This is a genomic window from Citrobacter sp. Cm046 (assembly GCF_030333065.1).
Classification (GTDB): Bacteria; Pseudomonadota; Gammaproteobacteria; order Enterobacterales; family Enterobacteriaceae; genus Citrobacter; species Citrobacter murliniae.
On sequence record NZ_JAOWGP010000030.1, the window covers coordinates 1 to 57,671 of the forward strand.

General features: G+C 52.3%; 45 protein-coding genes (1 of these 45 running past the window's edge). 18 read left to right on the plus strand and 27 right to left on the minus strand.

Annotated features, from left to right (window positions below):
* Positions 1–51 precede the first annotated feature (51 nt).
* Positions 52–1,409 (plus strand): IS3 family transposase gene (locus tag OGX98_RS01730; RefSeq protein WP_286594712.1). Its coding sequence is split into 2 segments (ribosomal slippage): positions 52–514 and positions 514–1,409, totalling 1,359 coding nucleotides; the frame shifts between segments, so codons are not numbered across the junction.
* Between the two features lie 65 nt (positions 1,410–1,474).
* Here the strand turns inward: OGX98_RS01730 and trpS are convergent.
* From trpS to OGX98_RS01790, 12 genes are all read right to left on the minus strand, one after another.
* Positions 1,475–2,479: a tryptophan--tRNA ligase gene (gene trpS / locus OGX98_RS01735; protein ID WP_045448410.1), complete on the minus strand. Its 1,005-nt coding sequence runs from the start codon at positions 2,477–2,479 to the stop codon at positions 1,475–1,477.
* Positions 2,472–3,230, minus strand: coding sequence for a phosphoglycolate phosphatase (gene gph, locus OGX98_RS01740; RefSeq protein ID WP_286594735.1), 759 nt, complete (start codon positions 3,228–3,230; stop codon positions 2,472–2,474). Before gph ends, trpS begins: the two co-directional genes overlap by 8 nt.
* A complete protein-coding gene (gene rpe / locus OGX98_RS01745; protein WP_045448414.1) occupies positions 3,223–3,900 on the minus strand; it encodes a ribulose-phosphate 3-epimerase in 678 nt (225 codons plus the stop codon). The genes gph and rpe overlap by 8 nt, the downstream gene beginning before the upstream one ends.
* A 17-nt stretch (positions 3,901–3,917) precedes the next feature.
* Positions 3,918–4,754, minus strand: coding sequence for an adenine-specific DNA-methyltransferase (gene dam, locus OGX98_RS01750; RefSeq protein WP_045448416.1), 837 nt, complete (start codon positions 4,752–4,754; stop codon positions 3,918–3,920).
* A 117-nt stretch (positions 4,755–4,871) separates the two neighbouring features.
* On the minus strand, positions 4,872–6,152 hold the full coding sequence (damX, locus tag OGX98_RS01755) for a cell division protein DamX (protein WP_286594736.1): 1,281 nt from the start codon (positions 6,150–6,152) through the stop codon (positions 4,872–4,874).
* A 96-nt stretch (positions 6,153–6,248) separates the two neighbouring features.
* A complete protein-coding gene (gene aroB / locus OGX98_RS01760) occupies positions 6,249–7,337 on the minus strand; it encodes a 3-dehydroquinate synthase (RefSeq protein WP_048222884.1) in 1,089 nt (362 codons plus the stop codon).
* A 55-nt stretch (positions 7,338–7,392) separates the two neighbouring features.
* Positions 7,393–7,914: a shikimate kinase AroK gene (aroK, locus tag OGX98_RS01765; RefSeq protein WP_003023552.1), complete on the minus strand. Its 522-nt coding sequence runs from the start codon at positions 7,912–7,914 to the stop codon at positions 7,393–7,395.
* A 405-nt stretch (positions 7,915–8,319) separates the two neighbouring features.
* Positions 8,320–9,558 carry a DNA uptake porin HofQ gene (hofQ, locus tag OGX98_RS01770; RefSeq protein WP_200013175.1) on the minus strand — a complete coding sequence of 413 codons (1,239 nt, stop codon included), beginning with the start codon at positions 9,556–9,558 and terminating at the stop codon, positions 8,320–8,322.
* The gene (locus tag OGX98_RS01775) at positions 9,470–9,874 is read right to left on the minus strand and encodes a HofP DNA utilization family protein (protein WP_045448425.1); all 405 of its coding nucleotides are present in this window, start codon (positions 9,872–9,874) and stop codon (positions 9,470–9,472) included. Before OGX98_RS01775 ends, hofQ begins: the two co-directional genes overlap by 89 nt.
* A complete protein-coding gene (locus OGX98_RS01780) occupies positions 9,864–10,334 on the minus strand; it encodes a HofO family protein (protein ID WP_286594737.1) in 471 nt (156 codons plus the stop codon). Before OGX98_RS01780 ends, OGX98_RS01775 begins: the two co-directional genes overlap by 11 nt.
* Positions 10,318–10,857, minus strand: a complete 540-nt coding sequence (locus tag OGX98_RS01785; protein ID WP_286594835.1) for a PilN domain-containing protein — start codon at positions 10,855–10,857, stop codon at positions 10,318–10,320. Before OGX98_RS01785 ends, OGX98_RS01780 begins: the two co-directional genes overlap by 17 nt.
* Positions 10,857–11,636 (minus strand): type IV pilus biogenesis protein PilM, encoded by a 780-nt coding sequence (locus OGX98_RS01790; RefSeq protein ID WP_286594738.1) that lies wholly within the window; start codon positions 11,634–11,636, stop codon positions 10,857–10,859. Before OGX98_RS01790 ends, OGX98_RS01785 begins: the two co-directional genes overlap by 1 nt.
* Positions 11,637–11,756: 120 nt before the next feature.
* Between OGX98_RS01790 and mrcA the strand changes: the two genes are divergently transcribed.
* Positions 11,757–14,309 (plus strand): peptidoglycan glycosyltransferase/peptidoglycan DD-transpeptidase MrcA, encoded by a 2,553-nt coding sequence (mrcA, locus tag OGX98_RS01795; protein ID WP_045448432.1) that lies wholly within the window; start codon positions 11,757–11,759, stop codon positions 14,307–14,309.
* 90 nt (positions 14,310–14,399) lie between these two features.
* On the opposite strand, the gene nudE is transcribed toward mrcA, so the two are convergent.
* Positions 14,400–14,960: an ADP compounds hydrolase NudE gene (gene nudE / locus OGX98_RS01800; RefSeq protein WP_045449813.1), complete on the minus strand. Its 561-nt coding sequence runs from the start codon at positions 14,958–14,960 to the stop codon at positions 14,400–14,402.
* Positions 14,961–15,282: 322 nt separating this feature from the next.
* On the opposite strand from nudE, the gene igaA reads away from it, so the two are divergent.
* From igaA to hslO, 4 genes are all read left to right on the plus strand, one after another.
* The gene (gene igaA / locus OGX98_RS01805; RefSeq protein ID WP_045448434.1) at positions 15,283–17,418 is read left to right on the plus strand and encodes an intracellular growth attenuator protein IgaA; all 2,136 of its coding nucleotides are present in this window, start codon (positions 15,283–15,285) and stop codon (positions 17,416–17,418) included.
* A 117-nt stretch (positions 17,419–17,535) separates the two neighbouring features.
* Positions 17,536–18,207 (plus strand): GMP/IMP nucleotidase, encoded by a 672-nt coding sequence (yrfG, locus tag OGX98_RS01810; RefSeq protein WP_048223482.1) that lies wholly within the window; start codon positions 17,536–17,538, stop codon positions 18,205–18,207.
* Between the two features lie 10 nt (positions 18,208–18,217).
* Positions 18,218–18,619 carry a ribosome-associated heat shock protein Hsp15 gene (hslR, locus tag OGX98_RS01815; RefSeq protein ID WP_048222895.1) on the plus strand — a complete coding sequence of 134 codons (402 nt, stop codon included), beginning with the start codon at positions 18,218–18,220 and terminating at the stop codon, positions 18,617–18,619.
* A 24-nt stretch (positions 18,620–18,643) separates the two neighbouring features.
* Positions 18,644–19,522, plus strand: coding sequence for an Hsp33 family molecular chaperone HslO (gene hslO, locus OGX98_RS01820; RefSeq protein WP_045449817.1), 879 nt, complete (start codon positions 18,644–18,646; stop codon positions 19,520–19,522).
* A gap of 45 nt (positions 19,523–19,567) precedes the next feature.
* On the opposite strand, the gene OGX98_RS01825 is transcribed toward hslO, so the two are convergent.
* A complete protein-coding gene (locus OGX98_RS01825) occupies positions 19,568–21,286 on the minus strand; it encodes a DUF4153 domain-containing protein (protein WP_048222898.1) in 1,719 nt (572 codons plus the stop codon).
* A 379-nt stretch (positions 21,287–21,665) separates the two neighbouring features.
* Here OGX98_RS01825 and pckA point away from each other — a divergent pair, with 379 nt between their 5' ends.
* The gene (gene pckA / locus OGX98_RS01830; protein WP_045448440.1) at positions 21,666–23,288 is read left to right on the plus strand and encodes a phosphoenolpyruvate carboxykinase (ATP); all 1,623 of its coding nucleotides are present in this window, start codon (positions 21,666–21,668) and stop codon (positions 23,286–23,288) included.
* An 80-nt stretch (positions 23,289–23,368) separates the two neighbouring features.
* On the opposite strand, the gene envZ is transcribed toward pckA, so the two are convergent.
* Both envZ and ompR read right to left on the minus strand, forming a co-directional pair.
* Positions 23,369–24,721 carry a two-component system sensor histidine kinase EnvZ gene (gene envZ, locus OGX98_RS01835; protein WP_045448442.1) on the minus strand — a complete coding sequence of 451 codons (1,353 nt, stop codon included), beginning with the start codon at positions 24,719–24,721 and terminating at the stop codon, positions 23,369–23,371.
* On the minus strand, positions 24,718–25,437 hold the full coding sequence (gene ompR / locus OGX98_RS01840) for an osmolarity response regulator transcription factor OmpR (protein ID WP_001157751.1): 720 nt from the start codon (positions 25,435–25,437) through the stop codon (positions 24,718–24,720). Before ompR ends, envZ begins: the two co-directional genes overlap by 4 nt.
* Before the next feature lie 228 nt (positions 25,438–25,665).
* Here ompR and greB point away from each other — a divergent pair, with 228 nt between their 5' ends.
* The 6 genes from greB to OGX98_RS01870 all read left to right on the plus strand — a co-directional run bounded on the left by greB (position 25,666) and on the right by OGX98_RS01870 (position 32,948).
* Positions 25,666–26,139: a transcription elongation factor GreB gene (gene greB / locus OGX98_RS01845; RefSeq protein ID WP_045448445.1), complete on the plus strand. Its 474-nt coding sequence runs from the start codon at positions 25,666–25,668 to the stop codon at positions 26,137–26,139.
* Positions 26,140–26,240: 101 nt separating this feature from the next.
* A complete protein-coding gene (locus OGX98_RS01850; RefSeq protein WP_048222901.1) occupies positions 26,241–28,580 on the plus strand; it encodes a Tex family protein in 2,340 nt (779 codons plus the stop codon).
* 403 nt (positions 28,581–28,983) lie between these two features.
* Positions 28,984–29,211, plus strand: coding sequence for a ferrous iron transporter A (gene feoA / locus OGX98_RS01855; protein WP_045448450.1), 228 nt, complete (start codon positions 28,984–28,986; stop codon positions 29,209–29,211).
* A gap of 18 nt (positions 29,212–29,229) precedes the next feature.
* On the plus strand, positions 29,230–31,548 hold the full coding sequence (feoB, locus tag OGX98_RS01860; protein WP_045448452.1) for a Fe(2+) transporter permease subunit FeoB: 2,319 nt from the start codon (positions 29,230–29,232) through the stop codon (positions 31,546–31,548).
* Between the two features lie 11 nt (positions 31,549–31,559).
* On the plus strand, positions 31,560–31,796 hold the full coding sequence (feoC, locus tag OGX98_RS01865) for a [Fe-S]-dependent transcriptional repressor FeoC (RefSeq protein ID WP_045448454.1): 237 nt from the start codon (positions 31,560–31,562) through the stop codon (positions 31,794–31,796).
* Positions 31,797–32,021: 225 nt separating this feature from the next.
* Positions 32,022–32,948: an Rpn family recombination-promoting nuclease/putative transposase gene (locus tag OGX98_RS01870; protein WP_286594739.1), complete on the plus strand. Its 927-nt coding sequence runs from the start codon at positions 32,022–32,024 to the stop codon at positions 32,946–32,948.
* A gap of 43 nt (positions 32,949–32,991) precedes the next feature.
* On the opposite strand, the gene bioH is transcribed toward OGX98_RS01870, so the two are convergent.
* Complete coding sequence (gene bioH, locus OGX98_RS01875) at positions 32,992–33,762, minus strand: pimeloyl-ACP methyl ester esterase BioH (protein ID WP_048222907.1); 771 nt, start codon at positions 33,760–33,762, stop codon at positions 32,992–32,994.
* A gap of 61 nt (positions 33,763–33,823) precedes the next feature.
* On the opposite strand from bioH, the gene gntX reads away from it, so the two are divergent.
* From gntX to gntT, 3 genes are all read left to right on the plus strand, one after another.
* Positions 33,824–34,507 (plus strand): DNA utilization protein GntX, encoded by a 684-nt coding sequence (gene gntX / locus OGX98_RS01880; protein WP_048222911.1) that lies wholly within the window; start codon positions 33,824–33,826, stop codon positions 34,505–34,507.
* A 58-nt stretch (positions 34,508–34,565) separates the two neighbouring features.
* Positions 34,566–35,141, plus strand: coding sequence for a Fe-S biogenesis protein NfuA (gene nfuA, locus OGX98_RS01885; protein ID WP_045448462.1), 576 nt, complete (start codon positions 34,566–34,568; stop codon positions 35,139–35,141).
* Between the two features lie 316 nt (positions 35,142–35,457).
* Complete coding sequence (gene gntT / locus OGX98_RS01890; protein WP_045448464.1) at positions 35,458–36,774, plus strand: gluconate transporter; 1,317 nt, start codon at positions 35,458–35,460, stop codon at positions 36,772–36,774.
* Between the two features lie 76 nt (positions 36,775–36,850).
* Here the strand turns inward: gntT and malQ are convergent, their stop codons facing one another.
* Positions 36,851–38,938, minus strand: coding sequence for a 4-alpha-glucanotransferase (malQ, locus tag OGX98_RS01895; RefSeq protein WP_045448466.1), 2,088 nt, complete (start codon positions 38,936–38,938; stop codon positions 36,851–36,853).
* Between the two features lie 9 nt (positions 38,939–38,947).
* Complete coding sequence (gene malP / locus OGX98_RS01900; protein WP_284096740.1) at positions 38,948–41,341, minus strand: maltodextrin phosphorylase; 2,394 nt, start codon at positions 41,339–41,341, stop codon at positions 38,948–38,950.
* 634 nt (positions 41,342–41,975) lie between these two features.
* On the opposite strand from malP, the gene malT reads away from it, so the two are divergent.
* Entirely contained in the window at positions 41,976–44,681 is a 2,706-nt protein-coding gene (malT, locus tag OGX98_RS01905; protein ID WP_286594748.1) for an HTH-type transcriptional regulator MalT, read from the plus strand.
* Between the two features lie 42 nt (positions 44,682–44,723).
* Here malT and OGX98_RS01910 read toward each other — a convergent pair whose 3' ends face one another.
* The 3 genes from OGX98_RS01910 to glpE form a co-directional block, all read right to left on the minus strand.
* Complete coding sequence (locus OGX98_RS01910; protein WP_045448472.1) at positions 44,724–45,482, minus strand: DeoR/GlpR family transcriptional regulator; 759 nt, start codon at positions 45,480–45,482, stop codon at positions 44,724–44,726.
* Between the two features lie 94 nt (positions 45,483–45,576).
* Positions 45,577–46,407: a rhomboid family intramembrane serine protease GlpG gene (gene glpG, locus OGX98_RS01915; protein ID WP_045448474.1), complete on the minus strand. Its 831-nt coding sequence runs from the start codon at positions 46,405–46,407 to the stop codon at positions 45,577–45,579.
* A gap of 75 nt (positions 46,408–46,482) precedes the next feature.
* The gene (gene glpE / locus OGX98_RS01920) at positions 46,483–46,809 is read right to left on the minus strand and encodes a thiosulfate sulfurtransferase GlpE (RefSeq protein WP_045448476.1); all 327 of its coding nucleotides are present in this window, start codon (positions 46,807–46,809) and stop codon (positions 46,483–46,485) included.
* A 191-nt stretch (positions 46,810–47,000) separates the two neighbouring features.
* On the opposite strand from glpE, the gene glpD reads away from it, so the two are divergent.
* Positions 47,001–48,509: a glycerol-3-phosphate dehydrogenase gene (gene glpD / locus OGX98_RS01925; protein WP_286594751.1), complete on the plus strand. Its 1,509-nt coding sequence runs from the start codon at positions 47,001–47,003 to the stop codon at positions 48,507–48,509.
* Between the two features lie 105 nt (positions 48,510–48,614).
* Here the strand turns inward: glpD and glgP are convergent, their stop codons facing one another.
* The 5 genes in view from glgP to glgB are tightly spaced (at most 19 nt apart) and all read right to left on the minus strand, a layout consistent with a single transcriptional unit that may run on beyond the window.
* The gene (gene glgP / locus OGX98_RS01930; RefSeq protein WP_045448480.1) at positions 48,615–51,062 is read right to left on the minus strand and encodes a glycogen phosphorylase; all 2,448 of its coding nucleotides are present in this window, start codon (positions 51,060–51,062) and stop codon (positions 48,615–48,617) included.
* 19 nt (positions 51,063–51,081) lie between these two features.
* On the minus strand, positions 51,082–52,515 hold the full coding sequence (gene glgA / locus OGX98_RS01935) for a glycogen synthase GlgA (RefSeq protein ID WP_045448482.1): 1,434 nt from the start codon (positions 52,513–52,515) through the stop codon (positions 51,082–51,084).
* Positions 52,515–53,810 (minus strand): glucose-1-phosphate adenylyltransferase, encoded by a 1,296-nt coding sequence (glgC, locus tag OGX98_RS01940; RefSeq protein WP_045448484.1) that lies wholly within the window; start codon positions 53,808–53,810, stop codon positions 52,515–52,517. The genes glgA and glgC overlap by 1 nt, the downstream gene beginning before the upstream one ends.
* A gap of 14 nt (positions 53,811–53,824) precedes the next feature.
* Complete coding sequence (glgX, locus tag OGX98_RS01945) at positions 53,825–55,801, minus strand: glycogen debranching protein GlgX (RefSeq protein WP_048222923.1); 1,977 nt, start codon at positions 55,799–55,801, stop codon at positions 53,825–53,827.
* Positions 55,801–57,671 carry the 3' portion of a 1,4-alpha-glucan branching enzyme gene (glgB, locus tag OGX98_RS01950; RefSeq protein WP_048222925.1) on the minus strand. It continues 313 nt past the right edge of the window, so 1,871 of the gene's 2,184 nt are visible here — the last part of the coding sequence; the start codon falls outside the window, past its right edge; it ends in the stop codon at positions 55,801–55,803. The genes glgX and glgB overlap by 1 nt, the downstream gene beginning before the upstream one ends.

Genomic DNA, 57,671 nt, shown 5'->3' on the forward strand with positions numbered 1-57,671 from the left:
TGAACTGCACCCAAAAAGTTGGACACCCAACGAAGTAAGGTGCAGTTTTTTATGAGCAAGTATTCTCTCAGCTTTAAGCTTGAGGTTGTGCAGCACTATCTTTCCGGGCAGGAAGGACAGGAAGCGACGGCAAAACGTTTTGGTATCGATCACAGTGCCGTTCGTAAGTGGTCTGCTGCCTGGAAGCTTCATGGCGAAGCCGGGCTTACAACCCGGCATTTTACCTATTCTCCTGCGTTTAAAGAGTCCGTTATCCTGCATATGCGTGAACACCACCTGTCTGTTCGCGAAGTCTGTGCAAAATTCATTATCCCGGCCTTTTCCACTGTTTGTCAGTGGGAACGACTGTATGATGAAGGGGGATTAGAAGCCCTTACAGACAGCCGACGCAGGAAAAAAACGATGCCAGAACACCCTGAGAATCACCCTGTCCCTCCTTTGCAGGCTCCTCTTGACCCGGATGAACGTGAGGAGCTTGAACAACTGCGTGCTGAAGTGGCATATCTAAAAAAGCTGCAGGCCTTACTCAGGGAAAGGAGCACGTCAGGACGCGGGATAAAGCGCAGGTCGTGAATGAGTTAAGGCTGAAGTTCTCTCTTGCACGCTTGTTAAACGCCGCAGGGCTGGCGAGAAGCACGTTCTACTGGCAACTGGCCAGCGGTAAAAAACCAGACAAATATGCTGATGACAAGCAGCAGATTTTAACGCTGTTCCATAAACATAAAGGACGGTATGGATACAGGCGAATCACGCTGGCTGGCCGCCGGGAAGGAAGCTTACTGAACCATAAAACGGTTCACAGGTTAATGAAGGCTCTGGGTTTAACCTGTTGTATCAGAAGGAAGAAATATAACTCTTACAAAGGCCGGTATGGGAAAGTTGTGGGTAATGTACTGAACCGGCAGTTCAGTGCGGATAAGCCCAACCAAAAGTGGGTTACAGATGTCACGGAATTTAAAATCAGCGGAGAAAAGCTGTATCTGTCCCCGATTCTGGATCTGTATAACGGAGAAATAGTTGCGTACCAGATGGGGCCCCGTCCTCTTCTGTCGATGGTGGATAACATGCTGTCGAAGGCTATATCTGTACTGGGCAAAAACGAATACCCGCTGCTCCACTCAGATCAGGGCTGGCAATATCAGATGGCACATTATCAGAACCGGCTTAAGGAGGCGGGTCTGAGACAGAGCATGTCAAGGAAGGGGAACTGTCATGACAATGCAGTGATGGAGAGCTTCTTCGGCACACTGAAATCTGAGTGTTTTTACCTCACGGAACACGAGAATATCAGCGAGTTGCGCATGGCTATCGATGACTATATCCACTATTACAACCATGAAAGAATAAAACAGAAACTGAAAGGCCTGAGTCCGGTAGAATACCGAATCCAGGCCCAGATAACCGCTTAAAATAAACTGTCCAATATTATGGGGTCAGTTCAGTTTACCCGGTTTTTTTAATAACACTGAATGAATCACGGCTTAGCGACAAAACCAATCGCTTCATAAACCGCTTTCAGCGTTTCAGATGCACGAGCACTGGCTTTTTCTGCGCCGTCTTTCATTACTTTCTGCAGGAAAGCTTCATCATTACGATAACGGTGGTAGCGCTCCTGAAGCTCAGTCAGCATACCGGAAACAGCTTCCGCAACTTCGCCTTTCAGGTGACCATACATTTTGCCTTCAAAGTGCTGTTCCAGTTCTGGAATGCTCTGGCCGGTCACGGCAGAGAGAATATCCAGCAGGTTAGCAACACCCGCTTTATTCTGCAGATCGTAGCGCACAACAGGCGGCTCATCGGAATCCGTCATTGCACGTTTGATTTTTTTAACCACTGATTTCGGATCTTCCAGCAGGCCGATCACGTTGTTACGGTTGTCATCCGACTTAGACATTTTCTTCGTCGGCTCCAGCAGGGACATCACGCGCGCACCAGATTTAGGAATAAACGGCTCAGGCACTTTAAAGATATCGCCATACAGCGCATTAAAACGCTGGGCAACATCGCGGCTCAGTTCCAGGTGCTGCTTCTGATCCTCACCTACCGGTACCAGATTCGTCTGGTACAGCAGAATATCAGCGGCCATCAGTACCGGATAGTCAAACAGACCGGCGTTGATGTTCTCAGCGTAGCGCGCAGATTTGTCTTTGAACTGGGTCATACGGCTCAGTTCACCAAAATAGGTGTAGCAGTTCAGCGCCCAGCCTAACTGTGCATGCTCTGGTACGTGGGACTGAACAAAAATGGTGCTTTTCTCAGGATCGATACCACACGCCAGATAAAGCGCCAGCGTATCCAGTGTTGCTTTACGCAGCTTCTGAGCATCCTGACGGACGGTGATAGCATGCTGGTCCACAATACAGTAGATGCAATGGTAGTCATCCTGCATGTTTACCCATTGACGCAGCGCACCCATATAGTTGCCAATGGTCAATTCACCTGAGGGCTGTGCGCCACTAAAAACGATGGGCTTAGTCATTTTTCAATTCCTGATTTTCGCTATGCGGAAGCCCGAGTGCGGGCAGAAGGTCATTAATGCTGTCGTAAATTACATCTGGCTGGCTGAGATCTATCCCTTCACCGTAGTTATAACCATACGTGAGGCCAACTGAGGGACAACCAGCCGCTTTTGCGGCCTGAATATCATTGCGCGAATCGCCCACAAAGAGCAATTGCTCGGGGGGAATCCCCATCCTGTCAGCCACTAACAGTAGTGGATCGGGATGCGGTTTTTTGTTTTTCACGTCGTCACCACCGATGACCACGCTAAAATATTTGGCGATGTCCAATGCGTTGAGCAACGGCGCCACAAACGGCGTTGGTTTGTTGGTCACCAGGCCTAACGGCAGGCCTTGCGCATGCAACGCACCCAGCGTATCAGCAACATGAGGGAACAAGAAGGTTCCTTCTTCAGCGATATCACCGTAATAGCGGTCGAACAGCTTACGTAAAATACGCACCTGCTTTTCAGCAGGAATGTCGTCATCTACGGGCGGTTTACCCATCGTTTTACGCAGCGTGGCACGCTCCAGACGAGCCCAGGTGAGCGCACGCTCCATCAACACATCAGCGCCATTACCTATCCAGGTAATCACGCGTTCTTCACCCGCCGTCGGTAACTCCAGCGCGTACAGCGCCATATCCACCGCTGCGGCTAATCCTGGCGCACTGTCAACCAGCGTACCGTCGAGGTCGAATGCAACGCCACGAATGTCCTGAAATTTATGCATGACTTACCTTCGCCAATTCATTGCGCATTTCATCAATGACTTTTTTGTAGTCTGGTTGGTCGAAAATTGCAGAGCCTGCGACAAACATATCAGCACCCGCTGCCGCGATTTCGCCAATGTTGTTCACCTTGACGCCGCCATCGACTTCCAGGCGGATGTCATAGCCGGATTCATCAATACGGCGACGGACTTCACGTAATTTTTCCAGCGTTTGCGGAATGAAAGACTGCCCGCCAAACCCCGGATTTACGGACATCAGCAGGATCACATCCAGCTTATCCATTACGTAGTCCAGGTAGCTCAGCGGTGTCGCCGGGTTAAACACCAGACCCGCCTTGCAACCGTTCTCTTTGATGAGCTGTAAAGTGCGGTCGACATGCTCGGAGGCTTCAGGATGAAAAGTAATGATGCTGGCTCCTGCCGCAGCAAAGTCCGGGACAATACGATCAACCGGCTTCACCATCAGATGGACATCAATTGGGGCAGTGATCCCATATTTACGCAGCGACTTCAACACCATCGGCCCGATAGTCAGATTCGGTACATAGTGGTTGTCCATGACGTCGAAGTGCACGACATCGGCACCGGCAGCTAATGCTCTCGCGGTGTCCTCACCCAGGCGGGCAAAATCAGCCGACAGAATTGAGGGGGCAATCAAATACTGTTTCATCCGCTTCTCCTTGAGAATTATTTTTTCGCAGGCGTTACGACCCCTGGTTTGTACAGAGCCAGCAATTCGTTCACCTTTTTACGTGTGCCGCCGTTGCTGCTTATACTGCGCCGCACTTTGACCTGAAAATGTTTCGCCGCTTTGTACCACTCTCGGGTATCGGGCGTGTCATGGTTCGAAATTAACACCGGGATTCGCTTACTGACCAGCTTTTCTGCCATCTCAGCCAAACGGGCCTGCTCTTTTGGGCTGAAGCTGTTGGTATGATAAGCGGTGAAATTCGCCGTAGCAGACAATGGGGCATACGGCGGATCACAATAGACGACAGAGTTTACATCGGCACGATCCATGCACTCTTCATACGAAAGGCAATGGAATTCTGCATTCTGCGCTTTTTCTGCAAAATGATACAACTCTGCTTCCGGGAAATAGGGTTTTTTATAACGGCCAAATGGCACGTTAAATTCGCCACGGAGGTTATAACGACACAGGCCATTGTAGCCAAAACGGTTCAGATATAAGAACAGCACCGCACGTCGAAACGGATCCTGACAGGCATTAAATTCTTCCCGATACTGATAGTACACCTCAGCCTGATTAGTTTCAGGTACAAACAGCTCGCGTGAAGCCTGCACATACTCATCAGTACGCGCCTTCACGATGTTATAGAGACTGATGAGGTCGCTGTTGATATCGGCAAGAATATAACGAGAAAAGTCGGTGTTGAGGAACACCGACCCGGCACCCACGAAGGGTTCAACCAGACATTCACCTTGGGGCAAATGCCGCTTGATATCATCAAGCAGGGGGTATTTTCCCCCTGCCCACTTCAGAAAAGCGCGATTTTTTTTCATGCTGACTAACTAATTACACCTTCTCCGGCTGTGGAGAAAGCTCCGACAGCATCCTGCGCTTTAGTCTTTGTCCCGCAATTGGGCGAAACATCAAACAATTGCAGAACATAGCCTATCTTACTTCAAATCTGCCTGAACCTGATGCAGCGGTTTTGCCCACGGATTTTTCGCCTGAATATCGGCAGGCAACGTAGACACTGCACGTTTAGCGTCATCTTTAGACGCATACACGCCAGTCACCAGAACATACCACGGTTGACCGTTACGCGTCGTCTGATACACCACGTAGTTTTTCAGGTTCTCTTTCTTCGCCCAACCATTCAGGTTGTCGTAGTTAGAAGAACTGCTGAGCTGCAAAGTGTAATGACTGGACGGTGCGGATTTTAAAGCACCAACATTCCCTGCACTTTTCGCGCCGCCAGCAACAGGTGTTGTAGTCGTTGTCGCAGGTGCAGCAGTCCGGGCAGGCGTCGTACTTACGGTTGCTTTTGGCTCAGTTGTCGCTTTTGGTGTAGTTGTCACGGCTGGCGCTTTCGTCGTAGTGACTGGCGCTGTCGGTTCAGTGCGTTTCGCCTGAGCAACCGGTTTTGGCTCTGTCGGCGTCGCTTTCACTGTAGTTTGCGGCTTACTCTTCGACTCAATAACAACCTGTTTGCGTTCTGCCGGACGCGTAGTTGCGTGGCGTTCCGCAGGTTCTGTGGTAGCAGTCTGACGTGCCGTATTGCCATTGCGAATTGGTGCAACGGTAGCAGGTTCAGTGGGCAGCGTAGAATTCACTACCACATTATTAACTTGTTCCTGACCTTGCGGCTGCGTCAGGGCATTGTTCAGATCGCCCTGCACTTCAACCCGCTGCTGACCTTCAGCGGCAGCAGGTGCCTGTCCTTGGGTCGGTGTAGAGGAAATCGGTGGCAGAGAAACATCCTGCTGCGTATTGCCAGCCGGCTGAGCCGTGCTCGCTTGATCCGTTGCGTTACTGCCAGAAAGATCGATGCTCTTCTCGCCAGACGCAGTCTGATCACTGGAAGAGGAGGATGAGGGGGCCTTCAGCGCTGAACCGATACCGATGATCAACAGCAATAGCACCAGGACACCTACGCCCATCATCATGTACTGACGAGAGGCAGGTTTACTGGCAGCTTGTTTACGCTTACGCGGACGACGTTCTACACGCTCTTCATCCACAGCTTCGTCATCAGATTCATAGTCTTCTTCAACTTCTTGCTCTTCATCACGTTCTTTACGCGCACGCGTTGGACGACGATCGTCGGCATCCAGATCAACATCATCAAAATTGATTTGCGGCTCATTATCACGTTCAGACGATTGACGAGAACGACCAGTACGACGATCGCTGGGATCGGGTTTCAGCTCGTCTTCTGGTTTGAATTCATCCATTTAACACCCCACTCAAAGGTTAATGCTTACGACTTTGCACATAACCTGAAGCTAAAAGACTTACGCTTTGCAACGCAAGCCGGACCTTTCTTGTTGTTACACCTGCTGGCAATCAGCAATAGCGTTAAGAACCACCTCATGCGACACTCCGCCGCGTACTTCACTCTTCCCTATGGCCAGCGGAAGCACTAAACGAATCTCTCCCGCCAACACTTTCTTATCACGCAGCATGTGCGGCAAATATGCCTGAGTGGACATCTCACGAGGTCCATTAACCGGTAAGCCTGCTCGCTTAAGCAGCGTAATGATGCGCTGCGTATCAGAGGAGGTAAACTGGCCCAGGCGCTCTGACGTACGAGCCGCCATCACCATACCTGCTGCAACAGCTTCACCATGCAACCAATTGCCATAACCCATTTCAGCTTCGATTGCGTGGCCAAACGTATGCCCCAGATTCAGTAAAGCACGTAAGCCCATTTCGCGCTCGTCTGCTGCGACAACTTCTGCTTTCAGCTCACAACAACGGCGGATACAGTACGCCATTGCCGGGCCATCCAGACGTAACAGCGCGTCCAGATTTTCTTCCAGCCAACTGAAAAATTCACCGTCAAGAATGATGCCGTACTTGATTACTTCCGCCAGTCCCGATGCCAGCTCTCGCGCAGGAAGCGTTTTCAGACAGTCGAGATCCACCACCACGGAGGCCGGTTGGTAAAACGCGCCAATCATATTTTTACCGAGGGGATGGTTTACGGCAGTTTTGCCACCAACGGAGGAGTCAACCTGCGACAACAGCGTTGTCGGAACTTGAATAAAACGTACACCACGCTGATAGCTTGCCGCAGCAAAACCGGTAAGATCGCCAATCACGCCGCCACCGAGAGCAACCAGCGTGGTATCACGACCGTGCGGTTTTTGCAGTAACGCGGTGAAAACCGTGTCCAGAACCGTCAGGCTTTTATATTGCTCACCATCGGGAAGGATCACGCTATCAACGTTAACACCCGCCTGTTCAAGTACGCCGCGAATCTTATCGAGATAAAGGGGAGCCAGAGTTTCGTTGGTCACCAACATAACCTGATCGCCCGATTTCAGCGGTAAGAATGAAGCCGGTTCATTAAACAAACCAGCCGCGATGGTGATAGGGTAACTACGTTCCCCGAGAGTGACTGTAATCCTCTCCATGACGCGACATCCACCTTAGTTACTTGTACCCGCAGACGAGTGTATTAAGCCAGAATCAGTTGCTTTCCAACATATGAATAATCTGGTTTGCCACGACTTTTGCGCTCTGATCGTCGGTGCGAATGGTCACGTCAGCAATCTCTTCATACAGAGGATTGCGTTCATCAGCCAACGCTTCCAGAACTTCACGAGGCGGCGATTCTACCTGCAGCAGCGGGCGTTTCTTGTCGCGTTGAGTTCGCGCAAGTTGTTTTTCAATTGTCGTTTCAAGATAGACCACGACGCCACGAGCGGAAAGACGGTTACGTGTTTCACGTGATTTAACAGAGCCACCGCCAGTTGCCAGCACAATACCCTGTTTTTCCGTCAACTCGTTGATGACTTTTTCTTCGCGATCACGGAAGCCGTCTTCACCTTCTACATCGAAGACCCAGCCCACATCAGCTCCGGTTCGTTTCTCAATCTCTTGATCAGAATCGTAAAATTCCATATTGAGTTGTTGAGCTAACTGGCGCCCAATAGTGCTTTTTCCGGCACCCATAGGCCCAACCAGAAAGATATTGCGTTTCTCTGCCATTTTTTCGGTACTACTAAGACTATTCGTTAATGGTAAACCCGCTTCGCAGACACACAGCGCAGCAGGACATGAACTGAAACCTCATAAGATATTGCGAGAGTCAGACTGAAAATTATCTCAATACTCAAGCGGGTTTGGCAACTGAATAAATCACCAATCCTTGCGCATTTCTGGTTGTGGTAGATAAGCTACCCCGTAAACATCAGGCTCAGCGACGTATCGCGTAGCCAAATGAGGCCAAATAAGCCAATGACACACCACCAGAAAGGCAAGGCATGTTCACTGCTCGCATAAGTAAAGAAAAGTACCGACGCTCAAATCGGTACTCCTTGTATGCTAAATACACCCGCACGTCAAATCCCTGAAACGTGTTCAGTGCAAAAACAACGGCTTTTCCTGCATAAGTTATTCTGTCGGGACCAGTCTTGGCGTGATAAACACGACTAACTCGCGTCGCTCATCTTCTTTGCCGTCATGACGAAAAAAATAACCCAGCCAGGGGATATCGCCTAACAGCGGGACGCTGTCCTCCGCAGATTTATTTTTACGCGAAAAAATCCCACCCAGCGCGATTGTTTCTCCACTTTTTACTTCTACCTGGGTTTCAATCTCTTGCTTATCAATAGCCAGCACTTCGCCATCCGCTTGTTGTAATACTTGACCGGGAACATTCTGGCTGATATGCAGTTTAAGTCTAATCCGCCCTTGCTGCAGCACAGTTGGCGTAACTTCCATTCCCAGCACAGCCTCCTTGAACTCAACGGAGGTCGCGCCACTTTCTCCGCTGGAAACCTGGTAAGGGATCTCACTCCCCTGCTTAATACTGGCAGGTTGCAAGTGAGATGCCAGTAACCGTGGGCTGGCAATAATATCGAGCTGCTGCTTTTGCTCGAGTGCAGAAAGCTCCAGCTCAAGTAAACGCCCATTAATACGCCCAATGTTAAACCCTACACGGGTGGTCGCAGCAGGTACGGAGAGATCGCTGACAAGCGTCGTGACATCACCCACCGTCGCCGATTGTTGTGCATCAGCCAGTGACCACTTAACTCCCAGCTCGCGCAGGCTTTTCTCATTAATCGTAACAATGTGTGCCGCCAGTTCGACCTGCTCAACGGGTAAATCCATTTGCGCCACCCACTTCTCCAGAGCGAGCAGCGCAACGTTGTTATCACGCAGTAATAACCGGTTGGTTCGTTTGTCGACCGTCATGCTGCCCTTTGCACTCAGCAGCTTCTCACCGGCTTTAGCCAGCTCTGTTGCATCAGCGTAGTGCAAAATTATGTTGCGATGTTCCAGCGGTAGACTCGCCTGAATCCGTACCTGCTCACTCTCCTGACGTGCCGCATTTTCATTCTGCCAGCGAACAGAATGCACATGCAGGATGTTTCCCTCCTGGCGCAGTACCAGTCCGGCGCTTTTCACCACAGTCTGGAATGCCAACTTCCACGGTACATCAGCCAGGTGCAGTGACAGTACGCCACTGACATCGGGAGAAACCACCAGATTTTTGCCTTCCTGTTCAGCAAGCGCCTGCAGCACCTGAACAACTGGAACCTCATCCACCACCAGCGTCACGTTTTGCGTTTTCCCCGCCAGCAAGGTGGGAACTATTGTCATCAGAACTGCCGCTATCCATCGCTTCATTCACCTCTCCTTGTCGTTGCCATTGCCTCCGTGACGGCTCGCAATTTTTATCCGTGTCAATGGTCATGTTTTGCGCCGTAACCTGAGAGACCGTCCAGCCACTGTTCAAAACATCGTGCTGCTCTACACGCCGCCATTTATGCTTGCCATCCAGCACCAGGCCTATCGTTCGCTCTCCCTTGATCACGGCGCCTTGATAGCGCCACGTCGATAGTTCAGAAAGCTGACAGTGATCTTCTGGCGGCTGGAAGGGATTACGCATACCGGTCAATATCAGCAAGCTGGAACACACCAACAGCCATCGTTTACCCTTCATTCAGACGCTCCAGCTGTATCGTTAATAGCAGCTCAGCATCCTCCACGCTGAGAGAGAACCGATTGACATTCATTCCCTGCTCCGCCAAACGCACGAACATTGGCGGGATCGCATCCCAGGCTGACCTCAGCGCCAGCTCGCCCCCCTGCGCGGAGGGTTGCCAGTGAATCAAACGTGTAACAGGGGTCTGGAACGCTAAAGCAGAAAAAGGAATTATCTTCTCTTCAGTTGCCGAAAGCGTTGAGTCGACCGAAGCAGCCAACTGGTACAGGTTTCGCCACTGCAATTGAATTACCGCACGTTGCTGTGTTAACGCTGTTCGTTGTGCATTTCGCGCCTGCACCGCAGGGTAAAACAGGCATAACGCGACAATAATAACCAGCGCAAAACTCCAGCCAGCCCAACAGGCGGTGCGAAAACGCGGCGATTGTGTCAACCAGCCATCACAGAGGGCTATCATGCGTAGCGCTCCGTATCAGACGATAGTGGAAATGCCAACGGCCCTGTGCATCCTGCTGTGTTTCCCCTGGGCTACCTACCTGAAGAAAGGTCTGCTGATGCAATTGATTTTCCAGCACTTTTAATGCAGCAAAGTTCAGCGTACTGCCGGTAATTTCCAGCGTATCTTGCTGCCAGGTCATTTTCGTCAACCACGCATGCTCTGGTAACAGAGCCGCCAGCCCTTCCAGAATGGGCTGCCAACTTCGCGTCTGGTCACGCAGTCTTTCTCGTTGCTGAGCTTGTTGCCATTGTTGCTGACGTAGTTGCAAACGAGGCTTTAGCGCCGCCAGGGCATCAGCCCGCATTTTTTCGGCGGTTATCAGCACAGTATCAGCCCGGTTTTCTAAACGGGTAACGGCGTAATAGCTCAACGTGCAGCCGACAATCAACAGCAGTGAACCGCTAAATAAAGCCCCCCAAAACCGCAGGCAGGCATTGCGTCGTGACTGACGCCAGGGCAAAAGATTGATTGTCGGTGTCATCACTCCATTTCCCCCATAGCAAGACCCAGCGCAATGGCAAAAACGTGGCTTTCTGGAGGAATAGGCGGCTGGCGGACAGACACGACGCTTAAGGGATCGAATCCTTTGGGCGCGCACAGAGCAATGTTTTCTGTTGCCAGAGATAATGTCGCAGCAAGATCGTCAAGAACGGTAATATCACTTGCCGATTTACGTCCCCAGGCATAACGGGTCGCCCATAGCCATTGCTCATCGTCACGCCAGGCCAGACACTGTTGATGCGGTGGCAAATAGGAAATAAAGCGTTGTAGTGCGCTGGCATCAGGCGTGATGGCAACAACCTGTACTTTCAGCGTTTGCATCAGTGTCAGGAGTGTTGAAATTTCTTTGCTTTGCGCAGCTGTCACGTTAAATGCCGGACTTAACGTATCTTCACTATAATCAAAATGCAGCGCATCCGGCTCCATATCCAGCTCACGTGCCATAGACCCCGACAACCATGCCGTTTGTTCTGGCTCACGTAAGGTCATTGCAGGGCGTGGAAATTTTTTTTGTAGTGTCCTGTTGGCGGGAAAGGATAGATAGATATGGTGTCGGCGGGGAAGCTCACGACTCCACGGCATTAACACTGCCGCAAGCTGTTCAGGCTCGCGAATGTGACCCTCAACGATAACCTGACGTGCCAATGGCATACGCCACCAGCGTGGTAGAAACCAACCAGAGCCGTCACGAGAGACGACAACAGCCAGCACTTCATGTTGCTGAATATGCAGACCAATTTTCCAGATACTGAAAGCCATTGCTGATGATCTCCTTATCATCCGTTGCTTTAACGGGTATATCAATGCGTCTGGCTTGCCTTTATACTACCGCGCGTTTGTTTATAAACTGCCCAAATGCCACTAAATGGGAAATCTCCAGTGAAGTTCGTAAAGTATTTATTAATCCTTGCAGTATGTTGCATCCTGCTGGGAGCAGGCTCGATTTATGGCCTCTATCGCTACATTGAGCCGCAATTACCTGACGTCGCGACGTTAAAAGATGTACGTTTGCAGATCCCGATGCAGGTTTACAGCGCTGACGGCGAGCTGATCGCGCAATATGGCGAGAAACGCCGAATCCCGGTAACGCTGGATCAAATGCCGCCGGAAATGGTCAAAGCTTTTATCGCGACAGAAGACAGCCGTTTTTATGAGCATCATGGTGTTGACCCGGTCGGGATCTTCCGTGCGGCAAGCGTAGCGCTGTTCTCCGGCCATGCGTCGCAGGGGGCAAGTACCATTACCCAACAGCTGGCGAGAAACTTCTTCCTTAGCCCGGAACGCACGCTGATGCGTAAGATCAAAGAGGTGTTCCTGGCGATCCGCATTGAGCAATTGCTGAGTAAAGACGAGATCCTCGAGCTTTATCTGAACAAGATTTATCTGGGGTATCGCGCGTATGGCGTGGGTGCCGCGGCACAGGTCTATTTCGGCAAGACGGTCGACCAGCTCAGCTTAAGCGAGATAGCCGTAATTGCCGGGCTGCCAAAAGCGCCGTCAACATTCAACCCGCTCTATTCAATGGACCGAGCTACCGCGAGACGTAACGTCGTGTTGTCACGTATGTTGAGCGAGAACTACATTACCGAGGCCCAGTACGATCAGGCGCGTAGCGAAGCCATTGACGCCAACTACCACGCTCCGGAAATAGCCTTCTCTGCACCCTATTTATCTGAGATGGTACGTCAGGAGATGTATAGCCGTTATGGCGAAAAAGCCTATGAAGACGGGTATCGCATCACCACCACCATCACACGCAAAGTACAGCAAGCAGCCCAGCAGGCAGTACGCAACAACGTAATGGATTACGACATGCGCCACGGCTACCGCGGCCCGTCGAATGTGTTGTGGAAAGTGGGTGAAAGCGCCTGGGATACCAAAAAAATCACCGATTCGCTGAAAGCTCTCCCAACCTACGGACCATTACTACCGGCAGCGATCACCAGCGCTAATCCGCAGGAAGCAACAGCTACACTGGCAGACGGCACGTCGGTTGCATTGCGCATGGAAGGCATGCGCTGGGCGCGTCCATACCGTTCAGATACACAACAAGGCCCGACACCGCGTAAAGTGACAGATGTCGTCCAGACAGGTCAGCAAATCTGGGTACGCCAGGTCGGCGATGCCTGGTGGTTGGCACAAGTACCGGACGTTAACTCCGCCCTGGTCTCTATCAACCCGCAAAACGGTGCGGTACTGGCGCTGGTGGGTGGTTTTGATTTCAATCAGAGCAAATTCAACCGTGCAACTCAGGCGTTGCGTCAGGTCGGTTCGAATATCAAACCATTCCTCTATACCGCCGCGATGGATAAAGGTCTGACGCTGGCAAGTATGCTGAATGACGTGCCGATTTCTCGCTGGGATGCGGGTGCCGGTTCTGACTGGCAGCCGAAAAACTCACCGCCGCAGTACGCCGGGCCTATCCGCTTACGTCAGGGACTCGGTCAGTCGAAGAACGTCGTGATGGTTCGCGCGATGCGAGCGATGGGCGTGGACTACGCGGCAGAATATCTGCAGCGTTTCGGCTTCCCGGCACAGAACATTGTCCACACCGAATCACTGGCTCTGGGTTCCGCATCATTCACCCCAATGCAGGTGGCACGCGGCTACGCGGTTATGGCCAACGGTGGTTTCCTGGTTGACCCATGGTTTATCAGCAAGATTGAAAGCGATCAGGGCGGGGTCATCTTCGAAGCGAAGCCGAAAATTGCCTGCCCGGAGTGTGATATTCCTGTCATTTATGGTGATACCCAGAAGTCTAACGTACTGGAAAACAGTAACGTTGAGGACGTCGCCATCTCGCAGGAACAGCAGAATTCCACCGTGCCGATGCCGAAGCTTGAGCAGGCTAATCAGGCGCTGGTCGCACAAAGCGGGACACAGGAATATGCTCCTCACGTGATCAACACACCGCTGGCTTTCCTGATTAAAAGCGCGCTGAACACCAATATCTTCGGCGAGCCGGGCTGGATGGGAACCGGTTGGCGTGCGGGTCGCGATTTACAACGTCGTGATATCGGCGGTAAAACCGGGACCACCAACAGCTCTAAAGATGCCTGGTTCTCCGGCTATGGGCCTGGGGTTGTAACCTCGGTATGGATCGGTTTTGACGATCATCGCCGCAATCTCGGACACTCCACCGCCTCTGGTGCAATCAAAGATCAAATCTCTGGCTATGAAGGTGGAGCAAAGAGCGCACAGCCGGCGTGGGATGCCTACATGAAGAGTGTGTTAGAAGGCGTTCCTGAGCAGCCGCTGACGCCACCGCCTGGCATCGTGACGGTCAATATTGATCGCAGTACTGGGCAACTGGCGAGCGGCGGAAACAGTCGCGAAGAGTATTTTATTGAGGGCACGCAGCCAACTCAGCAGGCTGTGCATGAAGTGGGGACAACCATTATCGATAATGGTGAGACACACGAGTTGTTCTAATCTTTTGCCGGATGGTGCGTTGCTCATCCGGCCTACGTACAGTGGCTAAATCGTAGGCCGGATAAGCGACAGCACCACCGGACATAAAAATCAAAGTCGTCCCTGTCCTTTCAGCCATTCGCGAACCAGAAACAGTGCGCTCACATTACGCGCTTCATGAAAATCAGGATCTTCTAACAGGTCCATCAAATGTGCCAGCGGCCAGCGCACTTGTGGTAACGGTTCTGGTTCATCGCCTTCCAGCGATTCAGGATAAAGATCCTCCGCCACCACGATGTTCATCTTGCTGGAGAAATAGGAGGGTGCCATGCTGAGTTTTTTCAGAAACGTCAGGTCCTTTGCCCCAAATCCCACTTCTTCTTTCAGCTCCCGATTCGCCGCGTCAAACACGCTTTCACCGGGATCGATTAATCCCTTAGAAAACCCAAGTTCGTAGGATTCTGTCCCCACCGCATATTCGCGGATGAGAATCAGGTGGTCGTCAACAATCGGCACAATCATTACCGCTTCGCGAGTGGACGGGCGCATACGTTCATACACGCGGCGTACGCCATTGCTGAACTCAAGGTCCACGCTTTCGATTTTAAACAACCGGGATTGTGCGACGGTTTCCACTTTCAAAATCGTGGGTTTCTGTAATGATTTGCTCATCATGAGGATCTTTGCTGTGAAATCTGGGGTCATTGTGCGATAGACCGCACGGTTTCGGCAACGTGAATTGCCGTTTATTTACATTTATGTAACGTACTAAAAGTTAATTCTCATTTCAAATTAAAAGTCAATAGGTTGAAATAACTCCAGGAATTTGCTGATATTCCGTTTTTAGTGATTTTGCTATTATTCGCATTTACTGGGCTGTTCATAAAGATGCTCAAGTTCAACTCCACGCTTGCCGATAGCCAACCACAGAATCACGAATATTGTACAAGGTGCGACTGACTACACCTGACAGACTAAGTAAGATGGGGAAAGCATGAGCACCATTCTGATTTTTTTAGCTGCTTTGCTGGCCTGCTCGTTACTTGCAGGTTGGCTACTCAGATTAAAATCCAGGCGGCAAAAATTGCCCTGGAGCAACGTATTCTCAGACGCGACAAAGCGTAAACTGACACCCGAAGAGCGTGGTGCAGTCGAAAACTATCTTGAAAACCTCAGTCAAATTCAGCAAGTTCCTGGCCCAACAGGAGCCAGTACTGCGCCTGTATCGTTAACGTTGAATTCCCAAAGTAACAGCGTCATCGTTCTGACTCATTCGATTACGCGCTATGGCATCACCACCGACGATCCTAACAAATGGCGCTACTATCTGGACTCCGTTGAGGTACACCTGCCTCCATTCTGGGAACAGTACATCAATGACGAAAATAACGTTGAGCTGATCCACACCAATACGCTGCCTTTGGTTATCTCTTTAAACGGGCACACACTGCAAGAGTATATGCAGGAGGCGCGTGGCTACGCGCTGCAACACACCGCGTCTACGCAGGCATCCATTCGCGGCGAAGAGAGTGAGCAGATTGAATTGCTGAATATTCGCCAGGAAACACACGAAGAGTATGTACTTAGCCGCCCTGCGGGGCTGCGCGAAGCGTTACTGATTGTGGCTTCGTTCCTGCTGTTCTTTTTCTGTTTAATTATGCCGGATACTTTCGTGCCGTGGATGGTCGGCGGAGCCGTGCTGCTGCTGGCCGCTGGGCTGTGGGGATTGTTTGCCCCGCCGTCTAAAACCGCGCTGCGGGAAATACATTGTCTGCGTGGAACCCCGCGCCGGTGGGGACTATTTGGTGAAAACGACCAGGAGCAAATCAATAATATCTCGCTGGGAATTATCGATTTGATTTACCCGCCTCACTGGCAGCCATACATTGCGCAGGACCTCGGGCAGCAAACGGATATCGATATTTATCTGGATCGCCACGTTGTCCGCCAGGGCCGTTTTTTATCCCTGCACGACGAAGTAAAAAACTTTCCGCTACAACACTGGTTACGCAGCGCCGTCATCGCTGGCGGCTCGTTGCTGGTATTGCTGATGCTGCTGTTTTGGATCCCGCTGGATATGCCGATAAAATTCACCCTTTCATGGATGAAAGGCGCACAAACTATCGAAGCCACCAGCGTTAAGCAGCTTGAAAACGCAGGCGTTCGTGTTGGTGACACACTGCATCTGAGCGGTACGGGAATGTGTAATATTCATACACCAGGGAGCTGGAGCGCGCTGCCCGCCACGCCTTTTACGCCTTTCGACTGCTCGCAAATTATCTGGAACGATGCCCGTGCGCTGCCGTTGCCAGAATCCGATCTGGTGAATAAAGCCATTGCGCTAACGCAGGCCGTCAACCGTCAGCTCCATCCAAAACCAGATGATGACTCCCGTGTCAGCGCATCGCTACGTTCGGCAATCCAAAAATCCGGTATGGTACTGCTGGATGATTTTGGTGAAATTGTCCTGAAAACTGCCGATCTGTGCGCCGCCGAGGATGAATGCGTGCGCCTGAAAAATGCGCTGGTTAATTTAGGCAACAGTAAAGACTGGACTGCGCTGGTTAAGCGGGCAAACGCCGGGAAGCTGGATGGCGTAAACGTTCTGCTGCGACCGGTTAGCGCAGAGTCGCTGGATAATCTGGTGAATACGTCTACAGCACCGTTTATTTCACGAGAGACCGCACGGGCGGCTCAGGCGCTGAACAGCCCTGCCCCGGGGGGATTCCTGATTATTAGTGATGAAGGCAGCGATCTGGTCGATCAAGCCTGGCCATCGACCTCTCTGTACGACTACCCGCCGCAAGAACAGTGGAGCGCCTTCCAGCGCCTGGCGCAGATGCTAATGCAGACTCCCTTCCGCGCTGAAGGAATTGTCACCAATATCTCTACCGACGCCAACGGCACTCAGCACATTGGCCTGCATCGAATCCCTGATCGCGCGGGCTTATGGCGTTATCTTGGCACCACGCTGTTGATGTTTAGCATGCTGGGTTGCGCCATCTACAACGGCGTTCAGGCCTTCAGACGCTACCAGCGTCACCGCTCCCGCATCGCGGAAATTCAGGGATACTACGAAAGTTGCCTGAATCCAACGCTGATTGACGACCCGGAAAGCCTGATTCGATAACACGCCCGCGCGACAGGATATGCTACCCTGTCGCGCATCTAATTTTCCTCAGGATAATTCCCAGGTGCTGATGAAAGTCAGTCTCTGGGGTCAACAAACGCAGGGGCAGCTTGAATGATGAAGTGTCTTGATATTGCCTGGCAGAATGTCGACACGGTCTTGCTGGACATGGACGGCACGCTGCTCGATCTGGCGTTCGATAACTATTTCTGGCAAAAACTGGTGCCGGAAACCTATGGCGCTCAGCAAGGCATTACCCCCCGGGAAGCTCAGGAATATATTCGCCAGCAGTATCATGCCGTACAGCATACGCTAAACTGGTACTGCCTGGATTACTGGAGCGAGTGCCTGGGTCTGGATATTTGCGCCATGACGACGGAACAGGGGCCGCGTGCAGTGCTGCGTGAAGATACGGTTCCGTTTCTTGATGCCTTAAAAGCGTCCGGTAAGCGACGTATTTTGCTGACTAACGCACATCCACATAACCTGGCGGTGAAGCTGGAGCATACCGGACTGGCCTCACACCTTGATTTATTACTTTCCACCCACACATTTGGTTATCCCAAAGAGGATCAGCGGTTATGGCACGCTGTGGCTGAAGAAACGGGAATAAGTGCCGAGAAGACGCTGTTTATTGACGACAGCGAACCCATTCTCGACGCCGCTGCTCAATTCGGCATTCGTTACTGCCTCGGCGTGACCAATCCCGACTCAGGTATTGCGGAAAAACAGTATGCACGCCATCCGTCACTGAATGACTACCGCCGACTGATCCCCTCACTGATGTGAAGGAGATGCCATGAAAGAGAAGCCCTCTGTTGAAGTCAGGCTGGATAAATGGCTGTGGGCAGCACGTTTTTATAAAACACGTGCGATAGCCCGTGAAATGGTTGAAGGCGGTAAGGTGCATTACAACGGGCAGCGCAGTAAGCCGAGTAAAATTGTCGAACTGAATGCCACCCTCACCCTGCGCCAGGGAAATGACGAGCGGACGGTCATTATCAAGGCCATTACCGAACAGCGTCGCCCGGCAACTGAAGCCGTTTCGCTGTATGAAGAAACCGCGGAGAGCGTTGAAAAACGCGAAAAAATGGCGCTGGCACGTAAGCTTAATGCCCTGACTATGCCGCACCCGGACAGGCGGCCGGACAAAAAAGAGCGCCGCGACCTGTTACGATTTAAACACGGCGACAGTGAATGACTGTCACCTGCAAGAGAGATGATTATGCCGCAACATGACCAATTACATCGTTATCTGTTTGAAAACTTTGCCGTGCGCGGCGAGCTGGTAACCGTTTCGGAAACCCTGCAACAGATCCTCGAAAACCATACTTACCCTCAGCCGGTCAAAACCGTGCTGGCCGAGCTGCTGGTTGCTACCAGCCTGCTGACCGCTACACTGAAATTTGCCGGTGATATCACCGTGCAGTTGCAAGGCGATGGCCCGCTCAGCCTGGCGGTAATTAATGGCAACAACAATCAGCAAATGCGCGGAGTCGCTCGCATACAGGGCGATATCCCTGAAAATGCCGACCTGAAAACTCTGGTCGGCAACGGCTATCTGGTGATCACCATTACCCCGGAAGAAGGCGAGCGCTATCAGGGCGTGGTCGGTCTGGAAGGAGATACTCTGGCGGCCTGTCTGGAAGACTACTTCCTGCGTTCAGAACAGCTGCCAACGCGTCTCTTTATCCGTACTGGCGACGTCGATGGCAAACCAGCAGCTGGCGGTATGCTGCTGCAGGTGATGCCAGCACAAAATGCGCAGGCGGATGATTTTGATCACCTTGCTGCGCTGACAGAAACCATTAAAGCTGAAGAACTGCTAACGCTGCCTGCCAACGAAGTACTGTGGCGTTTGTACCACGAAGAAGAAGTGACGCTTTACGATCCGCAGGATGTTGAGTTCAAATGTACCTGTTCACGCGAACGTTGTGCTGGCGCACTGAAAACGCTGCCGGACGAAGAAGTGGACAGCATTCTGGCAGAAGAAGGCGAAATCGATATGCACTGCGATTACTGCGGTAGCCACTATCTGTTTAACGCTATGGATATTGCTGAGATCCGTAGTAACGCGTCCCCTGCTGACCCGCAGGTGCATTAAGTTCTTAGCCCGGCGGGCTGTTCATCCTGCCGGGCTAACGCTCGCTTACTCAGCGTAATAATTCATTTTTAGCCGTTCGCCATTAATGGTGATATCCCGCCAGACCCTGGGGGCTGAATCCAGTTTATGATTCACCAGCGCCTGCAGAAGTTGGTCCTTATTAAATCCCTCCGGTAACTGAGCAACGGCGACCAGATCCCATTGTTCCCCTTTCATACCAATGACCAGACTTTCTCCCTCAGCAAATGCATACAGCACCTGTTCAGGCTTGCCATCAGCGTTGAGATCCTGATCAACGAGCACACATGCGTCCTGTTCAAAACAGGAGCTAATACGGTAGCTCTGCCCTTTGACAAACACCCAGAACGCCTCGTCTGGCTTCTTGCTGCCCGGCGCGATCATCACCTTTGGAGCTAGCTGTGTCGCGGTCAGAGTCTTAATCGGATCGCGCTCTCCCTGTAGAAGTGAGTTTAAGTCACGCCTGCGCTTACTATCCTTGTTGAACGCCTCATCATTGCGTAATGCCTCCAACGCTGCCCGTCCCGGTTTTCCGCTACGATCCAGCATATACAGACTGACCTGATCCGGCGTATTTTTACCACTGTAGTAGCGTGCCATATGACTGTTGACGCTAATGCGCCATGCGTCGAGTACGGGCGACGTCAACAGAATCAACAGCCCCAGGGCCAGTAATGAAACACCAAGGATAACCTTTCCCTGAATTTCAAGTGGGTTACGGCCACGACATAATATGCTCGCCAGATAGCCAAGCGACCAGGTCAGCAGCACAACGACAACCAGCACACCATGCAAGCGCTCAGGCGTCCAGCCATATTGGTGAATGCGCACCCATAGTGCCCAACCGGCAATCAGCATATAAATGGGGGCGACAACGAGTGAGAATTTGATCAGATAGCGTAACGCGCCAGGATAGGGTAACGCCTCTTTTTGCGGCTCGCGCACAATGGCCATCAACAGCAGGAGGATCAGCGTCAACGTGGACATCAAGCCAGCCGCCGACACCCGCTGTGAAATCGCCTCCAGCCCGGTGAAAGGCACGGTCAGCATAAACATCAGCGCTAACAGCGCAACCAGCGGTAAAAGACCCGTAGCGATAAATGTCAGTAACTTTTGAACGGCAGCCACCAAACGCGACTGCGTACGTGCCAGAACTACCGCCAGTGCGGTAATCAAGCTAAATGCCACATAACCGAACCAATCGGTCTCAAAGAAAAGCGTCTTAAAGAAGGTAATATCGACGAGCTTAAACATCTCACTCCACAGCAGGAGCACCAGCCAGAACAAGCCGTTAGTGACAAAGACAATCAGCAGCGTCAGCGTGTTAAGCCAAAAGCAGGTATAAAACTGAGAATAGCGAGACTGATCGGTACGCGCGTGGAGTTGGTATTGAATCCAGGGCAGTGCCAGCATTGCCATGAGAAGTAAGCGCCAGCCGTAAACGAAAAAAACGTCTTCCTGTCTCCACCGATTACTGCCCCCGACGTTCCATTTCAGCCAAACGCTCATCGCCAGCACAACAACGAAGATCAGTGCCATCCAGCACCACAGCGCACGCTGCCTGAAAGAAACGACAGTAAGCAGAAGTGCCGAAGTCAGCGCAACCGTTACGGGCATCCCATAGAACAGCCAGTCGCTGTTATGAGGTATGAGGTATGTCATCAGCAGATAACACAACACGCCTTGCAGCAGGCCGACTAACATCATGCCCCAACGAGTCGTAGGTGAAAGTTCAACACTATCCATATCGTTATCCTGACTGGAGAGAAAGGCTAATTATCGCATCATCTTCACAATTCGTTGCACCAACATGCCGCTTTCAGTCCACAACTGCGCGAAGTGAATCGATATTTCTCATGTTTTAGTTACGTTATTTTCTTACATGAATGCGATTACACTCACAACATTCCCGCCAAATACACTCTCCATTAACGTTTTAAGAACATTTTCCACAACAAAAAAGGGTTTCCTGCCATAATATCCGCCTCTTTGTGACAGGAGTCGCAGCGTATTCGGTCGCCCGTGATTTTGCCCGGATACGTAAATCTATGAGCCTTGTCGCGGTTAGCAACCCCTAAAAAACCTTACTATTCCAGGTAATACATATTGGCTAAGGAGCAGTGAAATGCGTGTGAACACCAGTTTAACCCCGCAAGATCTCAAGGCTTATGGTATCAATGACGTTCAGGATATCGTTTACAATCCAAGCTACGACCTGTTGTACCAGGAAGAACTTGATCCAAACCTGGAAGGTTACGAGCGTGGCGTATTAACTAACCTGGGCGCCGTTGCAGTTGATACCGGTATCTTTACCGGGCGTTCGCCGAAGGATAAGTACATTGTCCGCGACGACACCACGCGTGACACGCTGTGGTGGTCCGACAAAGGTAAAGGCAAGAACGACAACAAACCGCTCTCCCAGGAAACCTGGCAGCATCTGAAAGGGTTAGTCACCCAACAACTTTCTGGCAAGCGCCTGTTTATCGTTGATGCGTTCTGCGGTGCCAACGCAGATACCCGTCTTTCCGTGCGCTTCATTACCGAAGTCGCCTGGCAGGCGCATTTTGTCAAAAATATGTTCATCCGTCCGAGCGATGAAGAACTGGTTGATTTTAAACCTGATTTTATCGTAATGAACGGCGCAAAATGCACCAACCCACAATGGAAAGAGCAGGGTCTGAACTCTGAAAACTTCGTTGCATTCAACCTGACTGAACGCATTCAGTTGATCGGTGGCACCTGGTACGGCGGCGAGATGAAGAAAGGTATGTTCTCCGTCATGAACTACCTGCTGCCGCTGAAGGGTATTGCATCCATGCACTGCTCTGCGAACGTAGGCGAAAAAGGTGATGTGGCGGTCTTCTTTGGCCTCTCAGGTACCGGTAAAACCACCCTGTCCACCGACCCGAAACGCCGCCTGATTGGCGACGATGAGCACGGTTGGGATGACGATGGTGTATTTAACTTTGAAGGCGGCTGCTACGCGAAGACTATCAAGCTGTCTAAAGATGCCGAGCCGGAAATCTACAATGCAATCCGCCGTGATGCGCTGCTGGAAAACGTCACCGTTCGTGAAGACGGTTCTATCGATTTCGACGACGGTTCTAAAACCGAGAATACCCGTGTTTCCTACCCGATTTATCACATCGACAATATCGTTAAGCCGGTGTCAAAAGCGGGCCATGCCACCAAGGTAATCTTCCTGACCGCCGATGCGTTTGGTGTTCTGCCGCCAGTCTCTCGCCTGACAGCAGATCAAACTCAGTACCACTTCCTCTCAGGCTTTACCGCTAAACTGGCCGGTACCGAGCGTGGTGTGACTGAACCGACCCCAACCTTCTCTGCCTGCTTCGGTGCGGCATTCCTGTCACTGCACCCAACCCAGTATGCAGAAGTTCTGGTGAAACGTATGCAGGCCGCAGGCGCACAGGCTTATCTGGTGAATACCGGCTGGAACGGCACCGGCAAGCGTATCTCAATTAAAGATACTCGCGCCATTATCGACGCCATTCTGAACGGTTCGCTGGATGATGCGGAAACGTTCAGTCTGCCGATGTTTGACCTGGCGATCCCAACGGAACTGCCGGGCGTGGATACGCGTATTCTCGATCCGCGTAATACCTACGCATCACCAGAGCAATGGCAGGAAAAAGCCAATGCATTGGCGAAACTGTTTATCGAAAACTTTGAGAAGTACACCGATACACCAGCTGGTGCAGCATTGGTTAGCGCAGGTCCGAAACTGTAAATTGACGTGCCGGAAGGTGGGTATCCTTCCGGTCAACAGAAATGACCGAGACAAAAAGGGAGGCATCGCGCCTCCCTTTTTTATACGTCTTTAGTTGCACCCTGTACGCGGGTGAAAGGAACCGGAAGCCAGGCGCGAATCGACAATCCCCCGCGCTCACTGGTACCAATTTCCAGCATACCGTTATGGTTATCAATAATACGCTGTACGATAGCCAGACCCAGACCGGTACCACTGGTGCTACGCGCGCTGTCGCCGCGGACAAACGGCTGGAACAGATGTTTGCGTTGCTCCGGCTTGATACCCGGACCATCATCTTCCACCTGGAACCAGGCGCGATGTGGCTCCGTTCCGCTGCTGACCTTAATCCAGCCATTACCATAGCGGGCTGCGTTAACCACCATATTGGCGACCGCACGTTTAATCGACAGTGGATGCATCTTCACCTGAATAACGCCAGGCTGCAGTGCGGTGTCAATTTCACGCTCATAACCACTTTCCGCCGCAACCACTTCCCCCAGCACGGAGTTCAGATCCGCCATCTCCATTGGCATCTCCTGACCCGTCCGCAGGTAATCGATGAACTGCTCGATAATGGCGTTACACTCTTCAATATCCTTATTGATGGACTCCGCAAGATAACCATCTTCTTCGCCCATCATTTCCGTCGCCAGACGAATACGCGTCAGCGGCGTACGCAGATCGTGGCTGACTCCCGCCATCAGCAGGGTTCGGTCATCGGCTAGTTGCTTAACGCCCGCCGCCATATGGTTGAAAGCACGGGTAACGGAACGCACCTCTGAAGCGCCATACTCTCGCAGCGGCGGTGGGATAATACCTTTCCCCACCTGCAATGCCGCATGCTCAAGATCTACCAGCGGTCGGTTCTGGATACGAATAAACAGCCACGCCCCCCCGATAGCCAGCAGCATAATCGCCAACGTATAGCGGAACAGCGGTGAGAAATCGCCTTGATGGATTTCCGTCAGTGGTACGCGCACCCAGATATTAGGCGACAGCCAGGTTTTCAGCCAGACAACAGGCGAGCTTTTGTTGACCTCAACGCGAACTTCCGTCGGGCCACCGAGCTGTTGCGCCATCTGATGGCTTAAGAATTCATAGTGTTGCGCCCAACGCAGTCCAGCTTCTTCAGCGGCTTCGTTGGAATAGAGGGAAATTCCCAGCTCACGGTAAATTTCCCGGCGGAATGCGGGAGGCACAACCAGCTGTGTACCGTCCTCCAGTTGCAGTTTATCGGTCATCAGCATACGAACTTCGTAGGCCAGGACCTTATTAAACTGCTGGAGGCTCGGCAGGATCGCGAAGTTCAGCACCACCAGATAAGTCGTCACCAGGCTTGCAAAAAGCAAGGTGACGATGAGCAATAATGTGCGAGCAAACGAACTTCGTGGCGAGAAGCGCATTCGCCTCATGCTTTAGAACCGTCCGGGACAAAGACGTAGCCCAGACCCCATACGGTCTGAATGTAACGCGGATGTGCTGGATCCTCTTCCACCATGCGACGCAGACGAGAAATCTGCACGTCAATGGAACGCTCCATCGCGGAATACTCGCGACCACGGGCAAGATTCATCAGCTTATCGCGAGACAGCGGTTCACGCGGGTGACTGACCAGCGCTTTCAGCACCGCAAATTCACCGCTGGTCAGCGGCATAGGCTCATCTTCGCGGAACATTTCGCGAGTACCGAGGTTAAGTTTGAACTTACCGAAAGCAATTACCGCTTCTTCCTGAGAAGGCGCGCCCGGTAGCTCATTCGCCTGACGACGCAGCACAGCGCGAATACGCGCCAGCAGTTCACGCGGGTTAAACGGTTTAGGGATGTAGTCGTCAGCACCGATTTCCAGCCCGACGATACGGTCAACTTCTTCGCCCTTCGCCGTCACCATAATGATGGGCATCGGGTTACTCTGACTGCGCAGGCGGCGGCAAATTGACAGGCCATCTTCACCAGGAAGCATTAGATCCAGTACCATAAGGTGGAAGGATTCACGGGTTAGCAGACGATCCATCTGCTCAGCGTTTGCGACGCTTCGAACCTGGAAGCCCTGCTCAGTCAGATAACGCTCCAGCAGCGCACGCAGGCGCATGTCGTCATCGACCACCAGAATCTTATAGTTCTCTTGCATTGTTTTATACTCCCAAAGGTTCGCAACAATTGTAAGTGTGTATTCTTAAGAAAGCTTACGAGAGTAACCAGTGAATTCTGGTATGAATTCCAGGCTAAATTGTTACAAAGCATATTAAACAGCAGCTTAAGTATACAATGTTTCTCGCAATACATTATTTATTCTGTTGATATGCTCACGTAATACTAATTGTGCGCATCATCACAGAGTCGAAGGTAAAACAATAAGATGAAAACGCCCCTGATAACCCGTGAAGGGTATGAAAAACTCAAACAAGAGCTGAATTATCTCTGGCGTGAAGAGCGCCCGGAAGTCACCAAAAAAGTCACCTGGGCCGCAAGTCTGGGCGACCGCAGCGAAAATGCTGACTACCAGTATAATAAAAAGCGCCTGCGAGAGATCGACAGGCGTGTCCGTTATTTGACGAAGTGCATGGAGAATCTGAAAATAGTCGATTACTCCCCACAGCAGGAGGGCAAAGTATTCTTTGGCGCGTGGGTTGAGATTGAAAATGATGATGGCGATACCCGCAAATTCCGCATTGTCGGATACGATGAAATTTTTGGTCGTAAGGATTACATCTCTATCGACTCACCGATGGCGCGAGCACTGCTGAAAAAAGAGGTGGGCGATCTCGCGGTGGTGAACACACCTGCCGGGGAAGCCAGCTGGTACGTTAACGAGATTGAATACGTTAAATAAGCCTGGAACATTCCGAGAGAATCGGTTCTCGGCTGGCATTTTGGCGTGTCAGTCCGTATAACTATCCCCTGATTTTTGATCCTAAAGATGAAACTAAATCCATGATGAATGATTCGTTCTGCCGCATTATCGCGGGTGAAATTCAGGCTCGCGCCGAACAGGTAGAAGCTGCCGTTCGCCTGCTTGACGAAGGGAACACCGTGCCGTTTATCGCACGTTATCGTAAGGAAATCACCGGCGGTCTGGATGACACGCAGTTGCGTAACCTGGAAAGCCGTCTGGGTTATTTACGTGAACTGGAAGACCGCCGTCAGGCCATTCTCAAATCTATCAGCGAGCAAGGCAAACTGACCGACGACCTGGCGAAAGCGATCAACGGCACGTTAAGTAAGACCGAACTCGAAGACCTCTATCTGCCGTACAAACCAAAACGCCGCACCCGCGGACAAATCGCCATTGAAGCCGGACTTGAGCCGTTGGCTGATCTGCTGTGGAACGAACCTTCCCACGATCCAGAAACCACAGCGGCACAATACATCAACGCCGACAACGGCGTAGCGGATACTAAAGCCGCACTCGACGGCGCACGTTACATCCTGATGGAACGTTTTGCTGAAGACGCTGCGCTGCTGGCAAAAGTGCGTGATTACCTGTGGAAGAATGCGCATCTGGTTTCCACCGTAGTGAGCGGTAAAGAAGAGGAAGGCGCAAAATTCCGTGATTACTTCGATCACCATGAACCGATTTCCAGCGTCCCTTCTCACCGCGCACTGGCAATGTTCCGTGGCCGTAACGAAGGCGTGCTACAGCTTTCATTGAATGCCGATCCGCAATTCGATGAGCCGCCAAAAGAGAGTCACGGTGAGCAGATAATTCAGGATCACCTTGGCCTGCGACTGAACAACGCACCAGCAGACAGCTGGCGAAAAGGCGTCGTCAGTTGGACATGGCGCATCAAAGTGCTGATGCATCTTGAGACTGAACTTATGGGGACCGTGCGCGAGCGTGCGGAAGATGAGGCGATTAACGTCTTTGCCCGAAACCTGCACGATCTGTTGATGGCTGCTCCGGCAGGCCTGCGTGCTACGATGGGTCTCGATCCCGGCCTGCGTACCGGCGTTAAGGTTGCGGTCGTCGACGGCACCGGCAAACTGGTTGCTACCGACACCATTTATCCACATACCGGTCAGGCAGCCAAAGCCGCCGTTGCCGTTGCTGCGCTGTGTGAAAAATACAACGTTGAACTGGTAGCGATTGGTAACGGCACCGCGTCCCGCGAAACCGAACGCTTCTTCCTGGATGTGCAAAAACAGTTCCCGAAAGTCACCGCGCAAAAAGTGATCGTCAGCGAAGCCGGGGCATCGGTCTACTCCGCTTCCGAACTGGCCGCACAGGAGTTTCCTGATCTCGACGTCTCACTGCGCGGTGCGGTCTCTATCGCCCGTCGTCTGCAGGATCCACTGGCTGAGTTGGTGAAAATCGATCCGAAATCGATCGGTGTCGGTCAGTATCAACACGACGTTAGCCAGACACAGCTTGCCCGTAAGCTGGATGCGGTGGTGGAAGACTGCGTAAACGCCGTCGGCGTAGACCTGAACACCGCCTCCGTCCCGCTGTTAACGCGTGTCGCGGGCCTGACCCGGATGATGGCGCAAAATATTGTTGCCTGGCGTGATGAGAACGGTCAGTTCCAGAATCGTCAGCAGCTACTAAAAGTCAGCCGACTGGGGCCAAAAGCGTTTGAACAGTGTGCGGGCTTTCTGCGCATCAACCACGGCGATAACCCGCTGGATGCCTCGACCGTGCACCCGGAAGCCTATCCGATCGTAGAACGTATTCTGGCTGCGACCGAGCAGTCACTGCGTGACCTGATGGGCAACAGCAATGAACTGCGTAACCTGAAGGCATCTGACTTTACCGACGAACGTTTCGGGGTGCCGACCGTCACCGACATCATCAAAGAGCTGGAAAAACCGGGCCGAGATCCGCGTCCGGAGTTCAAAACCGCACAGTTTGCTGATGGCGTGGAAACCATGAATGACCTGCTGCCAGGAATGATTCTGGAAGGCGCAGTCACCAACGTCACTAACTTCGGTGCGTTTGTTGATATCGGCGTTCACCAGGACGGTCTGGTACATATCTCCTCTCTGTCGAATAAGTTCGTCGAAGATCCACACACCGTGGTGAAAGCGGGAGACATTGTGAAGGTGAAAGTGCTGGAAGTGGATCTACCACGCAAGCGTATCGCCCTGACCATGCGTCTGGACGAACAGCCAGGTGAAACCAACGCCCGTCGCGGCGGCGGTAGCAACGATCGCGCTCAGGGCAATCGCCCGACAGCGGCAGCTAAAGCGGCAAAACCGCGCGGGCGTGATACACAGCCTGCCGGCAACAGCGCCATGATGGATGCCCTGGCGGCGGCGATGGGTAAGAAACGCTGACAGAATGCCGGGGGGCACTTGTGCTCCTCCGGCTATATCATTTCGATTAACAATTAAATAATACAAATTGAAGCGGTTATTTAATTAGCCGAGGACTAACCGCACAATTAATTTTCACATCGTTAACAGATGAAACCTTAATTAAACATTAAAAAATCAATAATTGCCGAATTAAATTAACGGTCTCAAACCAGATTAAATGTTGAGGCATATCAAAATTGACTCAAATTATTATCCAATTCTACATTCCGTCACACTTATTCTATTGATGATAAAAACCATTCTCATTATCATTGCATTGTTGATTATTTACTCTTTCCTCCGTTAGCTAATCATCTGGTCTCATGCCGCCCTGCAGCCCCATGAGGTAATCATCCAGTTAGCGAGATATAAGTAGGTCCCTATGCAATTCACTCCAGACACTGCGTGGAAAATTACCGGTTTTTCTCGTGAAATCAGTCCGGCGTACCGTCAGAAGTTATTGTCACTCGGCATGCTACCAGGCTCATCATTCAACGTGGTACGTGTCGCACCTTTGGGCGATCCTATCCACATTGAAACTCGCCGCGTAAGTCTGGTATTGCGTAAAAAAGATCTGGCGTTATTAGAAGTGGAAGCGGTTTCCTGTTAATACAGTGAGTCAATAAAAATGAAAAAACTAACCATTGGTTTAATTGGTAATCCTAATTCCGGCAAGACAACTTTATTCAATCAGCTCACCGGCGCGCGTCAGCGTGTAGGCAACTGGGCTGGAGTCACCGTTGAGCGTAAAGAAGGTCATTTTGCGACGACGGACCATCAGGTCACACTGGTGGATTTACCAGGTACGTATTCACTGACAACGATCTCATCCCAGACCTCCCTCGATGAGCAAATTGCCTGTCACTATATTTTAAGCGGCGACGCCGACTTGCTTATCAACGTCGTCGATGCCTCAAACCTTGAGCGCAACCTCTACCTGACGCTGCAACTGCTCGAACTGGGTATCCCCTGTATCGTCGCGCTTAACATGCTGGACATTGCTGAGAAGCAGCAAATCCGTATTGATATCGACGCGCTTTCCGCCCGTCTTGGCTGCCCAGTGGTTCCACTGGTTTCTACGCGTGGACGTGGGATTGAAGCGCTGAAGCTGGCGATCGATCGTTATAAAGAGAACGACGCCGTCGAGTTGGTCCATTATGCTCAGCCACTGCTACGTGAAGCAGATTCTCTGGCTGACGCAATGACCGAAGAGATGCCGCTACAACAACGTCGCTGGCTTGGCCTGCAAATGCTGGAAGGCGATATCTACAGCCGCGCCTACGCGGGCGATGCTGCGCAAAATCTGGATGGTGCAATTGCCCGTCTGAGTGAAACGATGGACGATCCCGCGCTGCACATTGCCGATGCGCGATACCAGTGCATTGCCGCGATCTGCGATACCGTCAGCAACACGCTAACCGCCGAGCCAAGCCGCTTCACCACCGCTGTCGATAAAATCGTCCTCAACCGCTTCCTCGGTCTGCCAATATTCCTGTTCGTGATGTACCTGATGTTCCTGCTCGCCATTAACATCGGTGGCGCGCTGCAGCCGTTATTTGACGTCGGTTCAGTGGCACTCTTTATCCATGGTATTCAATGGATTGGTTACACGCTGCACTTCCCGGACTGGCTGACCATCTTCCTGGCGCAGGGTCTTGGCGGCGGGATTAACACCGTTCTGCCACTGGTCCCTCAAATCGGTATGATGTACCTGTTCCTCTCCTTCCTCGAAGACTCCGGCTACATGGCGCGAGCCGCGTTTGTAATGGACCGTCTGATGCAGGCGCTGGGGCTACCGGGTAAATCGTTTGTCCCGCTGATTGTTGGTTTCGGCTGTAACGTACCGTCGGTGATGGGCGCACGTACACTGGATGCGCCGCGTGAACGTCTGATGACCATCATGATGGCACCGTTTATGTCCTGCGGTGCACGTCTGGCGATTTTCGCTGTGTTTGCAGCGGCATTCTTTGGTCAGAACGGTGCGCTGGCGGTCTTCTCGCTATATGTGTTAGGTATCGTCATGGCAGTGCTGACTGGCCTGATGCTCAAGCACACCATCATGCGTGGCGAAGCAACGCCGTTCGTGATGGAACTGCCGGTTTATCACGTCCCGCATATTAAAAGCCTGATCATCCAGACCTGGCAGCGCCTGAAAGGCTTCGTCCTCCGTGCCGGTAAAGTCATTATCATTGTCAGTATTTTCCTTAGCGCGTTTAACAGTTTCTCCCTGAGCGGGAAAATCGTCGATAACATCAACGACTCAGCCCTTGCTTCCGTCAGCCGCGTTATTACCCCGGTCTTTAAACCGATTGGCGTACACGAAGATAACTGGCAGGCCACCGTGGGTCTGTTCACCGGTGCGATGGCCAAAGAAGTGGTTGTCGGTACACTGAATACACTCTATACAGCTGAAAATATTCAGGAAGAAGAGTTCAACCCGGCAGATTTCCACCTCGGTGATGAGTTAGTCGGCGCACTGGATGAAACCTGGCAAAGCCTGAAAGATACCTTCAGCCTGAGCGTCCTGGCTAACCCTATCGAAGCCAGTAAAGGTGACGGTGAGATGGCAACTGGCGCCATGGGCGTGATGGGCGAAAAATTTGGCAGCGCCGCAGCCGCTTACAGCTACCTGATTTTCGTACTGCTGTATGTTCCGTGCATTTCAGTTATGGGGGCTATCGCGCGTGAATCCAGCCGTGGCTGGATGGGCTTCTCCGTTCTGTGGGGCCTGAATATCGCCTACTCACTGTCGACGCTGTTCTATCAGGCAGTCAGCTACAGTCAGCACCCGACCTACAGTCTGGTCTGCATTTTAGCCGTCATCCTGTTTAACATCGTATTGCTGGGTCTGCTACGCCGCGCCCGTAGCCGTGTGGATATTGCGCTGCTGGCAACCAACAAAACGGTAAGCTCGTGCTGTGCCAGCACGACTGGCGATTGCCACTAAGGTTGTGGATCATGGCATCGCTTATACAGGTTCGTGATTTACTGGCTCTGCGGGGACGTATGGAGGCTAAGCAAATTAGCCACACGCTGCATACCCCGCAGCCAATGATTGACGCCATGCTGAATCAGTTAGAGAAAATGGGCAAAGCGAAGCGAATTCAGGAAGATGCCGAGGGGTGTCTTTCCGGAAGCTGCAAAAGCTGCCCGGAAGGCAAAGCCTGCCTGCGCGAATGGTGGGCTTTGCGTTAAACGTAATGCTATTTGCCGGATGACGCTACGTTTGTCCGGCCTACAAACGGCACCTAATATCCATGCTGTCCGGGATTTTGCGAAACGAATTCCATAAGAATGTCACTCTTTCAGCAAAACAGATTTATCCTCCAACCCTCTGCACATCGTTAACATTACGGGGATGCTTCCCTTTTCTACGGCAAGTAGAGTCTCATCATCTTGTTCTTCAGGTGACGGACCGCCATGAATACTGACGCTACAGCTACGCCGCATGACGCAATTTTCAAGACTTTTATGGGCCATCCAGCTACCGCTCGCGACTTTCTTCAACTTCATCTTCCAGACTCTTTACGTATTCTTTGTGACCTAAAGACACTGAAACTGGAACCGGGCAGTTTTATTGAGGACGATTTGCGTGCGCACTATTGCGATGTGTTGTGGTCACTAAAAACTCGTGAAGGCGATGGCTACATCTACACGGTTATTGAACATCAGAGCACCGCGGATGCACATATGGCGTTTCGTCTTATGCGTTATGCTATTGCAGTCATGCAGCGACATCTGGATGCGGGCCACAAAAAGCTGCCACTGGTGATCCCCATGCTTTTTTATCACGGCACCGTCAGCCCATATCCCTACTCCTTGTGCTGGCTGGATAAATTTAACGATCCGGAGACAGCCAGACAACTTTATGCGAACACTTTTCCATTAATAGATATCACGGTAATGGCTGATGACGAGATCATGCAGCATCGCCGTATAGCACTACTGGAGCTGATTCAAAAACATATCCGGAAACGAGATTTGATGGGATTAGTGGAAAAACTGGTCGTCCTGCTTGTTAAAGGAAACGCTAATGACAACCAGTTGAAAGCCCTGTTTAATTACATGATTCAGGCTGGCGACACAGCGCATTTCAAAGAATTTATGGACGAAGTAACCGGACGCCTACCTCAACACAAGGAGAGACTGATGACTATCGCAGAGAGATTACGCCAGGAAGGGCATATGAATGGGTTACAGGAAGGGTTACAGGAGGGCTTACAACAAGGTAAACAAGACGAAGCACGACGCATTGCTGCCACCATGTTAGCCGACGGTATCGACAGACTGACCATTCTCAGAATCACTGGCCTTTCTGCTGAGGAGTTGATGGCAAAAAGGCATTAATGTCGGCCCGGTAAGCATCGCGTCACCGGGCAAGTCAAAGGCGCTATAACCGCTGTTTCAACGCCATCAGCGCGGCACAGAACTCACCAGGATGCGAGATAAACGGCGCATGTGCCGCTTTGGCAAACACCAGAGATTCGCTCTCCGGCCACAGTGCATCCAGCATCGGTACAACTTTGCGCGGTACCAGCCCATCAAGATATCCATACAACCGCAGGAACGGCATGCGCAATGCGCAGAGAGATTCACGCAGATCAACCGTTTTCAGGATCTCCAGCCCACCATTCAGTACCGCCACTTCCGGCATCGGTAATGCCAGCACCGTTTTCTTCAAAGTTCGCGCGTCCTGACGTGCGGTTTCCGTTCCCATCGTTTGTAGCGCCAGAAAACGCTCTACCGTACGCTGGAAGTCTTCGCTAAGCTGTTGCTGGAATCCCGCCAGCACGTCCGGCTTAATACCCGGCCACTCATCACGAGCGCTAAAACATGGCGAAGAAGCCACAGTAACCAGCGCCTGAACACGAGCAGGATGGGTCAACGCTACCTGACTTGCTACCAGCCCGCCCAGGCTCCAGCCCAGCCAGATGGCTTTCTCTGGTGCCTGTTGTAAAACACGTTCCGCCATCTCCTCCAGCGGCATCGCGCCGAAACCCTGACTACGGCCAAATCCCGGTAAGTCGACAAGATGTAGCGTGAAATGCGAACTCAGTTCCTCACTTATGCAATGCCATACTTCCGCATTCAATCCCCATCCGTGCAGCAGCACAAGATGGCAATTTCCCGAACCTCGGGTCTGCCACCAGATGTCATTCATCAGTTACTGTTCTCTTTTTTGGAGCCTAGCCCTGTAGGCATACATTGTTAAGGATAAACCTATGCTAACAGTACCGGGATTGTGCTGGCTATGCCGAATGCCACTGACGCTGGGACATTGGGGAATTTGTTCCGTTTGTACACGGGCGACACGCCGTCATATCAATTTGTGCCCCCAGTGCGGGATGCCAGCCGCCCACACCGCCATTCCCTGCGGCCGGTGTCTGCAACAACCGCCGCCGTGGCAGCGGTTGGTTACGGTCAATGACTATGTTCCGCCGCTGAGTAACCTTATCCACCAGCTGAAATTTTCGCGCCGTAGCGAGATTGCCACTGCACTTTCACGCCTGCTGCTACTGGACGTGTTGCTGGCTCGCCGTACCAGCGGGCTTCCTCTGCCGGACAGGATCGTCAGCGTCCCACTCTGGCAACGCCGACACTGGCGAAGAGGGTTTAACCAGAGCGATTTATTGTGCCGTCCTTTGGCGCACTGGCTGGGTTGTGACTGGGACAGTCAGGCAATAACACGGGTTCGGGCGACCGCCACGCAGCATCATCTCAGCGCCCGATTACGCAAACGCAACCTGAAAAATGCTTTTCGCCTTGAATTGCCGGTACAGGGACTCCATATGGTTGTTGTGGATGATGTCGTCACTACCGGAAGTACCGTCGCGGAAATCGCGCAACTACTTTTGCGCAACGGCGCGGCGACTGTCCAGGTATGGTGCCTGTGTCGAACCTTGTAGAGCCTCGATGATGGGCGTATTATAACCAAGTAAAATAGTCAACTATTAGGCCATTACTATGATCCATATTTCCGATGCTGCACAAGCGCACTTTGCCAAACTGCTGGCAAATCAGGAAGAAGGGACACAAATCCGCGTATTTGTGATTAATCCCGGCACGCCTAACGCTGAATGCGGCGTTTCTTATTGTCCACCGGACGCCGTGGAAGCAACCGACACCGCCATCAAATTTTCCCTGCTGACCGCATATGTTGATGAACTGAGTGCACCCTATCTGGAAGATGCTGAAATCGATTTCGTTACCGATCAGTTAGGCTCCCAGCTGACCCTGAAAGCGCCTAATGCGAAAATGCGTAAAGTATCCGATGATGCGCCGCTGATGGAACGCGTTGAATACATGCTGCAGTCGCAGATCAACCCGCAACTGGCTGGCCACGGTGGACGCGTCACTCTGATGGAGATCACCGATGAAGGCTACGCTATTCTGCAGTTTGGTGGCGGCTGTAACGGTTGTTCAATGGTAGATGTCACGCTGAAAGAAGGCATCGAGAAACAGCTGCTGGGGGAATTCCCTGAACTGAAAGGCGTTCGCGATTTGACCGAACACCAGCGCGGCGAGCACTCTTACTACTAAGTCCCCATCTGTATTCGCCCGGTGACGCGCAGCGATCCGGGCCTACGTTCTTCTGCTACCATCTTGCAATTACCCCACCATAATTTGACCTGCCTCTCATAATTTAAATTTTGCTGTCCCAGGTGATTTTCAACCACCATATGTTACCCGTATCATTCTTATGGGCACCTAACTACTCCATAATAGCCAGCTGAACTGATTAGTTTTGAAGGCAATCAGCATTGGTGCTGTAAATACTCTGTTCCCGGTCGGGACAATCAGAATTTGTCATCTAAACACTGACGTTACCCATAACAAAGTAAAGGCCAGGTAAATCATGCCATTAGTCATCGTTGCTATCGGTGTAATCTTGTTACTCCTCCTGATGATCCGTTTCAAAATGAACGGTTTCATCGCTCTCGTCCTGGTGGCGCTTGCTGTCGGATTGATGCAAGGGATGCCACTGGATAAAGTCATCGGTTCTATTAAAGCCGGCGTCGGCGGAACCCTTGGCAGCCTTGCCCTGATTATGGGTTTTGGCGCCATGCTGGGTAAAATGCTGGCAGACTGCGGTGGTGCGCAACGTATTGCGACCACACTGATTGCTAAATTCGGTAAAAAGCACATTCAGTGGGCGGTAGTATTAACCGGCTTCACCGTGGGCTTTGCACTGTTCTACGAAGTTGGCTTCGTACTGATGCTGCCGCTGGTATTCACCATTGCCGCCGCCGCGAATATCCCGCTGCTGTACGTTGGTGTTCCGATGGCCGCTGCGCTGTCTGTAACCCACGGTTTCTTACCACCGCACCCGGGCCCGACCGCTATTGCGACCATTTTCCACGCAGATATGGGCAAAACGCTGCTGTTTGGTACGATTCTGGCTATCCCGACCGTTATTCTCGCCGGTCCGGTTTATGCACGTTTCCTGAAAGGTATTGATAAGCCGATCCCGGAAGGTCTGTACAGCGCCAAAACCTTCACTGAAGAAGAGATGCCTGGCTTTGGCGTCAGCGTTTGGACCTCTCTTGTTCCGGTGGTATTGATGGCGATGCGTGCTATCGCAGAGATGATCCTGCCGAAAGGACATGCCTTCCTGCCAGTTGCGGAATTCCTCGGCGACCCGGTCATGGCTACGCTTATTGCGGTGTTGATTGCGATGTTCACATTTGGTCTGAACCGTGGACGTTCGATGGATCAGATTAACGACACGCTGGTTTCCTCAATCAAAATCATCGCCATGATGCTGCTGATTATCGGTGGTGGCGGTGCCTTCAAACAGGTTCTGGTTGATAGCGGCGTCGACAAATACATCGCCTCGATGATGCATGAAACCAACGTATCTCCGCTGCTGATGGCATGGTCCATTGCCGCCGTACTGCGTATCGCGCTGGGTTCTGCCACCGTTGCGGCAATCACCGCAGGTGGGATTGTGGCACCGCTGATTGCGACCACCGGCGTTAGCCCAGAACTGATGGTTATCGCGGTAGGTTCGGGTTCCGTGATTTTCTCCCACGTGAACGATCCGGGCTTCTGGCTGTTCAAGGAATACTTCAACCTGACCATCGGCGAAACGATCAAGTCATGGTCAATGCTGGAAACCATTATTTCGGTATGCGGCCTGGTAGGGTGCCTGCTGTTAAATATGGCAATCTGATGTAAAAAAGCCGGGTTCGCTAATGCTTACCCGGCCAACATAAATATAAAGAACCCGCCATCTGGCGGGTTCTTTTTTACCTCTTCCTGGCGGCTGCTTTTCGCCGTTTATCTAAATCCTTAATCAGCTTGTTCACCTCATCATCAGCAAACATCTTCTCAAGCGTAGTGGAGAGCTTACGTCGCCAGTTTTTATACTGATAGCTGGTCCCAGGGATGTTGACCGGCTCAGCCATATCAAGCCAGTCTTCCGGCTGCAGCCCCAGCAGGGCGCTGTTACTGTCGGCAATGTAGCGTTGCATCCCACGATTGAGGATAGGCGTCATCGACATCAGCGACGCCTTGTGCCCGGCTCGTTTCGGCAGACAGCCATATTTATGCAGCGCATCCAGCAGGCCCTGCTTCGCCAGCTCCCTGTCCTGATACAAGCCGCGCAGTACGACCTCATCCGGGTACAGCCCCAGCGTTTTACCCAGCGTCAAATCACCGCTGTCCCAATAACCTTTAAGCGTTGGAAGGTCATGCGTCGCCGCGACTGCCATTGATTGTTCCGGGTACGCTTGCGGCGCACGGAAATTCTTCTCATGGTCATTCTCAAAATAGAGCACTTTGTATGAATACACGCCGCTGTCGCGCAGCTTGCTGACAATTTCAACCGGGACAGTACCCAGGTCTTCGCCAATCACCATGCAGTGATGACGTTTACTTTCCAGCGCCAGAATAGAGAGCAGGTCGTCTACCGGATAATGCACATACGCACCGTGATCTGCTGTCTCACCGTAAGGGATCCACCACAAGCGCAGCATCGACATGACATGATCAATGCGCAGCGCACCACAGTTCTGCATATTGGCGCGCAGCAGTTCAATAAATGGCTCGTAAGCGCGCGCCGTGATGATGTGCGGATCCATCGGCGGCAGCCCCCAGTTTTGGCCGAGCGGGCCGAGGATATCCGGCGGTGCGCCAACGGAAGCTTTCAGGCAATACAGCTCACGGTCACACCAGGTTTCCGCTCCGCCTTCTGCGACGCCGACCGCCAGGTCGCGGTACAGACCGATTGGCATATCAAAGCCCTGGCTGGTTTCCCAGCAGGCGGCAAACTGGGTATATGCCAGCCACTGTAACCAGAGGTAGAAATCCACTTCATCACGATACTCTTCGCAGAACTGCTTCACCTGCGGTGAGTCCACCGACTGGAACCCCTCCGGCCATACTGGCCAACCCCAGCGCAATTCATCTTCTTTCACCTGATGCGCATGCAGCGCGTCAAACGCCGCCTGCCAGTACAGGCTATCGCCCTCCTGAGTCACAAAACGACGGAATGCCGCCATCTGTTCATCATCACGGGCAGAGAAACCTTTCCACGCCATGCGCAGCGCCGTCATCTTCAACGCGGTCACGGTGGAGTAATCAACCCACTCAGCATCCCGCGCACGTTGCAGAATTTGCTGAGTAGATGGCATCTGCCACCAGTCCTGCGCCTCTTTACTCAGACGGAAATCGTCTACCGCATTCACATCAATATAAATAACGTTCAGCCAGCGGCGTGAAGACGGGCTGTACGGGCTGGCACTCTCCGGATTTGCCGGATACAGCGCATGAATCGGGTTCAGACCGATAAACGCCCCGCCACGTTTTGCTACGTCTGCCAGCATGGCGCGGAGATCACCAAAGTCGCCAATCCCCCAGTTGTTCTCTGAACGCAGAGTGTAAAGTTGCACGCATGCGCCCCACAGCTTTTTCCCGGCCAGCAAAGCCGGCGGCTCATAGCAGCGTTTAGGGGCGACGATAATACGACAATGGGTACGCAATTCTCCCTGTGTCAGGGTGAGCGCGTGATACCCCTCCGGCAACTTCGCCGGAAGGTGAAAAGATTTACCGCCGAAGACATGACCTTTGTGCTGCACGCCATCTTCGGTGGTGAGCAGCCAGCTAAACTCACCGTTACCCTCCACCGCCAGCGGCATTTTTTTCCCCACTGTATAAACCATGACGTTTGGCACCGGTGTTACCGCCACTTTCGTGGCGGAGGTAGTGCGATGCATGGCATCAAGCAAACGCCGCTTGGTTTCGGCGCCAATAGACTGCGGTTTACCGTGGGCATTGATGTAATTGGGGCTGATCCCCGCCGCCAGTGCGGCATTATCCAGACGTTTGCTTTCCATCGCGATTCCTTAGCGTTTCGCCTGCCAGATACGAGCCTGATAATCGCGGATGGAGCGATCCGAACTGAACATACCGCAGCGAGCAGTATTCAGAATGGCAGCCCGGGTCCAGGCATCCTGATCACGGTACAATACGTCGACCTGCTTCTGCGCCTCAACGTAAGCTGTGAAATCTGCCATTACCAGATACGGATCGCCGCCCTGCTTACCGATACTGTGCAGCATCTGGTCGAAGGCATGCTTATCGCCATCGCTGTATTTGCCGCTTTCCAGCTCTTTGAGTACCGCATCCAACACTTTGTCTTTCTTGCGCCATTTCACCGGATCATAGCCTTTCGCTTTAAGCCGCTGAACCTCTTCCACAGTGTGACCAAAGATAAAGATGTTCTCGTCTCCCACTTTCTCGGCGATTTCGACGTTCGCACCGTCCAGCGTACCGACCGTTAACGCCCCGTTCAGCGCCAGTTTCATGTTACCGGTACCGGAAGCCTCTTTCCCAGCAGTCGAGATCTGCTCTGAGATATCCGCCGCCGGAATCAACATTTCCGCCGCCGAGACACAATAATCAGGCAGGAACACAACTTTCAGCTTGTCACCGACTTTCGGGTCGTTATTGATGGTTTCTGCCACCTTGTTAATGGCGAAGATAATATTTTTTGCCAGGTAGTAACCCGGTGCCGCTTTCGCGCCAAACAGGAATACGCGCGGTACGCGATCCGCCTGTGGGTTTTCACGGATTTCTTTGTACAACGCCAGAATATGCAGCAGGTTCAGGTGCTGACGTTTGTACTCATGCAGGCGTTTGATCTGAATATCAAATATCGCGTTGGTTGTAATCTCAATACCGGTACGCGCTTTGATAAACTTCACCAGCCGCTCTTTGTTCGCCAGCTTGATATCGCGATACTGCTGACGGAACGTCGCATCGTCAGCGTATTTTTCCAGATTGATCAACTGATCGAGATCGTTCGCCCACTCTTTCTTCAGCGATTTATCCAGTAAGGCAGCAAGCGCCGGGTTGCACTGTTTGATCCAGCGACGCGGCGTAATCCCGTTGGTGACGTTATGGAATTTATTCGGCCACAGCTGGTGGTATTCCGGGAACAAGTCTTTCACGACCAGGGAGGAGTGCAGCGCTGCCACACCATTGACCGCAAAGCCGCTGACCACGCACATGTTCGCCATGCGCACCTGTTTATTGTGAACTACCGCCAGCTTCGCCCAGACGGCGGCATCGCCCGGCCAGGTTTTATCGACCAGCTTCTTAAATCTGTCGTTTATCTCTTTGATAATCTGCATATGACGCGGCAGCAGTGCTTTCACCAGCTTCTCATCCCAGCACTCCAGCGCCTCCGGCATCAACGTGTGGTTGGTGTAGGCAAAGGTCTTACTGGTAATCGCCCATGCGTCGTCCCAGCTCATCTGGTGCTCATCAATCAGCACGCGCAGCAGTTCTGGAATGGCGATGGTCGGGTGGGTATCGTTCAGTTGAATGACTTCATAATCAGCCAGTTCATGCAATTTACGTCCCGCCAGATGATGACGGCGCAGAATATCGGCAACGGAGCAGGCACACTGGAAATATTGCTGCATCAGGCGCAGTTTTTTACCTGCCGTATGGTTGTCGTTCGGGTACAGCACTTTAGTCAGTTTTTCGGCGTCGATACCCTGCTGCTCTGCGCGCAGGAAATCGCCGTCGTTAAATTTAGTCAGGTTAAACGGATGTGCATGGCTGGCCTGCCACAGACGTAGCGGTTGCGCCACGCCGTTACGGTAGCCCAGTACCGGCAGATCCCAGGCCTGTCCGGTGATGGTAAACCCAGGCTCCCAGAGCCCCTCTTTGCTAACTTTACCGCCAATACCGACCTGTACATCCAGCGCCTCATTATGGCGGAACCACGGATAGCTTGCGCGATGCCAGTCATCCGGGGCTTCCATCTGCTGACCGTCGGTAAAAGATTGACGGAACAGACCGTACTGATAGTTCAGGCCATAGCCCGTAGCGGACTGGCCAACTGTCGCCATCGAATCGAGGAAACATGCCGCCAGACGCCCCAGGCCGCCGTTACCCAACGCCGGATCGATTTCTTCCTCCAGCAGGTCGGTCAGATTGATGTCATGCGCTTTCAGCTCATCGCTCACGCCCTGATACCAGCCCAAGTTAAGCAAGTTATTGCCCGTCAGACGACCAATCAAAAACTCCATTGAAATGTAGTTAACATGACGCTGATTTTTTGCCGGTTTCGCCGCAGGTTGGGCGCTGAGCAACTCAGCTAAAGCTCCGCTCACCGCCTGCCACCACTGGCGTGACGTCATTTCTGAAGCCGACAATAAACCGAAGCGCTGCCACTGACGCGTCAGTGCAGCCTGAAAGTGATCTTTGTTGAAGGTAGGCTGTGACATAGAGATTCCAGATCCTTAGGTAATAAACAACGTTATCGCTAGTTTGCCAGGCTCGTTGTTGACCTTCCTCATCCTGGCGAGGATTAGGCAGGGAGGAGGAGTGGGGATGAGCATAAAAATGTGATCGCGGCCACTTAAAGGGGATGTGATGGCTCGTACCGATACAGAATACCCGTACATCATCCCCGAAATGCACCACACATTTCGCATTAGCCTGTTGGGCCAGGCTCTTAACCAGACAATACCAAACAGGGAGATGATGTTGAGAAAAAATATGTAAACAGAGAAATAATTTCCAGTCTGAAATACATATAATAATTAAGATATTTCACGCGAAAGTTATATGCCGATCGCAAAATTTGCCGATTTCATTAAACACCCCGGTAGGCGCACGCATAGTAAGGTATTTTCAATACGGTAAAAATAACGTTGGATCCAGTCGCCACGCCTGTTGCGGCTCTTTGAGATAATTATTGCAATAGATGTATAAAATTGTGACATAGTGCAAAATCAGACACACAAAAAGTCCACTTAGCTTGCATAAAATGACTTTCTGGCCGACCTTATAACCATTAATTACGAAGCGCAAAAAAAATCATTTTTCCCCATTTTCACACAGTGAAGTGACTAACTTATGTTGATTCCGTCTAAATTAAGTCGTCCGGTTCGACTCGACCATACGGTGGTTCGTGAGCGCCTGCTGGCTAAACTTTCCGGCGCGAACAATTTCAGGCTCGCTCTGATAACAAGTCCTGCTGGCTACGGAAAAACGACGCTTATTTCGCAGTGGGCTGCGGGGAAAAATGAATTAGGCTGGTACTCTCTTGATGAAGGTGATAATCAGCAGGAGCGATTTGCCAGCTATTTGATTGCCGCTATCCAGCAGGCAACTGGTGGGCACTGTACGACCAGCGAAACGATGGTGCAAAAACGCCAGTACGCCAGCCTGACTTCTCTCTTTGCTCAGCTATTTATTGAGCTGGCAGAGTGGCATCGTCCGCTTTATCTGGTCGTAGATGATTATCATCTGATCTCGAATCCGGCTATCCACGAAGCGATGCGCTTTTTCCTGCGCCACCAGCCTGAGAATCTCACGCTGGTCGTACTGTCACGTAACTTACCGCAACTGGGTATCGCTAACCTGCGTGTACGCGATCAACTGCTGGAGATAGGCAGCCAACAATTAGCCTTTAACCATCAGGAAGCCAAACAATTCTTTGACCGTCGTCTTTCATCCCCCATTGAGGCGGCGGAAAGCAGCCGCATGTGTGATGACGTCGCTGGCTGGGCAACCGCGTTACAACTGATCGCCCTTTCAGCTCGCCAGAATAACAATTCTGCGCACCAATCAGCGCGCCGTCTGTCGGGTATCAACGCCAGTCATTTGTCCGACTATCTGGTCGATGAAGTTCTGGATAGCGTTGATCAGGGTACTCGTCACTTCCTGCTGAAAAGCGCCATCCTGCGTTCAATGAACGACACGTTGATTACCCGGGTAACCGGTGAAGAAAACGGCCAAATGCGGCTGGAAGAAATTGAGCGTCAGGGTTTATTCCTGCAACGGATGGATGACGTTGGCGAATGGTTTAGCTATCACCCTCTGTTTGGCAACTTTTTACGCCAGCGCTGCCAGTGGGAACTGGCGACCGAGCTTCCCGAAATACACCGTGCCGCCGCAGAAAGCTGGATGGCACAAGGTTTCCCCAGCGAAGCGATTCATCATGCACTGGCCGCGGGCGATGCCCATATGCTGCGCGATATCCTGCTCAATCATGCTTGGGGGCTGTTTAACCACAGCGAGCTGGCGTTACTGGAAGAGTCACTGAAAGCTCTACCGTGGGAAAGTCTGCTGGAAAACCCACGTCTGGTGCTGTTGCAGGCCTGGCTGATGCAGAGTCAGCATCGCTACAGTGAGGTTAACACCCTGCTGGCGCGTGCCGAGCAGGAAATGAAAGGCGATATGGAAACAACCCTGCATGCGGAATTTAATGCTCTGCGTGCACAGGTGGCGATTAACGACGGAAACCCTGACGAAGCAGAACGTCTGGCAAAACTGGCGCTGGATGAATTACCCATCGCCTGGTTCTATAGCCGTATTGTCGCCATGTCGGTACACGGTGAAGTCCTGCACTGCAAAGGCGATCTCACTCGTTCGTTGTCGTTGATGCAACAAACAGAGCAAATGGCACGTCATCATGACGTCTGGCATTACGCGCTCTGGAGCCTGATCCAGCAAAGTGAAATTTTATTCGCTCAGGGCTTTTTGCAGGCCGCCTGGGAGACTCAGGAAAAAGCGTTCCAGTTGATCAAAGAGCAGCATCTGGAGCAACTGCCGATGCACGAGTTTCTGGTTCGTATCCGGGCACAGTTACTATGGGCCTGGGCGCGTCTGGATGAGTCCGAAGCCTCTGCCCGCAGCGGTATTGAACTCCTTTCTACTTTTCAACCCCAGCAGCAGCTTCAATGCCTGGCTCTGCTGGTTCAGTGCTCACTGGCGCGGGGTGACCTGGACAACGCCCGCAGTCTGCTTAATCGCCTGGAAAACCTGCTGGGTAACGGACGTTATCACAGCGACTGGATTTCCAATGCCGATAAGGTCCGGGTAATTTACTGGCAAATGACCGGGGACAAAAACTCGGCTGCCAACTGGCTGCGCCACACGCCAAAACCGGAATTCGCCAACAACCATTTCCTGCAAAGTCAGTGGCGTAACATCGCCCGTGCGCAGATCCTGTTGGGTGAATTCGAGCCGGCAGAGATTGTGCTGGAAGAATTAAACGAAAATGCACGCAACCTGCGCCTGATGAGCGATCTGAACCGCAACCTGCTGCTGCTCAATCAGCTTTACTGGCAGGCAGGACGCAAAAATGACGCCCAACGCGTATTGCTTGATGCGCTGCAACTGGCTAACCGTACCGGGTTTATCAGCCACTTTGTCATCGAAGGTGAGGCCATGGCGCAGCAGTTGCGCCAGTTGATTCAGCTCAATACGCTGCCGGAACTCGATCAGCATCGTGCCCAGCGTATTTTGCGTGAGATTAACCAACACCATCGCCACAAATTCGCCCACTTTGATGAAGGATTCGTTGAACGTCTGCTGACTCACCCAGAAGTGCCGGAACTGATCCGTACCAGCCCACTAACCCAGCGTGAGTGGCAGGTTTTAGGCCTGATTTATTCCGGTTACAGCAACGAACAAATCGCCGGAGAACTGGCGGTAGCGGCGACAACCATCAAAACGCATATTCGCAACTTGTACCAAAAACTTGGCGTGGCACACCGCCAGGATGCAGTGCAGCATGCGCAGAAACTGCTGAAGATGATGGGGTACGGCGTTTAATTTTGCCCGGTGGCATTGAAGCTTACCGGGCCCACAGATGACCTAGCACAGCTCTAACTGAATGTGATTATCAGCAATCACCTGCATCACGCCCGCTGGCGGCAAGATATCGGTATAGACTGCATCCACCATGCTGATACTCCCCATATTCACCATCGCGTTACGTCCAAACTTCGAGTGATCCACCACCAACATCACATGACGTGAATTTTCAATAATGGCACGTTTGGTGCGAACTTCGTGATAATCAAACTCCAGCAATGAACCATCGCTGTCGATGCCGCTAATACCCAAAATACCGAAGTCCAGACGGAACTGTGAAATAAAGTCGAGAGTCGCTTCACCCATAATGCCGCCATCACGGCTGCGCAGTTCGCCACCGGCCAGAATGATGCGGAAATCCTCTTTCGCCATCAGCGTGTTTGCCACATTGAGGTTGTTGGTCACAATGCGTAAGTTGCTGTGATTCAGCAATGCGTGAGCCACCGCTTCCGGCGTGGTACCGATGTCTATAAACAGCGTGGAGCCGTTAGGGATCTGCGTGGCAACTTTACGAGCAATACGCTCTTTTTCCGCCGTCTGCGTCGCCTTACGGTCATGCCACGGGGTATTCACTGAGCTGGATGGTAATGCCGCGCCACCGTGGTGGCGCAAAATCATATTCTGATCGGCCAGATCGTTAAGATCCCGGCGAATCGTTTGTGGGCTGACGGAGAAATGCTCCACCAGTTCCTCGGTGCTGACGTATCCCTGTTTTTTTACCAGTTCAATGATCGCGTCATGTCGTTGTGTTTGTTTCATTATAAGTCCCTGGAATTAACAAAGATCTTGTGCCGGATAGCGGCTGCGGCCTTATCCGGCCTGCAATTCGCATTACCATCCCGCTCAATCTCATTCACGTTCGTTTTCGTACATGAATAGTATCTGCAAATGCCATTGCCAGACCGACGGCCAGCCCGGCAATATGTGCTCCGTTCGCCATAGACATGCCGAACAGATCAAACCAGCCGGCAACAATCCAGATCAAGGCAAAGATAATCAAACCGCGTTGCAGGAAAATACCGCTTTGCGGATCGCGCTCGCCGCGCAACCACACGTACCCCATCAACGCATAAACCACGCCAGACAATCCACCAAACCACGGGCCACTAAATTTTTGTTGAACATAGCCGCTCAGCAGCGCGCTGATAACGGTAATGACAATGAGTTTGCCGCTGCCCAGACGTTTTTCTACCGCCCCGCCGAGATACCACCACCACAGCAGGTTAAAAAGAATGTGCATCAGCGAAAAGTGCATAAAAGCGTGGGTGAAATAACGCCAGAACTCAAACTTCAGCGTCGGGTCAAACGGCCACGCCAGCCATAGCATGACCGTCTGGTCGCCCACGACGTTCATCGCGATATACACCAACACGCACGCCGCCATCACAGCCCAGGTCACCGGACCAGCCCGTTCGCGCAGCGTGGCAAGAAACGGAAAACGTTGATAGCGCAGCCCACTGTCTGTCTGGCCAGACTGCCAGCTGGCAGCCAAATAACGCGGGTCCCCTGGATTTTCCAGAAAACGCGCCAGTTCAGCCCGCACGCGCTCAGCCTGGGACTCATCCGCCAGCCAGACATCGGTTTGCTGATGTTGTTGAATTGTCAGAATAACGCCCTGTGTCGCCATATAATCAACAAATGCCTGCGCCACGCGGGGGTTAGCAAAAGAGGTAATCATCAACATTGTTGCTGTCGCTTATTCCACACAAAAGGGGACAGTATATATACCCTGCTCATTTCAGGCTGCATCTTTGTTAGCTTACGAACCAAAAGCCACTTCTGCAGGAAAATGTCGATGCCACGCATCAAAGCCGCCGTCAACGCTGTATACCGCGTCATATCCCTGTTGAAGCAGATATTGCGCCGCGCCCTTACTGCTGTTGCCGTGGTAACACATCACCATCACTGCGGTATCGAAATCATGGTCGCGCATAAATGAACCCAGCGTATCGTTAGTCAAATGAAACGCCTGTGGCGCATGACCCATTGCATAACTTTGCGGATCGCGGATATCCACCAGCACCGCCATTCCATGCAGCAACTTTTGATGGGCTTCTTCGACATTAATACATTCAAACTGATCCATGGTGTTCTCTTTTTCTTTCTCTGCAGGTGTTCAATATTACCGTCCAGTGTACGTTGCCTGCACAGGTAAACGCCATAATGTTATATGTATCACTGTAAATTGTTTATCCGATGTTACCAATGGCGCTATTCTTTGCTATTATGCTCGATAACGAACATTAATGAGCTATAACGAAAGTGCGAGAGGCCAGCATGGAAACCAAAGATCTGATTGTGATAGGTGGAGGCATCAACGGTGCCGGTATCGCGGCAGATGCCGCTGGACGCGGTTTATCCGTGCTGATGCTGGAAGCGCAGGATTTAGCCTGTGCGACCTCTTCCGCCAGCTCTAAACTCATCCACGGTGGCCTGCGCTACCTGGAACACTATGAATTTCGTCTGGTCAGTGAAGCGCTGGCTGAACGTGAAGTGCTGTTGAAAATGGCACCGCATATTGCTTTCCCGATGCGTTTTCGTCTGCCCCATCGCCCACACCTGCGCCCGGCATGGATGATTCGCATTGGTCTGTTTATGTACGATCACTTGGGCAAACGCACCAGTTTACCAGGTTCAACTGGTTTGCGTTTTGGCGCAGACTCGGTGATGAAGCCTGAGATCGTGCGCGGTTTCGAATATTCTGACTGCTGGGTAGACGATGCGCGTCTGGTTCTGGCAAACGCCCAAATGGTGGTACGTAAAGGTGGCGAAGTCTTGACCCGCACTCGCGCTACTTCCGCTCGTCGCGAAAACGGTCTGTGGATTGTCGAAGCAGAAGATATCGATACCGGTAAAAAACACACCTGGCAGGCTCGCGGCCTGGTAAACGCCACTGGCCCGTGGGTAAAAGAGTTCTTCGATGACGGAATGCACCTGCCATCACCGTATGGTATTCGCCTGATTAAAGGCAGCCACATCGTGGTACCACGCGTGCATACCCAGAAGCAGGCTTATATCCTGCAAAACGAAGATAAGCGTATTGTTTTCGTTATCCCCTGGATGGATGAATTCTCAATTATCGGTACCACTGACGTTGAGTATCAGGGCGACCCGAAAGCGGTGAAGATTGATGAAAGCGAAATCAATTACCTGCTGAAGGTCTACAACGCACACTTTAAGAAACAACTGGGCCGTGATGATATCGTCTGGACCTATTCTGGCGTCCGCCCGCTGTGCGATGACGAGTCCGATTCACCGCAGGCTATCACCCGTGATTACACGCTGGATATCCACGATGAAAACGGCAAAGCGCCGCTGCTTTCCGTCTTTGGCGGCAAACTGACGACCTACCGTAAGCTGGCAGAACACGCGATGGAAAAACTGTCGTCTTACTATCAGGGCATTGGCCCGGCATGGACCAAAGAGTGCATCCTGCCCGGCGGTGATATTGGCGGCGATCGTGAAGACTACGCGGCAAAACTGCGCCGCCGCTATCCGTTCCTGACCGAGTCTCTGGCACGCCACTTCTCGCGCACCTACGGTAGCAACACGGAATGGATCCTCGGTGACGCGACCTCGGTTGCTGAGCTGGGCGAAGACTTCGGCCATGAATTCTACGAAGCAGAGCTGAAGTATCTGGTCGATCACGAATGGGTGCGTCGCGCAGACGATGCCCTGTGGCGTCGTACGAAAGAAGGTATGTGGCTGAATGCCGAACAGCAGTCGCGTATGACCCAGTGGCTGGTGGAATATGTGGAAAAACACCAGTTGTCGCTAGCGTCTTAAGACACACGCTATAAAACTGTAGGCCCGGTAAGCGTCAGAGCCACCGGGCCTTTTGCCGGATGGCGGCTAACGCCTTATCCGGCCTACAGGTCATCCTATCCCTTGTTACAACCGCACCGAATCAATATGCCAGATGTTTTCGGCATACTCTTTGATCGTCCTGTCTGATGAGAAGTACCCCATATTGGCGATATTGATCATCGACTTCGTGGTCCACTCTTCCGGACGGCGATACAGTTCGTCTACCTTATCCTGGCAATCGACATAGCTGCGGTAATCCGCCAGCACCTGGTAGTGGTCGCCAAAGTTGATTAACGAGTCCACCAGATCACGATAGCGTCCCGGCTCCTCAGGGCTGAATACGCCGCTGCCGATTTGCGTCAGCACCTGATGCAATTCTTCATCTTTCTCGTAATATTCACGCGGTTTGTAGCCTTTACTGCGTAATGCTTCGACTTCTTCCGCTGTATTACCGAAGATAAAGATATTTTCCGCACCCACATGCTCCAGCATCTCGACGTTTGCTCCGTCCAGCGTGCCAATAGTCAGCGCTCCGTTCAGAGCAAACTTCATATTGCTGGTACCGGAAGCTTCCGTCCCTGCCAGAGAAATCTGTTCAGACAGGTCGGCTGCAGGAATGATCACCTGCGCCAGGCTGACACTGTAATTGGGAATAAACACCACCTTCAGCTTGTCGCCAATCTGCGGATCGTTATTGATCACTTTAGCGACATCGTTGATAAGATGAATAATGTGCTTCGCCATGTAATAGGCCGAAGCAGCCTTACCGGCGAAGATATTTACGCGTGGTACCCACTCGGCTTCAGGATCGTCCTTAATGCGGTTGTAGCGGGTGATCACATGCAGCACATTCATCAACTGCCGTTTGTACTCATGAATACGTTTGATCTGCACGTCAAACAGCGATTTCGGGTTCACTACCACGTTAAGCTGTTGGGCAATGAGCGCAGCCAGACGCTTTTTATTCTCCAGCTTTGCCTGGCGCACTGCGTGATTCACCAGCGGATAATCACAGTGCTGCTCAAGCTCGCTGAGCTGGCTGAGATCGGTACGCCAGGTACGGCCAATATTCTCATCCAGCACATCGGAGAGCGGCGGGTTCGCCAGCGCCAGCCAGCGACGAGGAGTCACACCGTTGGTCACATTACAGAAGCGCGTCGGGAAAATCTTCGCAAAATCCGCAAACAACGACTGCACCATCAGGTTGGAGTGCAGCTCAGAAACGCCGTTCACTTTATGGCTCACCACTACCGCCAGCCATGCCATACGCACACGACGACCGTTGGATTCATCAATGATCGATGTCCGCCCCAACAGGCCGGTATCATTCGGATACTGCTCCTGTAACGTTTTCAGGAAGTAATCGTTAATCTCAAAGATGATTTGCAGATGGCGCGGCAAAATTTTACCCAGCATATCGACCGGCCAGGTTTCCAGCGCTTCACTCATTAACGTGTGGTTGGTGTAAGAGAAGACCTGACAGCACACTTCAAACGCGTCATCCCAGCTAAATTTGTGCTCATCAATAAGCAGGCGCATCAGCTCCGGAATAGACAGCACCGGATGGGTATCGTTGAGGTGAATGGCGATTTTATCCGCCAGATTGTCGTAGGTTTTGTGCAACTGATAATGACGACTCAAGATGTCCTGCACCGTGGAGGAGACCAGAAAGTACTCCTGACGCAAACGCAGCTCGCGCCCTGAATAGGTGGAGTCATCCGGATATAGCACACGAGATACGTTCTCGGAGTGGTTTTTATCTTCCACCGCCGCGAAGTAATCCCCCTGGTTAAATTTACCAAGGTTGATTTCGCTACTGGCCTGGGCGTTCCACAGGCGCAGCGTGTTGGTGGCGTCGGTATCGTAGCCCGGGATAATCTGGTCGTAAGCCACCGCGAGGATCTCTTCAGTTTCAATCCAGCGCGTTTTCTTGCCTTCCTGCTGAATACGACCGCCAAAACGTACTTTGTAGCGGGTATTGTGGCGTTTAAACTCCCACGGGTTACCATATTCCAGCCAGTAGTCCGGGGATTCTTTCTGTCGGCCATCAACAATGTTCTGTTTGAACATGCCGTAGTCATAACGAATACCGTAACCACGTCCCGGCAGGCCCAGCGTCGCCAGAGAATCCAGGAAACAGGCTGCCAGACGCCCGAGACCACCGTTTCCGAGGCCGGGGTCATTTTCTTCGTCGATCAGATCTTCAAGATCTAACCCCATACCTTCCAGTGCATTTTTTACATCGTCGTAAATTCCCAACGATAACAGTGCATTAGAAAGTGTGCGGCCAATCAGAAACTCCATTGACAGATAATAGACCTGGCGAGTTTCCTGAGACAATTGCGCACGGTTAGAACGCAGCCAGCGCTCCACGAGACGATCCCGCACCGCGAATAATGTGGCGTTCAGCCACTCATGTTTATTGGCAATGACCGGATCTTTACCAATAGTGAACATCAGCTTATAGGCAATAGAATGCTTAAGTGCCTCTACGCTGAGTGTGGGCGATGCATAAGTAAATGGAGCATTCATATAGGTGATTCCTGGATATCTATTTCAAGCGATAGTAAAGCTCACGGTAAGACTTCGCCGCGACTTGCCAGCTAAAATCCATGGTCATGGCCTGACGTTGTACAAATCGCCAAAGCGAAGGCCGGGACCACAATACGAAAGCACGCCGAATCGCCCGCAACAGCGACCAGGCATTACTATCTTCAAATACAAACCCACTGGCGATACCGTCCGCCAGGTTTTCCAGCGAACTATCAGACACCGTATCAGCCAGCCCACCGGTGCGCCGCACCAGCGGCAGCGTGCCGTACTTCAGTCCATACAATTGCGTTAAGCCACATGGCTCAAAGCGGCTGGGAACCAGAATGACATCGGCCCCACCCATGATGCGATGAGAGAAGGCCTCGTGATAACCAATCTGCACCCCCACCTGCCCTGGATGCTCTGCTGCAGCGGCCAGGAACCCCTCCTGCAACACCGGATCGCCCGCGCCGAGTAACGCCAGCTGTCCACCCTGCTCTAACAAACCCGGCAGCGCTTCCAGCACCAGGTCCAAACCTTTCTGGCTGGTCAGGCGACTTACCACTGCAAAGAGCGGCACTTTATCGTTAACCTTAAGCCCCATTGCAATCTGCAACTGACGCTTGTTCTCTGCTTTATCCTCCAACGTATCGCGGGTATAGCGCGATGCCAGCAGCAAGTCCGTTTCCGGACTCCAGATGTTTTCATCGACACCGTTCAGCACGCCGGAAAGACGCCCCTCGCGATGGCGCTGCTGCAACAAACCTTCCATCCCGTAGGCAAACTGCGGCTCAGTGATTTCCCGCGCATAGGTCGGGCTGACCGCCGTAATGTGGTCGGCGTAGTACAAACCGGCCTTCAGGAATGAAATCTGCCCATTGAACTCCAGACCATGCACATTAAAGAACGACCATGGCAATTGGATGTCATCCATATGCTTTGCATAAAACATGCCTTGATACGCCAGATTGTGCACAGTGAACACAGACTTCGCCGGATGGCCGCGCGCCGCCAGATACGCCGGGGCCAACCCGGCATGCCAGTCGTGCGCGTGCACCACATCCGGGCGCCAGAATGGATCAAGACCACAGGCCATTTCACATCCGACCCAGCCGAGCAGTGCAAAGCGCAGGACGTTATCGGTATAAGCAAACAGATTTGTGTCGTGATACGGGCTGCCGGGGCGGTCATAGAGATGCGGCGCATCAATCAGGTAAATGCCGACACCGTTGTAATGTCCGAACAGCAAGGTGATTCTGCCAGCAAAGGTATCCCGGCGCGTTACAACCTGCGCATCAGGGATACCGCGGCGAATATCGGGAAACGCCGGGAGCAGCACGCGGGCATCCACTCCGTCCGCAATTTGCGCAGCGGGCAATGCCCCAATCACATCCGCCAGTCCCCCGGTTTTTAACAGGGGAAACATCTCTGAACATACGTGTAAAACCTGCATTATCGCTCCTGTTTGATCTGCAGTTTGCGTAGCATTTCACGCGTGACCAGCACAATGCCTTCCTCTGAACGGTAGAAGCGACGTGCATCTTCTTCCGCATTTTCACCAATGACCATACCTTCAGGGATAACGCAGGCGCGGTCGATGATACAGCGACGTAACCGGCACGAACGCCCTACCCACACTTCAGGTAACAACACTGCCGAATCAATGTTACAGAATGAATTCACCCGCACCCGCGGGAACAGCACGGACTGCACCACCACCGAACCGGAAATAATACACCCACCGGAAACCAGCGAGTTCAGCGTCATTCCGTGGCTACCGGAACGGTCCTGCACGAACTTCGCTGGTGGCAGTGATTCCATATGTGTACGAATCGGCCAGTCCTGGTCATACATGTCCAGTTCAGGCGTTACCGAAGCCAGATCGAGGTTCGCCTTCCAGTAGGCCTCCAGTGTTCCAACATCACGCCAGTACGGCTCGGATTCCGGGTCGGACTGTACGCAGGACAACGGGAAAGGATGTGCAAACGCCATACCCGCTTCGGTGATTTTCGGGATGATATCTTTGCCGAAGTCATGGCTTGAGTTTTCGTCCAGGTCATCTTCCGCCAAAAGTTCATAGAGATAATCGGCGTCAAATACGTAGATCCCCATACTGGCGAGGGATTTTGTTGGATCATTTGGCATGGCTGGCGGATTTGCCGGTTTTTCAACGAATTCGATAATTTTGTCGTTTTCGTCCACATCCATTACGCCAAATGCGCTGGCCTCTTCAATCGGTACCGGCATACAGGCTACGGTGCAGCGAGCGCCCTTCTCAACGTGGTCGATCAGCATGCGCGAGTAATCCTGTTTATAAATATGATCCCCCGCGAGTATCACCACATACTCCGCTTTATAGCGTCGAATGATGTCCAGGTTCTGCGTTACCGCATCTGCCGTTCCGCGATACCAGTTTTCCCCCTGCATTCTTTGCTGAGCAGGAAGCAGGTCGACAAACTCGTTCATCTCTTCGCTGAAGAACGACCAACCGCGCTGGATATGCTGTACCAGCGTGTGCGACTGGTACTGCGTGATCACGCCAATACGGCGGATCCCGGAGTTAAGACAGTTGGATAAAGCAAAATCGATAATGCGGAACTTACCGCCAAAGTGTACGGCTGGCTTGGCGCGTTTGTTGGTTAAATCTTTCAGGCGTGTCCCGCGGCCACCGGCCAGGATTAGGGCAACAGATTTCAATGGCAGCTGGCGCGCCAACATTACACGATCGTTCTTATCTAAACTCACCATGACTAACTCCTTTTTTATCTTCTCTGGAACACACACAGTCCGTGCGCAGGTCCCTGCCAGACAGCCGTAAGCACCGGATTATCCTCTCCGGCAAATGGGGGAATGGCGTGCCATTCCCCTTCAGGTAAAACGATATCTGTCACCTCAAGCGAAGCGTTTATCGCAATCAAAAAACGCTCTGAAAGCAGGATTTCCATCTGCTTCAGGCCGTTTTGCCACTCATCCGCACTTAAGGGTTGTGCATACTTGTTCAGCCAACGGACATTGCCATCACCCTCTTCCCACCAGCGATCGTTTGTTAACGCGGGGATCTGCCGGCGAAGATGAATCAAGGCGGCGGTAAATGCGGTTAGCCCACTGTTTGCCTGCTGCCAGTCCAGCCAGGTTAAAGCGTTATCCTGGCAGTAAGCGTTATTGTTGCCGTGCTGGCTATGACCATGCTCATCGCCCGCCAACAACATCGGCGTCCCCTGAGAGAGCAACAGCGTCGTTAACAGGGCATGAATGCTGTCGCGCCGCCTTTCAATCAGGTCCAGCGTGCCGCCTAACCCTTCTTTACCATGATTATCACTGTAGTTATTGCTAGTGCCGTCCCGATTTTCCTCACCGTTCGCTTCATTGTGCTTATTTGTGAAGCACACACAGTCGCGCAGCGTAAAACCGTCATGCGCAGTAACCAGATTAACCGTGGCGCTGGGTTTACGACCATTGCGTTTAAACACATCGCTGGATGCTGCAAAACGTCCAGCAAACTCCCCCAGCGACAGATTACGCTGTAGCCAGAAGCGTCGGATTGCGTCGCGGAAATGGTCATTCCATTCGACAAACGGTGGTGGGAAATTACCCACCTGATAACCGCCTTCACCAATATCCCACGGCTCTGCAATCAGCTTAACGCGTGAGAGCAACGGACAGTTTTGGATGGCGGTAAACAGCGGTGCATCCTGACGAAACGCAGGCGTGCGCCCCATTACGGAAGCTAAATCGAAACGAAAACCATCCACGTGGCAGGTTTCAACCCAATAACGCAGGCATTCACACGCATACTCCACCACACCGGGATGGCTCAGATTGATGGTGTTCCCACAGCCGGTCCAGTTGTAGTAATCACCATCTTCCCTAATCCAATAATAGCTACGGTTATCAATTCCGCGCAGTGAGAAGAGCGGCCCCTCAAGATCCAACTCGGCGCTGTGGTTTAAAACGATATCGAGAATGACCTCAATACCCGCTTTGTGCAGCGCTTTCACCGCGTCACGAAACTCATCAAGAGCGCTCTCTGGCGAGCAGGCATAAGCCGGATGCAGCGCAAACATCGCCAACGGGTTGTAACCCCAGTAGTTAGATAATCCCAGCCGTTGAAGACGGGGTTCGCTGGCGAAATGCGCCACCGGCAGCAACTCCAGCGCGGTAATGCCAAGGTGCCTGAAATAGTCAATCATCACCGGATGACCGAGCGCTTTGTACGTGCCGCGAATATCCTCCGGGATATCGGGGTGCAGATACGTCAGTCCTTTGACGTGTGCTTCGTAAATGACGGTGTTGCCCCACGGTGTACGCGGCGGGACATCATCCTCCCAGTCATATCGGTCTGATACCACCACGCACTTGAGCGCAATCTCCGCATTGTCACGATGATCCGGCTCATCCACCCCACCGTGTAGCAGCGGGTTATCTTTTAACTCGCCTTCCACGCGGCGTGCACAGGGGTCAATCAGCAGTTTCGCCGGGTTAAAACGATGACCTTGCCCAGGTTGCCACGGCCCATGTACACGATAACCATAACGCAAACCCGGTCTGGCACCGGCCAGATAACCGTGCCAGACATCACCGCTACGTCCAGGCAGGTCATAGCGGTGCTCGCAGCCTTGCTCATCGAAGACGCATAGCTCAACGCGCTCAGCGTGGGCCGAGAAGAGTGTAAAATTGACGCCATGACCGTCATACATGGCACCGTGGGGGGTGGCGTTACCGATTGCCAGTTGCGTCATCACCCCTCCCGAACCAGCCAAATCGTGGCCAGCGGAGGCAAGGTGAGACTCAACGAGTGCTGACGACCATGGCTGGCGATTTCATCGCTGTGTACCACGCCGCCATTACCGGTATTGCTGCCGTGGTAATGCATCGAGTCAGTATTAAGGATCTCACGCCATTTACCCGGCTGATTGATGCCAAAGCGATAGCCGTAACGTGGCACTGGCGTAAAGTTGCTGGCGACAATAATTTCGTTGCCAGCTTTGTCACGACGGACAAAAATCAGCACCGAACGCTCGTTGTCGTCCACCACCAGCCATTCGAACCCATACCCGTCAAAGTCGAGCTCATGCAACGCCTTGTGGTGACGGTAGGTGTGGTTCAAATCACGTACCAGGCGTTGTACGCCGTGATGCCAGTTATCGCCCCCTTCCAGCAAATGCCAGTCGAGGCTGGCATCGTGGTTCCATTCTCGTCCCTGGGCAAATTCGTTACCCATAAACAGCAGTTTCTTGCCGGGGAAGGCCCACATCCAGCCATAGTAGGCACGTAGATTGGCAAACTTCTGCCACGCGTCGCCTGGCATGCGATCAAGGATCGATTTCTTACCGTGCACCACTTCATCGTGGGACAACGGCAGAACAAAGTTTTCGGTATAGTTGTAGAGCATGCCGAAAGTCAGCTTATCGTGATGGTGCTGACGATAAATCGGATCCAGCTTCATGTAGTCCAGCGTGTCATGCATCCAGCCCAGGTTCCACTTGTACCAGAAACCTAAGCCGCCCATATCCTGCGGTCTCGATACTCCGGCAAAGTCGGTGGATTCCTCCGCCATGCTCACAGCACCAGGTACCTGTTCACCAAGAATACGGTTGGTATTACGCAAAAACTCAATGGCTTCGAGGTTTTCGCGCCCGCCGAATTCGTTAGGAACCCATTCCCCTTCCTTACGACTGTAATCGCGATAGATCATCGACGCCACGGCATCGACCCGCAGCGCGTCAATGCCAAATCGTTCAATCCAGTACAGGGCGTTGCCCACCAGATAGTTGCTGACTTCACGGCGACCGTAGTTGTATATCAGCGTGTTCCAGTCCTGGTGATACCCTTCGCGCGGATCGCTGTGTTCATACAAATTGGTGCCATCAAACTCTGCCAGCCCAAAATCGTCCGACGGAAAATGGCCCGGCACCCAGTCAAGGATGACATTCAGCCCGGCCTGATGCGCGGCATTCACGAAATAGCGGAAGTCATCGCGCGTGCCGAAACGACGGGTCGGTGCGTACATGCCAGTCGGCTGGTAACCCCAGCTACCATCGAACGGATGTTCGTTAATTGGCAGCAACTCAAGGTGGGTAAACCCCATCCACTTCACGTAGGGGATTAGCTGATCCGCAAGTTCGCGGTAGCTCAACCAAAAATTGTTGTCCGTATGGCGACGCCATGAGCCCAGATGGACTTCATAGATAGAGATCGGAGCATCAAACTGGTTAGCTTTTTTACGCTCCTCAGTTTGCACGACTTTTTCCGGCAAACCACAGATCAGCGATGCTGTTTCAGGACGCATTTGCGCTTCAAAAGCGTAAGGATCAGCTTTGATGCGTAGCTTGCCGTTAGCATCGATCATCTCGTACTTATATAGCTGACCATGCTGTGCACCGGGGATAAACAGCTCCCAGATGCCGCTCTCTTTACGCAGACGCATCGGGTGTCGGCGTCCGTCCCAGTAATTGAACTGCCCGACTACCGAGACACGTTGTGCATTCGGCGCCCAGACAGAGAAACGAGTACCTGTTACGCCGTCCATGGTATCCGCATGTGCGCCCAGCGTTTCGTAGGGGCGCAGATGCGTCCCTTCAGACAGCAGCCAGGCGTCCATATCTTGTA

Excerpts from the sequence above, each read along its gene's own strand:
- igaA (WP_045448434.1), top strand. The coding sequence starts at position 15,283 with ATGAGCACCATTCTGATTTTTTTAGCTGCTTTGCTGGCCTGCTCGTTA.
- OGX98_RS01850 (WP_048222901.1), top strand. The coding sequence starts at position 26,241 with ATGATGAATGATTCGTTCTGCCGCATTATCGCGGGTGAAATTCAGGCT.
- nfuA (WP_045448462.1), top strand. The coding sequence starts at position 34,566 with ATGATCCATATTTCCGATGCTGCACAAGCGCACTTTGCCAAACTGCTG.
- glpG (WP_045448474.1), bottom strand. The coding sequence starts at position 46,407 with ATGTTGATGATTACCTCTTTTGCTAACCCCCGCGTGGCGCAGGCATTT.
- damX (WP_286594736.1), bottom strand. The coding sequence starts at position 6,152 with ATGGATGAATTCAAACCAGAAGACGAGCTGAAACCCGATCCCAGCGAT.
- feoB (WP_045448452.1), top strand. The coding sequence starts at position 29,230 with ATGAAAAAACTAACCATTGGTTTAATTGGTAATCCTAATTCCGGCAAG.
- aroK (WP_003023552.1), bottom strand. The coding sequence starts at position 7,914 with ATGGCAGAGAAACGCAATATCTTTCTGGTTGGGCCTATGGGTGCCGGA.
- glgX (WP_048222923.1), bottom strand. The coding sequence starts at position 55,801 with ATGACGCAACTGGCAATCGGTAACGCCACCCCCCACGGTGCCATGTAT.
- hslO (WP_045449817.1), top strand. The coding sequence starts at position 18,644 with ATGCCGCAACATGACCAATTACATCGTTATCTGTTTGAAAACTTTGCC.
- nudE (WP_045449813.1), bottom strand. The coding sequence starts at position 14,960 with ATGAGCAAATCATTACAGAAACCCACGATTTTGAAAGTGGAAACCGTC.
- OGX98_RS01790 (WP_286594738.1), bottom strand. The coding sequence starts at position 11,636 with ATGGCTTTCAGTATCTGGAAAATTGGTCTGCATATTCAGCAACATGAA.
- hofQ (WP_200013175.1), bottom strand. The coding sequence starts at position 9,558 with ATGAAGCGATGGATAGCGGCAGTTCTGATGACAATAGTTCCCACCTTG.
- aroB (WP_048222884.1), bottom strand. The coding sequence starts at position 7,337 with ATGGAGAGGATTACAGTCACTCTCGGGGAACGTAGTTACCCTATCACC.
- trpS (WP_045448410.1), bottom strand. The coding sequence starts at position 2,479 with ATGACTAAGCCCATCGTTTTTAGTGGCGCACAGCCCTCAGGTGAATTG.
- feoA (WP_045448450.1), top strand. The coding sequence starts at position 28,984 with ATGCAATTCACTCCAGACACTGCGTGGAAAATTACCGGTTTTTCTCGT.
- envZ (WP_045448442.1), bottom strand. The coding sequence starts at position 24,721 with ATGAGGCGAATGCGCTTCTCGCCACGAAGTTCGTTTGCTCGCACATTA.
- glpD (WP_286594751.1), top strand. The coding sequence starts at position 47,001 with ATGGAAACCAAAGATCTGATTGTGATAGGTGGAGGCATCAACGGTGCC.
- gph (WP_286594735.1), bottom strand. The coding sequence starts at position 3,230 with ATGCATAAATTTCAGGACATTCGTGGCGTTGCATTCGACCTCGACGGT.
- glgC (WP_045448484.1), bottom strand. The coding sequence starts at position 53,810 with ATGGTGAGTTTAGATAAGAACGATCGTGTAATGTTGGCGCGCCAGCTG.
- OGX98_RS01870 (WP_286594739.1), top strand. The coding sequence starts at position 32,022 with ATGAATACTGACGCTACAGCTACGCCGCATGACGCAATTTTCAAGACT.
- feoC (WP_045448454.1), top strand. The coding sequence starts at position 31,560 with ATGGCATCGCTTATACAGGTTCGTGATTTACTGGCTCTGCGGGGACGT.
- yrfG (WP_048223482.1), top strand. The coding sequence starts at position 17,536 with ATGAAGTGTCTTGATATTGCCTGGCAGAATGTCGACACGGTCTTGCTG.
- ompR (WP_001157751.1), bottom strand. The coding sequence starts at position 25,437 with ATGCAAGAGAACTATAAGATTCTGGTGGTCGATGACGACATGCGCCTG.
- rpe (WP_045448414.1), bottom strand. The coding sequence starts at position 3,900 with ATGAAACAGTATTTGATTGCCCCCTCAATTCTGTCGGCTGATTTTGCC.
- glpE (WP_045448476.1), bottom strand. The coding sequence starts at position 46,809 with ATGGATCAGTTTGAATGTATTAATGTCGAAGAAGCCCATCAAAAGTTG.
- glgA (WP_045448482.1), bottom strand. The coding sequence starts at position 52,515 with ATGCAGGTTTTACACGTATGTTCAGAGATGTTTCCCCTGTTAAAAACC.
- OGX98_RS01825 (WP_048222898.1), bottom strand. The coding sequence starts at position 21,286 with ATGGATAGTGTTGAACTTTCACCTACGACTCGTTGGGGCATGATGTTA.
- malP (WP_284096740.1), bottom strand. The coding sequence starts at position 41,341 with ATGTCACAGCCTACCTTCAACAAAGATCACTTTCAGGCTGCACTGACG.
- OGX98_RS01780 (WP_286594737.1), bottom strand. The coding sequence starts at position 10,334 with ATGATAGCCCTCTGTGATGGCTGGTTGACACAATCGCCGCGTTTTCGC.
- bioH (WP_048222907.1), bottom strand. The coding sequence starts at position 33,762 with ATGAATGACATCTGGTGGCAGACCCGAGGTTCGGGAAATTGCCATCTT.
- OGX98_RS01785 (WP_286594835.1), bottom strand. The coding sequence starts at position 10,857 with ATGACACCGACAATCAATCTTTTGCCCTGGCGTCAGTCACGACGCAAT.
- pckA (WP_045448440.1), top strand. The coding sequence starts at position 21,666 with ATGCGTGTGAACACCAGTTTAACCCCGCAAGATCTCAAGGCTTATGGT.
- gntT (WP_045448464.1), top strand. The coding sequence starts at position 35,458 with ATGCCATTAGTCATCGTTGCTATCGGTGTAATCTTGTTACTCCTCCTG.
- OGX98_RS01775 (WP_045448425.1), bottom strand. The coding sequence starts at position 9,874 with ATGAAGGGTAAACGATGGCTGTTGGTGTGTTCCAGCTTGCTGATATTG.
- greB (WP_045448445.1), top strand. The coding sequence starts at position 25,666 with ATGAAAACGCCCCTGATAACCCGTGAAGGGTATGAAAAACTCAAACAA.
- gntX (WP_048222911.1), top strand. The coding sequence starts at position 33,824 with ATGCTAACAGTACCGGGATTGTGCTGGCTATGCCGAATGCCACTGACG.
- malQ (WP_045448466.1), bottom strand. The coding sequence starts at position 38,938 with ATGGAAAGCAAACGTCTGGATAATGCCGCACTGGCGGCGGGGATCAGC.
- glgP (WP_045448480.1), bottom strand. The coding sequence starts at position 51,062 with ATGAATGCTCCATTTACTTATGCATCGCCCACACTCAGCGTAGAGGCA.
- malT (WP_286594748.1), top strand. The coding sequence starts at position 41,976 with ATGTTGATTCCGTCTAAATTAAGTCGTCCGGTTCGACTCGACCATACG.
- dam (WP_045448416.1), bottom strand. The coding sequence starts at position 4,754 with ATGAAAAAAAATCGCGCTTTTCTGAAGTGGGCAGGGGGAAAATACCCC.
- OGX98_RS01910 (WP_045448472.1), bottom strand. The coding sequence starts at position 45,482 with ATGAAACAAACACAACGACATGACGCGATCATTGAACTGGTAAAAAAA.
- hslR (WP_048222895.1), top strand. The coding sequence starts at position 18,218 with ATGAAAGAGAAGCCCTCTGTTGAAGTCAGGCTGGATAAATGGCTGTGG.